Here is a 56,424-nt window from a genome sequence, read left to right as displayed (position 1 = left end):
TGGGGGACGCCCAGAAAGCCAACACCGAACTGCATCAGCAGTACGAGATTCAAAGCCTGGCGCTGACCCAGGAGTCCCAGGCGCTGCACGACACACGGGGCATATTACAGAGTGAACAGACCCGCAATGCCGGCCTGAACCAGGCATTGGCCGATTCCGAATTACGCTTGAAGGACAAGGACGAGCAGATCCGCTCCCTGGAAGAAAAGCATCTGCATGCGCGTGACGCGCTGGAGCACTACCGCAACGCGGTCAAGGAGCAGCGCGAGCAGGAGCAGCGTCGTCATGAGGGTCAGGTGCAGCAGCTGCAGATGGAGCTGCGGCAGGCGCAGCAAAGCGCGCTGGTGCGCCAGGATGAAATCACTCAATTGCACCGCGACAATGAGCGCCTGCTGACCGAAAACCGCGGCACCTTGCGCGAGTTGAGCGTGCTGCAGGAGCAGCTCAAGCAAAGCAACCGCCGTCAGGATCAACTACTGGAACAAGCCACCCGCATCGACAATGAGCGCACACACCTTCAGGAGGGTCTACGGATGGCCCTACTGGACAGCCAGTCGTTGAAGCAGAACCTCGACGAGCAGATGCAACTCAACAAATCACTGGACACTGAACTGGCAAGGGCCCTGACCAGCCTGGAGGAAAGCCTGCGCCTGGCCACTGCCGTTGCGGCAGTGCCAGACGCGAAACTGGAACCGAAAGTCGATTGACCTGCGATGGAATTAGCGCGGGCGACAGCTCGCGGGAACAGCCGACACGGGCATTGGGAAAGCAGCAACAACGCGATAATGGTTGTGCTCAGGCCAGACCATACCCACCTTGGCAATGCACCGCATGCTCAGCGCATAGATTCTTGAGCCATGCTCCGCAGCAGACCTGCTGCCTTCTTCGCATCATTCATAGACAGGATGGCGTCATACAGCATGATCGTGCTTGCGCAAGCGATTGCAGGGTCATGTGAAAATTTTTCAGGGGCTGAAATGACCTCCACTGAGCGACGGTCCTTTTTCATCATCGCCAAGAGAATGCCCTGGAATTCTTTGGTGTACGTCGAGAAGGGCTGGGCCTTCATCGGGTTCGCCGCCGTTTGCTTGATCACGTCCGTTAGGGCCGCCAAATCCTCGTTGGTAAGATCCTTCGGGACCTTGGACATAAGGTCAGGTGTTGGGATTTTATTGTTCAAGCCAATGAAGGCTACACATTGGTCTGCGTTGGTCCTACCCAAATATTTCATTTCTTCGACCTGCGAGCGCCAGTATCGGATCAGCGCCTGGTCCGGAGCACGATTCAGGTAGCTCGGCACGATAGATGTCGAGATCAGCACATGGATATCTGACTGAACTTCAGCCATTGAACGGCCGGCCTGCACACCATCAACCACCGTCTTTCTCAGCTTGGCGTAGTTGCTCGCATCGTAGGTCGACAACGCAGCATATACAGGCGACAGCAGCAGCGACTTTTCGATCGAATTGGCGTCCCGCCAATCCGAAACACCCGATAGCCCGTAATAACGAGAGTCGACCACCGAGGTGATGATGTTTTGCTGCGTTAATTCGTCAACAGTCGGGAACCACATGTCCGAAGGGCTGGTGGAGGTTGCCTTCAAAATGAATTGAGAGGTTGCTCCTACACGTGTCAACGCCTTCTTGAAACTGGCGTTAACGTTCAGGTCGTCACTTACCCTGGCCCCGTTCACCGAGGCGCTGTGAAAGCCAATCTGCCCCTGCTCCCCTATGTAGCGCTCACGGCCTGCGAGAAATGCCAAGGCACACGCACTGGCGCAGCTCGTGCGGGTATAGGTAATGAGCTTGCGGTCAGCGATCAAGCTGGCCAGCTTATCGGCCTCTGCAACTCGTCCGCCGGCACTGTTCAAGTAAATGACTCTGACCGTCGGGGAGGTATCAAGGATGTTTCGGACAGCATCCGTGGTACCGATGGGAATGCCACCAGATACCTCTAACTCAGTGTTGTTGCGCATCAGGCGCAGCGAGTACGGAGGGACTTTGTCCGTACCACTGACCATATCGATCCCTTCGCGGATTAGCGGGAGATCGTTGATGAAAAAACCAGAAAGCAGACGCAATGCACCAAGGCAAACCATCACCTGGGCCGTTACTGCCCAAAATCGCTTACCGCCGCGCGAAACGTGAGCCGACGCTGATCGCATCACTCCAACGAGCTGCCAAATTGACGCCGCTAAGTAAAAAGCGCAGAAGGCCAAAAGCAGGGTGCCTTGCTGCTGGGTGCGTAAATGAAGGGAATCACTGAGCGCGACGAAGGTAACAGACAACAAGCCCAAGAAGGCTGCAAGCAGGAATCCGAACAACCAATACGCGATACCAAGCGAGTACCCGCCACGCCAGTGCTTGGCGATGAAATTGTACGACCGTGGTTCGCGAGACTGCTTAGCTGTCGCCCCCTGAAAGACTGGGTCATTACCCTGAAAATTCTCAGGGCCTGGAGGAGATTGATCCGTTTGGGAGAACCCTTCAGTTAAACCGTCAGTTGCCTGCGCTTTTGTGACTGGTTGTCCGCATTTGAAGCAGTAGTTTGCGTCTGCCGCGTTTGATGTTCCGCACTTTGTGCAATAGAACGTTCCTTCCATCCTTCTATCCTCTGGAGGCAGTGATACGTCAACCGTAACGACTATTCGACACCCAAACGCATGGCCATCCGCTGGTCTGAAAGAAGCAGTAGGGCTATGAAAAGCGGGTTGAAGGTCGTCATTTGAATACACGAATGCCTTGTGCGTATCGATCAACAAATGCCGACACAAGGCGGCTGTGGGCTCACTTAAAGAACGCTTCGTCTATGCGGATTCCCTTTGCATGGGCGTACCAAGCGTAAAGGTCATGCCCAAAGAAAAGCGCCACCAACCCAGCGACAATGATAAAGGGGCCGAACGGGTAGGGCTCATCCCGCCGCCGCCCTAAGATGACCCCAAAAATAGCCGCCGCAATCGATGACAAAAGGAAAATGACTGGCAACATTTGCCATCCAAGCCAGGCACCAAACAAGGCCATGACTTTGTAGTCGCCAGCACCCATGGCAGTTCGACCAGCCACTTTGGAATAGAGCCAAGCGGGGAGAGCAAATGACAAGTACCCGGTGACGACCCCAATGAAGGAGCTCTCAAGGCTCGTTACCATCCCCAAATAGCTAGCCAATAATCCCAGCCAGATCCAAGGTTGAACAATGGAGTCGGGAAGAAATTGGTGGTCAATATCGATCATGGCCAAGGCAACGCATGCCCAGACTAAAAGCAGCACGGCAAAACACGGTACCCCATAACCGAATTTGAACGCGACAGCCGCAGATATAAGCCCAATCGCCAATTCCACAAGTGGGTAACGCACAGAGATTGAATCGCTACATGAAGAACAGCGGCCACGAAGGAGAACCCAGCTCACTACCGGGATATTCTCCCATGGCCTGACCTGGTGATTGCACTTAGGACACCTTGAGCGAGGCACCGCGAGATTGAAGACGCCAGACTGGGTTTCTAATTCCAAATCCAAAATTTCGGCTGCCTGTTGCCGCCATTCTCGCTCCATCATCATCGGCAGGCGATGTATGACGACGTTAAGAAAACTCCCCACGACAAGGCCAAGTAATCCAATGGTGCCAATGAAGAAAGCAGGGTAGTGCACCAGTACATCAGAGAGCGGCATGCGCAGTCCTCGAAGAATAATCAGCTATGGGCAGCGGCGGTCTGTGGCTCAGTTACCAAAACTCCAATTTGAATGGCCATATTGCGCAACGCTTCAACTGTGATCGGCTTCACCAGATAGCCCGAAGCTCCTGCCTGCTGCGCATGGAATTTATCTGCAGGTGTTTTTCTGCTGGATAACACGATGATGGGCATGCGGCCGTTACCCTCTTCAGCATCCCGAATTTCACTGATGAGCGAGATTCCATTTTTCCAATCGTTAAGGTTCAAGTCGACAATCAGAAGAGACGGGCGAAAGGACACCAGTGCCTTGGACATGTCGTCGACGTTGAAGACTGCGTGGACCTCGTCGAACAATTCACTCGCACATTTCTGTGCCAGGTACGAGTCCGTGGGTGAGTCTTCAACGATCAAGACTTTGCTCATTTGGAAATCCTTATAAGGCCGTGGCCAGTTGAAAGCCTGGACTTCCAGGCTCGATCGATTCGCAGATCGGCTCAAACACAAGTGCCCCCAAGGGCCTTACCTCTCTGTGCGGACAAAGGGTATCCGAACCAAGGTTTACGGCGTAGCGAAATGGCGACCCGAATTTCCCTAGGGTGCAGGCAATCAATTTCGGTTAATTCAAGCCAGGAAGACCAAATGTAGGGCCGTATAAAAAAGAGGAGGAGGGCTAATGCTTTAACTCAACCTGCCGATAACGCCCGTGGAATTAAATTTCGGATCTGTTCCCAGCCTAACTCTCGGTGAACGAGCTCAAAAAGGGAAAACCGTGTTTTTTTCTTTGGCGACAGACGGTAGCTGTGGTAAATGCCTGCGGCTGCCTCTGAACCACAAAAAACATAAAACACCTACGCAAATCAACGATTTGGCGTTTCTGGAAAATAGGTGGCACTTTGACTTGGAAAGCCATTTAGCGCCGTTATGATCTTGAGCGCTAAGGCTTAAAAGGCATTCGATCCAGACCTTTGGCCAGAAAATCAATCGATAAAGGAATAGCACCAAGTGAGCACTAACACCCTGCGCAAAACCCTGCTGGCCATCGCAATTTCTGCTGCTACAAGCCCTGCGTTCGCTGTTATAGCGCCACCACTTAACGCTGATGTCAGCGGCACGTCATGGCCAGGTTATGAGCTGGGTAATTACTCAAGCGTGACCCTGAGTGGCTACGCCACTCGCCTACCTGGAAATGATGGCGTCATTTTTTTCGGCACTAATGTCATTGGCGATCTCACAAACAACGCAAACATCACGGCGAACGGTCCACTTGCGACTGGTCTCGGCTTCGCGTCTTCGATTGACGGCAGCACGGTTACGCCGACCACTATTGGCGGTGACCTCGTCAACAACGCCAATATGTCTATCACCGGTGCCGGTAGCGCGGGCATCAGCGCTGGTGGCTTAATTGTTGGCGGCAGCGTGATCAACAACAGTGCCATTTCCGTAACTGGCATCACAGATCCAAGCATCGATTTGCCCCCGCAAGCACTTTACCTTTACAACTCGCACGTCGCCGGCGACCTGACCAACAATGGCACCATCAACGCTACTGGTAAGGATGCCCAGGGCGTTGCAGTTGAATCGTCCAATGGCGCAACTGGTAACTCCCGCAGCAACATTGGTGGGAGCGTGAACAACAAAGGCACCATTAACATCAACGGTGAAAATGCTCTGGGCCTTTCTCTGAGCAATGTAAACCTCGGACACGACATCGTTAACCAAGGCAACATCTTGGCATCGGGGAAAAATGCTAACGGCATCGTTCTCGATCGCACCGCGTTCAACTCGCTTAACAACACTGGCAATATCGCTGCCTCCGGCGAAAACGCTGTCGCAATCCGCGTGGCCAACTCTGAAAGCACCAACGGTATTGTGAACACTGGTGTCATCGCTTCCACCGGCACAGCAATCAACATTGATAACTCGGGCGTTCCTGGCGCTGCGGACGTCATCATCCACCAAAATGGCGGTGCGATTTCAGGTGGCGACGCGTCGATCAACGGCAATCATCAAGCCCAATTGCAATGGACCGGTGGCGTAATCACCGGTGACATGAAGGGCATGAAGCTCGTGCAAATTTCTGGCAACGGTACCTTTAACGGCAGCCAGATCGACGCACTGTTGGTAGATGTGAAAACCAACACCCTGTACATGGCCGCCGATGCCAGCCGCATTACCGGTGACCTCGCTGTGCAGAACGGCGGTAGCCTGCAGGTCCGTCTGCGCGATGTCACTAGCACCACCACGCCGATCGTGACAGTAAACGGCAAAGCTAGCTTTGCCGCTGGCAGCAAAATTGGTGTGACTGCGACCCCAGGTGACTTCACCGACGCTAGTGCGGGCAAAACCTACGTACTTGTTAAAGCTGGCTCCATTGAAAACAGTGGCCTGACTGTTGTCAGCAACTCTGCGTTGATCAACATCTCGGGCTTTAAAGTCGACGGCCAAACCGTAACCGCGACAGTCAAAGGCTTGAACGGCTCCGAAGCTGGTGACGAGATCGTGAAGCACGGCGCAACGAGCAACGCGGTTAACGCAATGACCCCATTCACTGATTCAGTGTTGAGCAAACTGAGCGCCAATGACATCGTCTTCCAAGCGTTCACCAGCGCAAACGGCGCCGACCTGGCCAAGCTTGCCGAGCAACTGGCGCCTGTCGTAAACGGTGGCACAACACAAGCTGCCGTTACCGGTCAAAGCATGATTTCCAGTGCGCTGAGCGGTCGCTCCGAACAAATTCGCGGCCAATCCTCCGGTGACGTGCTGACCGAAACTGGTGTCTGGATGAAAGGCCTGTACTCGGATGCTGATCAGTCCGATCGCAACGGCGTGGCTGGCTACAACGCATACACCGGCGGTTTTATCCTCGGTGCAGACGGCAAGTTGAATGCTGAAACTACCGTCGGTGTTGCGTTCAGCCACCTGGACACCACCGTCAACTCTGAGTCGAGCAACACCGACGTATCGTCGAACCTGCTGACTGCCTACGGTAGCTGGGCCCGCGGTCCGATTTTTGTGGATGCGAGCGTGACCTATGGCAAGGCGGATAACGACTCCAAACGCCAGGTCGCTTCCACCACTGCGAAGGGCGATTACGACAGCGATATGCTGGGCTTGAACGTCCTGGGTGGCTACACCTTCAACCTCGATCACGGCGTCTTGGTTGAGCCTCGTGCAGCCCTGCGTTACACCGATCTCAAAATCGATGGCTACACCGAGAAAGGTTCGAGCGCAGCTCTGAGCGTTGGTAGCCAGCGCCTGCAGGTGGGCGAAGCTGGTGCCGGTGTGCGTGTTGCCAAAGACTTCCCAGTTGGTAACGGCACGTTGAAGCCTCAAGCGACCTTGATGGCCTATCACGACTTCATTGGTGACAAGTCCAACAGCACCAGCACCTTCACCCTGGGTGGCAACCCGTTCGTGACTTCCGGCGCAACTCAGGCACGTGACAGCTACGAGTTGGGCCTGGGTATGGACTACAGCATCGGCGCTGTAACTGTCGGGGCTTCTTACACCTACCTGGATAAAACCGACTTTCGAGCTGATACCTTTGCAGCCAAAATCCGCTATGACTTCTAAAGCGGGCTTGGTGTAAACGAAGGCGGTCTGATCATCCCAGACCGCCTTTTTTCTTGGCCCAAATCCCGGTAAATACGTCAGACGTAGAATGCCGAGAGCAAGCCGGGAATGGCGCTCAACAGGAATTGAACTATGTACCGATTGTTCATCGCGGGTTTCATGGCCGCATCCCTTTTTGGATGTGCAGGCTCAATGGATCTGCACAAACTGTCCAGTGGTACCGCGTTTAGGCTCGAAACGCTCAAGACGCCGGAGTACACCTTACAAGCCATGGTTCCCCCACCGGGAGCCTACAAACATTTGAGGGTGTACATAGAAGGGGACGGCCATGCATGGGCAACAAGCAGCCAGCCAAGCACCGACCCAACCCCTCACACGTCCTTGATGGCTTCCTTTGCGGCAGCCGATCCAACACCGGCAGCATACTTGGCCAGGCCATGTCAGTTCGTCATGTCTCCAAGCTGCAGCGTGTCCACCTGGACCTCTGACCGATTCAGTTCCAATGTCATGGCCTCAATGGACGCAGCGCTCGATGCTCTGAAGCGTGAGTTCGGTGTTGAACAGTTTGAGCTGGTAGGGCATTCGGGTGGCGGGGCGGTTGCGTTGGTCCTGGCCGGCATGCGAGACGACGTAAGTCAGGTCCAAACTCTCGCAGGGAATGTTGATCCGGTCTATTGGACAGAACTCAATAATCTGTCAGCGTTGAACAACCCGATAACGCCGCTCCAATATAAGGAGCGACTCAAGACCATCCCGCAAAGATTATTTGTAGGATCGAGAGACCTGATAGTACCGCCAGCTGTATCCAGCGAGTACGTCTCAAAATTATGTGGCAAGTGCATTGAGATATCGTCAATCAACGCTGACCATCAAAATGGTTACCAGGCAGCGTGGCTTTCGATTGCAAGCCAGCCAGTGGAGTGCAAAGAAAATTAGATGGAGGTATTCTAAAAGCTCGACATGATTATGAATTAACTCAACTAAATACACATTTGAATGAGTGAAATTAATTTCTTAATCAGGCGAAAAAATGAGTAAGTGAGTGGCATGAATATGAGTAATATTCGATAATGGGTAGAACCGTATTTTACAGGTCCCTCGAAAGCCGGGTAGAATTTCCCTGCTTTTCACAAAACCCGAAAACGGAAATTTCATGGCCAACCTGATTCCTTTGTTTGAATCGCATGACCGATTCCTTGAGCTGAACCACAACAACCTGTCTCAAGAACAGCCTGTGGTCATCAGTTACCTGGAATCCTTCCCTGAAGATCTTTGCGCCATCAATGGCTATCGTGCAGTCAGAAGCTTTTTGCGCTCTTATAAAGACAATCAAGCGACTTACAATTCATATCGCACCCATGTTGAACGATTGCTGTTATGGACGCTCCTGGTTTGCAAGAAGCCAATCCTCGAAATGACTCGCCAGGATGGCGAACGCTTCATGGAATTTTGCATCAAACCACCTGCAGATTGGATCGGTCCGGTTGTTAAGGCTCGCTATCAGCGTGTTGGCGGTCGAACCGCTAAACCTACCGATACCTATACGATTAATCCTGTGTGGCGTCCATTCTTCCTGACAGTCAAGAAGCCTGTCCTAAAGCTCGCAATGGAGCAAAACAAAGAGCCTGACGTCAAGCCCTACAAGATGAAACAGGACTCAATCGCCCAGATTTTTGCCGTGTGCGGGAGCTTCTTTCAGTGGGCAGCTGACGAAGGCCTCTCCAACAACGCCAATCCGATCCGCGCCATTAAGCAAAAATCAAAGTACAAGCAACGGGTTGTGGCCGATGAGAAAGCAAAGTCGCTGACAGCGCTACAGTGGAGTTTCGTACTAGAGACAGCCAAATTAATGGCTGATCAAGCATCAACCGAATTGCAAGCAGCCCAAGCAGAAGCAAATGAAAACGTAGAAGAGCTAGACAAAGCAGGCAAAAAGGCCCTGAAGGCCAAACTAAAGCGTCTTGAAAACAAACTCAAAGTTTGCGAACGCACCCTCTTCATTATTGCCACCATCTATTCCATGTACCTTCGCGTGTCCGACGTGGTTGGTCGTGATAACTGGGAGCCTATGATGAGTGACTTCCGCAAGGACGATCACGGGAACTGGTGGTTCCATGTCATTGGTAAAGGCAACAAATCGGCCAAGATCAGTGTAAAGGACGAATACATGAACGTCTGGATGGCCCGCTACAGACGTTTCCTCAATCTGACACCAGCGCCCTACCCTGACGATTCCGCGCCGCTCCTGCAGTCTCTCAAGGGACGAGCAGGTTTGTCAGAGGGCCATATAAGGAGTTTGGTTCAGGAAGTCTTCGACAAAGCGTTGGAGCGCATGAAGGCTGACGATTTTCCTGATGACGACATCAAGAACCTGCGCTCGGCCTCGCTTCACTGGCTCCGTCACACCTCCGCGACAGCGGATGCAAAGGTTCGCGATCATAAGGATCTCCAGGCTGACTTACGCCACCAGAGCTTGGCCACCACGGTCGACACGTACTACAACAGCCGGGATGATGAACGTCACCGTTCAAACAAGAATCTCAGTATTGAAGATCGATAAGTGTCATCAGCTCAACTTAAGTTGAGCTGACTTCAGACTCGATGGTGATTGGTATTCTACCGCGCACACGGCTCAGCTCAAACGATATTGCTCTTGCAACAAAGCACGCCTACCAGTTTAAGCCGCAGTCAGTCAGTGAAAACAAAGAGGAGGACATCACGCTCTCCTCTGCATTACCTTTAATCCTATCAGTGACAGTGATCTCTAAAATATTTGTCCAACGCGTATTGGGCACCAATTCCACCGACCTTTCCTAGCAATAGCGTAGCAACACCAACCACAAGCGGCGTGATGGTCGCCTTGTTTCTGCACATGAATTCATTATCGATCGCCAAAGCATTAAGCGATGTATCGTCACTCATAGCCTTGTCGATGTCTTTCTTTAGCGATTCTATCGTCTCATCTGAAAGTTGCATTCTGGATCTCCACCTTCGATCGAAGGAAGCTTGGCGCTCCCAGAAATTGAGAGCACAGCAGAAAGACGATAGAACGGGATTACAAAGCCTGCCTATTCGCTCCCAAATCCTTCGAGTGACAGACGGTCTAGCGATTTTGTAGGTGGCTACTAGACTGCCATCACAGACGAATTCGTCCTAAAATAACACTCAAGGGAGCTCATCATGTCCGCCGTGCTAGATGCATCTGAAGAAGACGCAAGACTACAAACATTGGATTTCTATTTGGAAACCTTGCGTGAGTCAGGAAGAATGATGACCGCAAGCACTCCTTTCAACATCATCGTGCAAGGTGACTCGTGGACAAACTATCTCCCAGGAAACGATCTGGTTAAATCGCTGAGGCGCATTGGCTATATGATCAGGAATTTCGGGACTGGTGGCGACACACTTGAAAATATGCTCTACGGTAGCAAATATAATAATAGTTGGGTGAGGCAACCATGTGAACACCCTGAGGTGTTGGAAGCTGTTAAAAATGAAAAACCTAAATTTTTTATTTTTTCAGGATGTGGTAATGATATCGCTGGTGACGAATTCGCATCATACCTTAACCATAAAGATTCAAATGAAGGTCGACTTTTAGGTGTCCTTCGCACCGACTATTCTAACTACATGATCAACACAGTATTTCGGAATGGTTATGAAAAAATGATTACCACTGTACTCGCCGCGTCGGAAAAAACGCAGATTTTGATACATGGCTACGGTTACGCGGTCCCGACCGGCTTAGGAGTTATCAACCTTGTTGGCAAACACATAATAGGCCCTTGGCTCAGGCCAGCTTTAGTCAGCAAGGGAATAACTAACCCAAAAGAACAGTGGGGCATAGTTAAAAAGCAAGTAGATACGTTCAATGAAATGCTTGCAAGCCTGGCAGTAAAATACGCTGGGAAAGTTCACCATATAGATCTTAGAAATGAGATTCACCCAACAGACTGGGTGAATGAGTTACATCTGAATCGTGCAGGCTTTACCAAAGCCGCAGGATTTTTCGACGAAAAAATGCGGGAGAAGACCTTGCAGGCAGATTTGCCCAACCTCATGGCTAGCCTAGCGGCAAACAAAGCGGCGATCCAAGACTTCCTTGATGGCAAAAAGGACGCAGAGATGGAGAATTTTCTTTCTCAGCCTTGAATTGCCTTGTATTGGGTGCGGCGATCACGCCGCACCCTGACCTTCAATCACAGTTAGCCCGTGCATTGGTACAGTGGCGGTACATCCATTGGACGGGACCATCTTGCCTAGATTCATCCCCGCATAGAGCACGAGCCGAAGCGACAATACCCATGCCGGTTCGCTAATCCCGCGCCTGTGAGAACAGAAAATTTTCGCACAAACATTCTAGCCTGATGCACCTCTAGCAATCATCGCCCCGGGGCAATCGCCGAGTACGGTTTTTAGCGGTATCCGACACAAATCGCCTTGATAGGCGAAACACATGCCAGTTTCGTACTTGCACGACCTAATGCACGTAAGAGCGGTTCAAGGGTAGTCGCGTACAGCGTGTCGTCTGTCTGCTTAAGAAACTCCAGAATACCGAGGAACCGAGACGACCTGATTGGCACAATCAAAACGTCTAGTGTCCAGCCACGGTAAAAAGTGACTAGCGAACCCTTCTCGTGAAAAGTCAGCTCATAATAGTCTTCATTCTCAGCATCGATCGATCCTTCCGCCAACGAGTAGCTTGCGAACCCTCCCTCCTCTCCAACGAATTTTTTGACCAGCTTGGTAAGCTCACACACGTCTCGAACAAGCGGAGAGCGTTTGTACATAGGCATTGGAGTTCCTCAGGTATTTTTGGTGAGGCCAGTGTCGCGAGGATTGCACTGTGGCACGACCCATAAATGTGATGGGAACAGTGGCGAATGTGTGCTGGGAAATTCCACTCCACTTGAGCACCCGTTTGCATTCGACTTGGCCAGTCGGTTACATCGGATTTGACCAGCACTCTGGGTTGCCTTCTCTGGCAAAAGTCGGCCCATGACTGTTGTTGCCGAAAGGTAGCAATTGACCACACCCGTCTCACTGCACGTTACAATCAGAATAATTTCGCTCGTGGACGACGTAGATGGACGATGCCCAACAAGATATCGAACGATTGAAGAACATGGTCGACACGGCCCGACAGGAGATCGAACTCGCGGTTATGTTCCATGAAACCTGGCGACCAGCGGCATATGACACCGGCCTTCACGATCGTATCGGTACTTCCTATGCGGCACATGCCTTTCAGATCATTCGGTTGTCGCTGCGTCGTGAGTTATTACTGGCGCTCACACGCCTATGGGATAGCAACAAACAGGCTGTGAGGATGAGTCTGATCGCAGATCGTCTGCGTGACCCGATATTCTTTGAAGCCTTGGTTCAGTTCAGGGCCCGGCGCACGAGTCTTCGCTCCAAGTTCGCACCGGAAGCCATGAGAAAATCACTCACGCCACAACGGGATCAGATACTGAACTTGATCAACAAATACAGCGAAGGTGGCACAGCTTCTGAAGTTCTGAAGAAGCTAAGGATGTTACGCCACCAGCATCTGGCGCACCGGCAATTGCCTAATGCACCGATAGCAGTGGCGGGATCGGATACCATAGGGCAACAGGGCGAGGAAGCTGAGCCGGTTGTTTGGGCGACCGATAACGAGATTGAGGCCTTCTATCAAGACAACCTGGATATCATCCGGCTACTGTTGAGTTTGGTCCAAGGTCTGGCCTATGACTTGTCGGAAGCCACCAAAGTCTACAAACATCACGCGAAATACTTCTGGGCTTCTGCCCGGGGTGAGCGCACCGAGGGGCATCCCGATTATCGTCCGCCGCTTTTGGGCTCCTGATAAGAGGTATGCCGGGATTCTGCAATTGCAGTTTGATCACAAGGCTCTTGGCCTCCAGCACCCTGCAAATGAAGGCCATATAATGCGCTGGCGAACTCCGATGCAAACCACAGGTCAAGTCGAATGCAAACGGTTTGTAAAGTCCATGCAATTAAGATTGTGCCGCATAAATCTGCACCCTACCAATGGGCTTCGGGTATCAACAAAGGCCTGGGTTCGAGCCTAGGCATTATCACTGTCCAGCACACTCCTCCCACTTTAGTGATTGGATGAAGAAGTTCTCTTCATCCGTGCACTCCTTGCCGTTTCAGGCTGAAAATGCCGGGCCTACACCAAAACATCAATCGGACATTACACGTTGAGCCGCTGTCCTTTTGAAGTACCTGGTATGTTGTAGAACTATCGCCGCTGCGTTTTGTTCTGGTACAGAGATGTGGTTACGCTACCGTTGTCCCCAGTTAGGATTGCTCCATTTTGGTGTGGTGCGAATGGCCAATTACTGTTCACGATTGGTTTGGCTTGAATCCGCACCGAATAGAGCGCACTTGTGTCCAAGGTAATGCCCTGAGTGAGATCTATAACCCCACGCAAACGATAGTTTGGATTCTGAACCTCGGTGCTGAATGCAAATGCAAGGGGGTACGTTTTGAAGGCCGAGATCCAAAGCGTCTCGTAAGATGTGCCGAACTCAGTGTGATGTAAGTCACTAAGCATCCCCTGGCGGCTGAATGGATAGAGCCACATGTGAAATCGCAGCTCCGGGTGAAGGCCGAAACTCTCCTGCAGCACAAACCGTCTCAAATGCCGAATCATCCTGTGGCGGTAACGAGCTTTATCATCCAACGCAATCAAGTGCCCGGCGACGGCGCGAGCAACCCTGTTGATGTTCACACCATTGAGTTGAAATGGTTCCACCATTGGGTATCGACCCTTCTCCAAAGCCGCTGATGCGGTCTTGTAGACATCGATCAGCGCCGGATCAAGCTCGGAACCCAACACGCGGTTATTGCAGTCTGCGCATAGCGTAGCCTTCACCACTCCATTCTGGGCAAGGAATGTGGTCCTGTGGCCGCGTGAGTTTGGATCGATCCTTTTGAGAATTTTGGTGACGCGCCGCTGACCAGGCCTTACCAGTCCACGTGGAAACAGGTGGTCCTCAGTCATAAGAGTACGTTTAAGGCAAAGGTTGCATCGTCTAGTGGAGGCCAACTGGAAAGTGCTCATGATTGAATGTTGTGGTGCGAATCAGCTGGTGGCCGTAGAGGCCCCGTAAGCGTCCCGCTAAGCAAACGAGTATCGCTGATTGTGTTCGCGCTGTGACCTCAGAACCGCTAACACTACTGCGGCCCTTCTATCAACAATTCAACACGATGCACGCTACGGACACAAATACCGGAAATAATGTCCATCTGGCACATTAAGTCGTGAGAGCTCTAGGGTTCCAACAATGGCTGATAGAAGTCAGCAGATCCTGTTGTTATTTCTGGCTTCGATTCGAGTTCAACTGGATAGTCAACGTAATCGAACGCCGATTGATAGGTTCTCCGCCCCAGGGTCGGGCTAGTTCTGCAAAAAATTTGTACGTCCCTGTGTGGGACGAAATTAGGTAAAAGTGATGTTTCCCCGAACCACCGATTGAATTGTCTGCTAGCTCGAATCTATCAGCATCGAGTTTGATTTCCTCAGGCAGTCCAAGCAAACGCCAGCGGTAGCCTGTAGTCGGCATCTCCTCAAACGTAAGGCAGCACACCGCAAGGCCGTCCTGCAGCCCTACGGTATGCTCCTCTCCCTCACTATTCACGTTCACTATCGAGTAATCGCTCAAAGTCCCGTGTAGGCCCAGATGCGGCCAGACTTATGCATCTGGTATAGACGCCCACCGGATGAACAGATCGATTGGGATTCTCCGTTCCCATCGATCTCTTTCCATCCTGTATGAGGCGTGCCAGTGTAGATCCAGATCGCGCCGGTGTTGTGGATCTGAAACAACTGACCTGCGGACGCTGCGATCTCACGTGTAGCCTGGTTGTTATCCAGTTCATCCCATCCCGTGTTAGGAACGCCGTTGTACTTCCAAATGCGCCCGTCTCGGTGTTTTTGGTACAGCTCGCTTCCATCTGCGACGATTGCAACGGTCGCTGCGTTTCCGTCCAACTGCTGCCAACCAGTGTGGGGCGTGCCTGTGTATTTCCAGATGCGCCCGCTTTGATGCAGCTGATACAGATTGCCGCCTGAAGCAACGATCGCAGTGGTTTCTGAGTTGTTATCCAGCTCATCCCAGCCGGTGTTAGGAACCCCGTTGTACTTCCAGATTCGCCCGTCTCGATGCAACTGATACAGGTCCTGGCCGTCAGCCACGATTGCTACCGTCGCTGGGTTCGCGTCGAGCTGCTGCCACCCGCTGTGAGGTACACCGGTGTACTTCCAGATCCGGCCGTTATTGTGCAGCTGGTAAAGGTTACCGCCCGCCGCAGCGATAGCTACGGTTGCGGGGTTGCTATCCAACTCTTCCCAGCCGGTGTTAGGCACTCCTGTATAGCGCCACACGCGACCCGTCTTATGCAGTTGGTACAGCTTGTCCGCGTCTGCCGCGATGGCTAATGATGCTGGATTGGCATCCAGCTGCAGCCAGTCTGGGTACCTGGCCTCTGGTAGGTGCAAGCCGGTGATCCCATACATTGGAAAGTTCAGACGACGCCCAGCGGAATCCGTGTCGGGCGATTCCGCGTCAATCCCGCACTCGCCATAAGCAATGCGGAAAAACCCGTTTTCGCCGAATGTAGGACCCCAGGAGTTTTTGGCGATCCAGCACCTATCTATATCCGAGTAACCGATGATGGCCACAGCGTGGTACCCGGCCTCAGCCCCAGTAACATGGTGATAAACACCACTTCCGACGGAATAGAAGTCATCATAGACATGAAAGGACGCCACTACTGGACCATGGTTAGCAATCCACGCCTTACGCTCAGCAGCAGTGTTGAGGATCACCTTTCCCTTAGCCTTGTAGGCCTTGAATTGTCTGTCCGGAACTACAGTACACGTCGGTTCCGGACCACCGGTGAACGCGCTGAGGTAGGGGAATGAGGCCTCATCGACCACTCCCCTTACGGTCGCCGCGTCTAGACCGTCGGAGGCGCTCCAGCCACCACAGGTCGCACCATGCGCGCTACAAAAATGCAGATCAGCTTCCGATAGATCAATGGTGTAACCCACTGAGATCCGCGCAGTGGCTTCCAGCACACCACAACACGCGAAGGACACGCAGGACGAACACAGCCCTTGGTCTTTTACAGATGTCACACGATTCTGATTGTTAGCGAACCGCCAATCCCAAATGGGGGGTGGCGCCCCAACAATAGCGCCCATCACCGGGGCCATTGCCCGTTCAGCTGCAAGCTTTGTCCAATCGATGTCGACGCCGAGCATGAGTCGCTTGCGAGCGTCACTCAACAAGCTGACTGCAGTTGGTTTGGCGGTCCAAGTTGCATTAACACGCAGCAACTCGAGTTTCAGATCTGTGAGAGATATGGCCATCTTATTTACCTCCAGACACGTATAGCCAAACTCCATTGAATCGAGGCGCTTCATGGACTGCGCGGCCGAATTTTGGGCAAGCGCACACGATCCGAAACTGCCTCAGTTCAGAGTTTTCAATAAAGCTGCTCGCTGGAAGAAAATACCCAAGACTGACCAAGCCTCCAGTCTTGCCCGCTCCTGGAACGCTGTCTCCGCGGCAGTCGCGTTAATACCCACATGAGCGTGGTATCGATTGCCTAAGCGAGTTCCTGGAGGTCTCGCGCCGGCATTCCGAACGCAACCAAGTAGTGAAAGCTGCTTCAGCCGTAAGCACCATTTGAAGTGGAGGCCTGCAGACTGTGAGCAACAAATAAGCCTAGGCCAGGCCGGCCATCACCTCAGATGAATTCGAAAATGCTCCAATAGCCAAAGACGATTACTCGTAGACTCAATGGGCTGCCACCCATGAATTGCCAGGGCACACTCCAACACCTCAAAGGACAAGGGCTGACTGTTTCAGCCGTTCGGCACTTACACCTGGATCATCGACGATCAAATGATAGACCTGCGATTACCTGCGCAGGCCGGAGGCTTCTCAGATATGTTTCCCCAAAAAAACGTTCGAATCATAGGCAGGTTTGTCGATGCATGACCTTGAACTATCGGGGTACCCTCCTCTCCTCAGCCATATCCTCCAGGGCAAAGAATTTGGGCCGCTTCTGAAGTCGCCGAGTATCGATCGGCATAGGAAAGAATGGTGCACGCTCATCAGGGAGCTAACCATGTGTGCCCCCAAAGACAGCGCCATTGTCGAGTGCTTTCACACTCAATGGCATGTTTCCCACCATTACATCCGTGAGCTTGTCGACAATGATGAGTTGTTGATGGACATGCTCTGGACCTGGTTGCCACGGTACAAGGGGCCTGGCCTATTGCTCTATCGTGGAGAAAATATCGATCGCCTGGAGTGCGGCAAAATTGGAACCGCGTGGAGCACAAAGGAGGAGACTGCCCAGATGTTCGCCAGAGGGTTGAACGCTACGGGAAAAGGCGGAGTGGTCGTGAAAACCACAGCACCAGCGGATGCAATAATCGCCGGGCCGTCTGCTCACAGCATCTATATGGGTGAACATGAGTACACCGTCGACGTGCGCAGATTGGGTCCGATCAGCCGCACTAATTGCTACCCGCCGAGCCACTGAAAGTCGTCACCGACTGTTGGGAAGCGCGGGATCAAAATTGGAGTGAGACTTCACAGCTGCCTGATGTGTCATGGCCAGGGAAAGCGAGATTACCGAACCAATGACTGGCCGGCGGCGATCATGCTTGTGTCCGAATTCGGCCCTGCGGTTTTGAAATGGCCTCCGAGCTATCGTAGGCCACTTTGGTTGTCATTGTCGCTTCGGCTAGGCCGGTTGCTGGGTACGACCTGCAGACTCAACACCACGAGTAGCCAGCATTGCTTCGATCTCTTCAACACGCTTTCGGGTATCTGCGTCTCGCTTGGCATATGCTGCAGCTGTGCGCTTGCCTAGCTTGTCCCGAATCGCAGCTTTGGCTTGCTGGTATGGCTTTTGGTTTTCCAGATACTCCTGGTCCTGCATCCAGGTAATGCCACTCAACGGGCCATTACTCATGCCGACGTGAGCATGCTGAATGTTGTCAGCATGGAACCCAAGCTTCTCGTAAAAAGGTACCAGTTCAAGCGGACAGTCCAGGCTTATTACCGTGTACTTGCTTTTTAGCTCTTCCAACATCTGCTTGAAGACGCCCTTCCCACGATATTCTTCGACTACCGCGGCATACCCGATCGAAGCCACACCTTCGGTTAAGAGCCTGGGCTTGTATTGAATGAAACCGGCGAACCTCGGCGTTTCACCCTCGTCATCGATCGCCGCAATGACTCCGACCTTCAAGTCACACATCACGCCGTTGAAGACCTGACGCGCACCGGCCCCAACCATACGCAGTGACCCCCCGAGCAAAATCCCTACCTCAGCCTCTGCAAGCGCCAGCAGCGGGCTTTCCCTATCGATATTCTGGCCGATCATGGCGGGCGCTTCTGCAATCGCCAACTTGAGGCTCTCCTCCAGCACCCGGGGATTGATACCGTCGGTGAAATGCATAATTTCCATGTGCTCTCCTTAGGTGGGCAAGTTCCAGCTCGCCCGTGGTTATGGATTTTTGATCCCAGGTGGTTTGGGCTGTTCGGCCAATTCAGTAGGGGCGCAATTGCTCAAGCCCTGCAAGCCAGTCGTCCCATGTGTCTACGCCTTTGGCCAGCTCGATCATTTGTTCAATATCGATTCCACGGTTCAGCCCCTTGGAGACCTGCTGGTCGAGCCAGTTGCTTTTTAGGTTAACCAATCGCTTGCGAAGAATGCCCGCGAGGTAGCTGCGTCGTGTGGCCAGGGTGCCCTGCTGGCGAACCATATGTTTTGCCAGCGCATCAACTACGTCAGTACCCAAGGTCGTGGTTGAAACCTTCGCGAGCGCACGTAATTCCGCGAGCAGGCTTGGGGCCCCGTAGCGCTTAGTCAACTCACTAACCCGTTTAAGCCCAAGCTCGTTGAGGTGGTGGGATCGGAGACTCAGGATCTCATTGATGGCGGCAGCAACAGTCTCCTCTGCGGCCGCAACAGGGGTCGCCCGGCCAATCTCCGCGGACAGCTTATCGAGTAGTGACTGCAAATAGACCAACTGTGAACCGCTGGCACCACCGATCGATGTCCGGATAGATTCCAGATGTTCGAGCAGCCCTTCAGGTAAATCACTGCCCATCAGGCGCCTTTCAAAATTAAATGCGACAACACTTTCCGGCCGGCGGATTAGCCCCCACTGACTGAGCACTCGAAGGTATTCATCTTTGGCATTGCCGGTGAGGACGTCAGCTCTGGCCGTCAAGGCGTCAGTGATGCCTCGCTTGAAGAACGGTTCAAGGTCCGGTTCAAATTCAGGATCAAGCATGCCGCAGTACGGATACTCGGATGTGGCCTCATCGAAGATGTATTGCGTCAGGGCCTGATCATCAAGCTGATCGAGAGGAAGCCCATCGTACATCAGCGAAAAGTTGGCCGATGTCGGCTTACGGTTGAAGAGCTCGCAAAAAAATGAGGTCAGGGGTGTCAGATCGTTTCCACCCATACAAGCAGCCTCCACAAGGATCTCGTCGCGGAGATCCCCTGCCGGCAGCAACGGAACGATTCGAGGCCCCCATTCACCTAAGAGCGAATGGGGAATACGCCAAGTACCGGTATCCCAGCGCCGAAATGTGACATTTAACAAGCGCTCACGGATAGCCATATCCTGGCTGAGGAACGGACCATCACCATTTTCCACCTTCCGAATCGCAGCCACCAAAGCGTCGGTGTCGGCGTTATTCATCGCCTGTAATACTTGAAGCTCAGGCAACTCCATGGCGACTTCACGAAGTGGCTCCGGCAACACCTCAAGTAGCTCCAGATCACACGCGTGGATCGCAGCCATGGCTACCGTAGCGGTGAGATTTGGGTGCTGATCGAAGCGGCGGCAAAGTTCCGAAACAACCTTCCGAGCTACTCCAGTATTCGCAGCTTGCACCGCTGCCGTAAATACAAAGCCGAGCACTGGGCACACCGTTAGATCCATCTGCTCAATCAAATCATTGAGCGGCTGGGGGGCGGTCTGATGCATTGATATCTGGCGTGCCAGGGCGAACGCTTCCATGCAATCAGCGTATGGCTTGGACATTTCCCGGAGCGCGGTGACGGCCTTTTCGCAGCTCGCTGGGTAGAGGGGTAGCCCTTCTGTGCGATCCAAGCGCATCGACACGGCAACGTAGATCGCCGATGACAGCAGTTGGATGGCGGATGGCAGCTGGTCCTTACGCGCTAGCACGCAATCCACCAAGTCGGCGATAGGTGTATCACTAGCCCCGGACTTGAACATTGTCATGGCGAATGCGCGCAGTTCCATGGCTATGCCATCTTCTGTGGTCGATTCCAAGCCATCACCAAGGGCTGCCCATGCTGTCTCATTTTCGAGCACCCAAAGACAGTAGGCGATTTTCTCGCGTAATGATCGACCAGGGTTTTCGATGCGCTGGTAGACGTTCAGTGCTTCATCAAAATTGTGGTCAAGGAGCAGTCGGTCACCATCGGCTTCAATTGAAGAGCCCTGGACATCAAAATCGCTGTATCGGCCCCTCATGATTTGTCCCGTCGTGAGGGTGTTCTCTACTTTTATTTTGGTGCGAGCTTCAGCAGATCCCATCGGGTTCTCCATGATGTTTTACCTTTAAACTCGAGGAGGAATGGCTGGCAGGGGTTTATCTATATCAGGCTGCTTGGTATCAAACACATAAGTGTATTGAGCCCGACGCCCCGGCAAATTCTGGGTATCCCTGGGTTTTCTCTCGGACTCCGCTTTAGCCACCTGCTCTAGGGCCTTCGCGAGCGCAAGATCAAAATCCTCCTTGGAATCTGCAGCAACAATCACTGTGATGTGTGCATTGAATTTCGCTTGGGTCGACATAGTGCCTCTCCTGGTATTCGTAGAAAAAGCATTTGACTCGCGCATCGGCTCTCGCCGACCAAGGTCGGCTTCATTCATCGAATGATGATGGTCTTCGGGGCGCCGTAGGGAAGGTGCGTACCGATCCATTTTTTCCCCATTGCAGCCGTTACTCCTTCAGGCCTGAAATGCCAGGTCTTAAAAAACAAAATGAACAACAAGCTCATCCGCACACACGCACCTACCATCGGGAGAAAAGCAAACGCGAAACCCCGGATGGGAAAGGGCGCAAGGCATTTTCAGCAGCGAAGCCAGCGGTGATCAATGCCAAGGACGGTGTCTACGCCCTTTCCGTCATTAATGATTCAGTGCTTGTTCCATGCGCATGCCAGGGTGTGGCCGGACCGTACGCTTAGGGAAGCAGTGAGGGATCTGCCTGCCATTGTTGGATGTAATTTTTGACCTTCAGGGTTTCTGCCTCAATTTCACCGATGCGATCGGAAAAGACCCGGCCATAAGACTCACCAAGCTTGTCGCGAAGTCGGGCGAGCGCCGCTTGTACGGTATCAACGTTGTCGAACGAAGCTTCCCGAAACCGAGCCATCTCACCGCCTGGACCGCCCCAGCCCATCCTGACCTGAGCGCCTTGCTCACCACGCACCTCAAACCCGAGGCCATGGTAGACGTGCACCAAACCCAACGAACAGCTCAGGCCAATGTCTCGGACAGATTTTCGTAGTTCCTTGATCATTTCCGTCATGACGCCCTGCAATCGGTATTCCTTTCGAACCGCCGTTCCGATGATGCCAACGATATCGTCGCTTCGCAGATCACGGCTGTACAAAATAAACCCAGCAGCACACTCCCTCACAGGATCGCGAGCGAGAACTACGCCTGTGGAAAATCGTCCTACATCGGTGATCAATTGGGGCACCGTGTAGATCATGTAGTTGTTGTATTCCTCTTCGAGAATGGCTCGCTGCCAGTCGAACAACGGATGCCTTTCACTCATTGGTTCCAGGAATAAACCAGAGGCACATTCCCAGGTCATGTCCATAACGCTCTGCCAAACCTCTTCGGGCAAAACCACATCAACAAAATTTTCGTATTGCAAGGGGACCTCTATTACCCAACCAGTCAATGATGGGATTTTCACTAGCCTTCAGCCAACAATCATACGGCTCGATAAATGACTTACCGTGGGCTTGTCGACAACTGCACCTAAGGTGAAAGGCGTTTAGATTTTCTTGGTGTTAGCCCGATTGAGGGGGGATGGCGCAGAGCGTTTCAAGCCGAGCCCAAATATTAGGTAGCCAAGGCTCATCATCATCAGGCCCTTACCGAGTTGGACAATCGTTGGGCTGTCGATATAGGTGAGTAAGGGTCCGGCAATCGTGCATGCAAACCAAACGTACGCCATCGTTGTCGTTAGCTCGCCGACAGGTGATTTTACGTTTGCAAACCATCCTGGAGACTTTGTCTTAACCACTGGCTCTTCCTCAATGGCAGAAAACAGCGTGTCAACGATGTCCAAACGTGGGTCGTCGGTAGCCTTGAGACACCTCAGCGCCGTCTCGCAAAATACGATCTCATAGACACCATCCTGCTCACGCCAACTTCTGAGGATGCATCCCGTAAACATTGCCCCGCCATTCGTCACGGATACAATCTCAGTCCCCAAGCGCTCGATATATTTTTTCAAAACCTCGACTGGAACTGCCCTGTTCGGAGCGCCTCGAAGTATTCTGGTGTCCTTCATAGCCTCGTTCCTTTTTGCTGAGGTTCGTATCCCACGAGAAGATCTTAAGGTCCAATTTCTTGGCCTCGCTACAGCCGACAGGTTAACGTCGCATCCATCAAAAGCCAGCAAAAACACCGGCAGTTTGGTCACGTCTTAATCTGCTGAGCCGATGCAGGGTTCTAGTGCACTCAAGTAATGCGGTTAACCTCTCCGCGCAGTGCACGAAGCGCTCACACATTTGAACCGTTGATTCCGACATACCCTGTGTTGATCAAGTCTCTGAAGAAGTGTGGATGTCGATCTATGCATCAGCTCGCCTGCACCTGGTAGAGATGCACGCACACCTACTGGTGCCAGGCGCAAGCTTCAATACCTGCAGCACGCTCCTTGGGCCGTACCTGGGCAAGGAACCACATGCACAATGGGTGTTGAACATTGCTCACAAAGCGCAGATGTGCGCGTCGGAGGCTAAGCCCGCCAGCCCGGCCGGCGGTGATTGGACGTCAGTGAGCATATGCAGTGGGACGTCCTGTCGATCACCCCATTTGACTATGGCGTGGTTCGCGGGGTTTCGGCAGAGGGTGACCTGCTGGTGTTAGAGGCAGAGCCAGGCTTCACGATGACACTGATCGTCCTCGATTGCTTTGTCCACCCACAGCACGAGTCGTTTTCGCTGATGGTCGATCTTGCCTCTGGGCATCTCGATGAGGTTGGCCATCCCTGCATCATCAACACGCAGCGCCAGGAACAAATTAGGTTTGCTCTCTGATAGGTGGTCGACAAGATCGAGGAGCGCTGGTTTACGTTGGTATCCAGCACTCCCTCTTTTGACGCCCTCTATGCAGCTCACTCAATACCCCGCTACGTACGCCAAGCCCCTAGCGAACGGCCCTTGGGACAACCAAATCACGCCATACAATGCCGCAAGGGAGACTCGTCCGGATAGGACCAGGTAAACAACCGGCAGAACGAAACAGATCTGCATGATCTGAAGCCCGAAGGCCAGAAAACGCATATTGAAGCTCGATGATTGTTTTAACTCTTCCCCCCAGAGAAGTGAGTCAAAGGGGATCTCGAAATAGAAATACAGGGCGACCCAGCAGACACAGGCCAAAACAGAAAGAACGCGAAGAGTCGTGCTCGCCGTTGTTTTGAGGTGGGGCGCATTGGTTATTGATTCTTCGATCATCGTTACCCTCGTTTCTGGCTTTTCAGACTGAGAAGGAGCTCATGGAGCTATTGGCGACCCCTTCGACCAACAATGGTGGGCTCTGCAACAGGGGCTACGGAACCGATCAAATGCCGGCAACAAATGCCAACCCTTGGACGACCTGCGCACGATCGGTCTGCATGATTACCACCCATTGTGCGAATGCCAGGACCGCATAAAGAGCTCCACAGCCACCACCGGCCCAAGAGAAGCAATAGTAAAGACCGAGCGCCCCTAGCACTGTCAGAAACCGTGCCCAATAAACCAGGTAATTCAAGTTGGTATTCATCGGTTCGGCCACCGGATTTGCCCACAGGGCCGAGTCGCTCGAGAACTGAAAGTAGATCTGCAGAGCACCCCAACCGACGTATGCCAAGATGCACATAAGGCCAATGATCGAACGCGCTTTGACTTTTCGAAGAGCTTTTGGGGGCAGATCAATTGTTCCAATTGTCATCGTTAATAACCTCATAACTGGTAGGTAAATCAGTTATGGATAATCGTGCACATGCACGTTTAGCGTCACAACTCAAAACCAGGCCCGGAATTTCTCCTGCCTCTAGACAGGCTCTCCGACAGATTACATTTCGCGCTTAGCCCCACAGCTCTTAAATGTTTCATCAGTTGTGTGTGGACTTCACATTTCCAATGGTGGCAAACTTGAGTCGATGTAACATTGACACTACAGCGTTGATTTTAATCCCAATGCTGAGCGATTAGTTTCGCTTCTAGACGAACACAACAACGAAACCATGGCAGTTGCCTCTCGGCACTGGGGTTTTGTCACCGCGGCCCAGGACGGGGTCAATACTGAGGGAGCAACCATGTCCTTGATCAACGAATACCGTGCCACCGAAGAAGCGATTAAAGAGCTCCAAAGCCGCCTGGAGTCGTTGAAAACCAACGACGGCCTGCAGAAAGAAATCGAATTCGAAACCAAGCTGAAATCGCTGATGGGCGAGTACAGCAAGAGCCTGCGTGACATCATCGCACTCCTCGATCCGAAGGCTGTCAGCAAAAATGCGGCCTCTACCACCAAAGCCGGTAACACAAGAGCTGCTCGCAAAGTTAAACAATACAAGAACCCGCACAACGGCGAAGTCATCGAAACCAAAGGTGGCAATCACAAGGGCCTGAAAGAATGGAAGGCAAAGTACGGCGCTGAAACTGTAGAATCTTGGGTTCAGTAAATAGCTGAGCGAAAAAGCCAGGGATTGCCCTGGCTTTTTTGTGCCTGTCACTTTCTTAGGAGCTCGAAAGCATCCTTCGCTTCAAGCTCGAACCCAGCTGATACATGCGGCCAAAACTGAGGACAGCATGTAGAGAACTATCACTAGTTGTCTAAAATCCCGGTTACTCGAAATTGGCAAGGACTAGGTCGGAAGTCATGCCGGCAACCTCTGCAAAGCTGTGTAGCAATATCGGCGCAACCAGGCCTCCAGTAGCGATACGCGCTACACCCAAAATGACGCCCAAGCACCCCAACAAGAGAAACGACGGCCAATTTTTATACTGGCCGTGGGTAAGCATAAAAACTGTGGCAACCACAATGACGCCGACCCACTGCCAGGATCGCTTGGTGATTGGAAACAGCCGAATGAGAAATTGGCGAAACAAGAGCTCCTCACTGAGCGGCGGCAGGACAACGAGCATCACCAGGAACAGAACAATCTGGCCTGTCGAGAATTTGGATAGCAAATTTGCCATGAACGGTTCCCGGTTGAACCCGAGTTTCACGTCTAGGAACATCCCCACGACGTAAGCAACCACAATCAATGGCAAGCCGGATCGCAGCGCCCTCCCTATGTTGTGCCCGGCCAGTGCTCTGATACCTCCACTATTACGGTGTTGGACTAGTACGAGCAGCAATAAAGCCGCACCAGTGATCCCGTGTGCACCAACCATCCAAAGAGAATTCCAATTCTCTTGCCCCACAATTGCGACGGTTGCGATCTGGGCCGAATAGAAAATGAACAGGGCCAAAGCCGCCATACCCCATCGACTCCCCCACCTGTAGGGTTCATGTCGAGATTTTTCGAATGTGGGATTTACCTCGAACTTCATTACCGCTTCCTTACCTGTTGATGATTCAGTTGAGTGTAACGGCCGCGGCCAGCCATTCCGCAGCCCATCTCAAGCCTAAACATCCAGAAGCTCTGCCTGTTCAGACCCCGCCACCACTTCGATCCGAATTCAGTCCGGGGTTAGTAGTTACACTCCAGCGCTCGTTGTAGGTTGTTCGCTGTCGAACATGAATTGGTAACTGGCCAGATAAGTGCGATTCCTGGCCAGGTCACCGAGTCCGGACAGTGTTCAATCAATCACGATGTGTGGAAGAAACCGGCTGCTGTCCTTTGTGATGATGCTGTCGTCCTCACGAATGCCGATACCGGAGGCGCGATCACCCACGACCCAGGAGCCGATGAGCGTGTAGCTCTGGTCGAACTTCGGCAACGCCGCAAATTCCTGAAGGATGTATGGTGCGTCATTGTATGGGCCATCCTCGAACACAACCTCATCTGACGTCGTTCGAATTTCGATGTTGGAACCCTCGCGAGAGAAATACGGCTTCCTCACCCACCCTTTGGGGACTGCTGACAGAGGATCAAGGTCGACGAATGCCGGCAGTAGGTTTGGGTGGCCTTTGTTGAACTGCCAAAGCAAGGGCAGAATCCCCTTGTTCGAGATAATCGACTTCCAGGCTGGTTCGATGAACTGGGTGTCACAGGATGGAATTGCCGCACCATGCGGCTCAACAAAAACATGCTCCCATGCGTGCAGCTTGAAGATTCGCTCGATCCAGCGCTCTTCCAGATCGACGAACCGTCCATCTGGAGTCAGGCCAATATCCTCGATGTCGATATGCCTGGTCTCAATACCCGCATGTTCGGCCATTTTCCGCATGAAATCTGTCGTGCCACGGTCCTCGATGGACCCAGACATCGCAGAGAAATAGAAAGGCCCACCTTCACGCAAAGCGTGAAAGGCTTGGATTAGATCCGCGGCTAAGGAATTGAACTGCGTGGCATGGGCGGGCAAGGCTCCACGAGCCAACAACTCCTCCAGCCATATCAGCTGAAATGCACCCGCCTCATAAAGGGAAGTGGGTGTATCCATATTTGCCTCCAGCAACTTGGCTGGGCCGTTGCCGTCGTAACTGAAGTCGAACCGCCCATACAAGTGTGGATGCCCTTCCTTCCAGGATGTTCGAACCAGATCGAAGAACGCCTCAGGAATCGCCAGGCGGGTCATCAGCTCCTCACTCTCAACAACCCGCTCGACAACGTCCAAGCACATTGCGTGTAGCTCCTCCGTTGGAGCTTCAATGTCCTTGGCAATCTGAGCCTCAGTGAACTGGTAGTAACCACGCTCATCCCAATAGCGCTCACCACCGATCGTGTGAAAATCAAAGTTTTCACGGGCCGCTGTTTCGCGCCAGTTTGGGCGTTCTTCAATGCTGATTTTTTTCATTTTTAACGATCCTGGTTAGCCACCGACGCTAATACTTCCGCCGCTTTTTCCGCTCCACCCGCTACGTGCGGTGGCTTGTGCGCCAAAACCACCACGGGAGATGGACGATGATGCGGAAGACATGCTCGTTCCAGAACCACCACCCAGGCTACGACCCAAGGTTGCCTGGGTGTAGGTATCGGTTGAAGAGTACTTAGCTTGCATCGAGCGACTGAACGTTTTGCCTTCGTCGATCTGACGCGACAGCGTCGAAGTCTCGTAAGAGCCTCGACTATCACGCGTTTGGTAGATCGGTTGGGCGACAAACTGCGTACCGCTGCTTCGGTTGCTCAGCAGGTTGCCGATCAGCAAACCATTCAGGAAACCACTGCCCTCGCCACCTCCACCGCCACCGCCACCACTGAAACCGTTTCCGGCCTGCTCAACCTGGTGTCGCGCTGCATCTACGTCTTTTTTCGGAATTTCACCGGAGATGGCCAACTCAAAGCCGCCGAGCTTTGGCATGAACTGACCGTCAGAGGTTTGCTGGCAGTAGTCAGGAACGAAATCGGCCTCGCAAGCCGCCTTGTCGTCGTACTTTGGCGCAATACGGTTGTGGTCAGACAGCGCTTGCATAAAAGCAGCCGAACAGACATCGACAGGGACCTTTTTGTCGGCACAGTCCTGTACAGATTGAAATGTCTGCTTTGCGCTAAAGGTGAGCTTCGGCTCGGCCGGCGTACAGGCACTGATAGCTAAGGGCAACGTACTGGCGAGCACCAGCTTCAAAGAACTGCGTCTCATCATGATCTCCTTTTATTCCAGTCTCAGGCCGCCGGGGTCATGCATGCGGCGTTCAGAAGACCAACGCTGATCGCGACGCAACCAGCGTAAATGGCCGATGCGAGCTCCCCTCTTGCGATACGCCCAGACAGCCCCTTCAGGACTAGGCTGGTGGCGAAAAAAGCCAGCAGCTGAACAACGGCTGCAATAACCGCCCAAACAACTGCATCCAGCACGCTGACGCTGTAGGTGATGATGTTGCTTGCTGGGATCGCGAAGCCGATCAATGCGCCACCCAATGCAAGAGCGGCCGCCGTGTTGCCTTCTCGAATCAGTTCGAATTCCTTGTGCGGCGTGAGCCGGGTGTAGACAAACTGAAAGAGCGCAAACAGGATGGCGGCGACTACGATGTAGACAAGAAAGGCCAACACAGCCTGGGAGTTGAGTGACAAACGAAGTGCGTCAAGCATTGATGCTTCCTTTTAGATGACATTGAAGTCAGTGGATTGCAGAGTTACCCCGATGGAGGTCGTAAGAGAGATAACGCCCTCCCCATCTTCTTCAACCGACAAGAGCAGAAACTCCCGTCGATCGAGTAATCCGGTATCGCGGGCGTAAAGCATGCTCAGATGCTTTATTTGGTAGGACTCTTCCGGATTCGAGACATGCTCTGTAAATGGTGTGAGTTCCGTTTGGCCGAGCTCACTGCCCCACTGCCGCTGATATTCCCAACCGGAGTGTTCGTACGTTGGCATGCCGATAGGCGACTCGGGGCCGACCAGGCGTTTCAACTCGGCCTCACTGTTGATCGGAACAACAGAGAAGTAACCGAATAGGATGACGTCCTGAACATCGGTGGATGCCGGCCCGCTCATCAGGCACTGCAGCCAGTAATCTTCGTTCTCGAAGTAAAAGCGTGACAGGCGAATAGACTGTCCAAGGTCGACCTCGCCGACGGCCCATACAACCTCTTTACTTGGAACCTCCAACTCAGAATGACCATTGAGCAGCAGCTTGAGAGAGTCATCGAGATCCAGCATCCGGCGTGGTGCCAAGCCGAATGGGTTACCGACGACTGCCGGCGCCTTTAGCCCGGCTGTTGCGGAAGGCAGCGGTGCTTCAAAACCCATCATGCGTTTCAGCCATTTCATAGCGAGCCTCCTTCAAGGCGTTCCGAAGCGATGTAAAAGATTTCCCCACCACGGACTTCGATCGCGTTGGCAGGGTTGATGTCGAATTCATTACTCCCAAGGGCTCGATAACCAATCAGCGTCGCACTGAACTCCTTTCTCAACCTGATGTAGAGATCGCCACAATTCGTGGAAAACCCATCAGGCAAGACGTAACGAAACTGCGTCGCCCCCTTCCCCACGCACAGCAGTTCATGAATGACGATGCTTGAGCCTGGGTCCTGCGATGAACGCACAAGCATCTCGATCGCCATGTTTGAGGTGCATTCCAATTCCGGCGCGTATGTCTTGGCGAGAGCAGCCCGCTCTGAATCATTGAAGTGGGCAACCACATGCCCTTTTGGGGCCAACTGCTTGAGGGTGAGGACGATCGCTAGCGTGAGGTTGTCCGATTGTGTGCGAACGAGAATTCGATGGGCCCCAGAGACACCTGCGCGCTTCAGAAGGATTGGTGAATCCAGCGAATCGCCTTTCACAAACGACGCTTTACCGGGCATAGGATTTTCGAGCGTTAACGCATCACAAATGACCATTTCGTCACCGCGTGATGCCTCATCCTGGGAAAGCAGTTCGACAATCCGCTCACTAGACTCGCCGTCCCAGCCAATCAACACGGTGTGCCCTGTAAGGGTGGAGTAATCGCCCATTCCTTTCATTTTCCGTCTCCAGAGGACACTGACTGATGTTGTTGCCTTACCAATAACCGTTGTCAGCAAGGCAATCCCGCCAAACATTATCCAAAGCGCGGTGATGGTCTTACCCAGACCGGACTTCGGGGACATATCGCCGTAACCCACCGTTGTAGCTGTGGTGCAGTAGAAGTAGAGGAAGTCAATGCAACTCAACAGATGGTCTTCGCCAGCAATGAATAAGAGCGCATACGAAATCCCAAAGTGCAGTACCAGCATGAGCCCTATGCCTGCCCATCCGAATCTCTCGAAAAAAGCAGCCGTGTGGGCTCTCAACAGAAGAAGCAGCGACATCAACAACAACCCCCGATGGCAGTTCCGAGCGGATGGCAGGAAGTTAACGGCTGATAAAAAATCTGCCAGTCAAAACGGGGGTTAGAAATTCACGCGGCAATAGGTGCAACGGATTTCGACCGCTTCAACCAGGCTGTCGCGATACCCGCAAATGCACCGGCAATATGTGATTCGAATGACGTACCAGATGACGGAAGGAAACCAAGCACCAGACCGCTGTAACCCAGGAATGCGACGGTGGCCAAGATTAAATTCTGGAAACTGCGCTGGTACCAAGCCCTGGCGATCAGAAATGTCCAAAGGCCAAAAATTAGACCGCTCGCGCCCACGTGATATGCATCTCTCCCGAACACCCAAACCAGGAGGCCACCGACAACAGAAACCATCGCAGCCACTTTGAAATAGTGCTCGATTCCTTGAATTGCGACTAACCAACTGAGAACTATGAACGGCAATAGGTTTCCAAACAGATGCATTACCGACGCGTGAACAAACGGGGAAATCAAGACACCAACAAGCCCCTCAAACTTTCTCGGGACAATCCCGAACTGCAGAAGTGAATTGTTGGTTCCAACATTGAACAGCTCAACAGCCACGAGCAATGCAGCCAGACTCAATATGACTTTTACATTTCGCCCTGCTTTCATCTTTCGCCACCGAGTCCGGACCAAAAAATAGGCCGACGGATTTTCCGCCGGCCCACCCAGACTTAATTATTGCTCGGCGATGTTTGCTTGACCTTGGGCCTGTGCCCGCAGACGGGACAAGACTTCATCAGCGCCAGCCGGCTTCGCTCCGATCCCAGCTTCCTGCAGCCGCTTCTCGAGATCGCTCCCGTTCGCCTGAGCATTCAGCTCCTCAGCGGAATCCAGTCGTGCTTGGCGTTCATTCTGCTGCTGTTTGAGCCGAGCCAAAGTTCCAACGGCGGTTTCAAGGCTACCGTTCGCCCCACCTGTTGCAGCTGCACCACTTATTTGAGCTGACTGGACGCTATCACGTGCCCTTGCGAGGTCAGCTTGTTGGCGAAGCGATTTGATCTGACCTTCTGTCTTCGCTACTTGGTTACTCAGGACCTCTACATCCGAACCGAACTGGTCGGCAACCGCTTTTTCCTGATCCCGGGCCGAGGTTAATTCCGCGATCTTGACGGCACACTCCGTCGCGAGGCCTTCTTCACCTTTGTTGAGAGCTGCCAGGGCTTTCTGCTCCCAATTGGTGATGTTTTTGTTGTGCTCATCAACACGCTGAACGGCAAGTTTGTGCTTGGCCTTGATAGAGACCAGGGCATCTCGAGCCTTGAGGATTCGAGCGTCAGCATCCCGAATCTCCTGATCCAGAATTCGCAATGCCTGCGAGTCTACGATTGCCTCGCCAACTTCGGTCGCGCCACCGCGCAATGCGGTGGCAAGTTTTTGCAAAAAGTTCATTTAGAGGTCCTTATGGCCAGGTCAGATTTCGAAATGGTGTTCGAGTGCTTGCACGGCACTGGTCACGTTGGTGGCCAGCGTCAGGACCTCGTGCACGACAACATGGAGACTGGAGGCTGCCGCCAGGGCGCCGAACATGTCGTAGACGACATCACCACTGGAAAGCGTTTTGATGCCGATGGAGGACAGAGGAAACAGATCCCGGCTGCGAAGCACGGCGTCATTGAATTCAACACGGTTCCTGACCTGATTGGCTTCAACCAACAACGCCTCCACCAGGATCTGATCGCCGGAAATCGCGATGTAAATCGGCTGACCGCCGAATTCGTTCATCACGAGCTTCAACGCCGACTGCGCGGAATCAGTCTGTTCTACCGTGATCTCGTTGTTTTGAACGAGATCCAACTCCACAAGTGCGGAATAGAGCGTTGGGATGGTCCAGTTGATATTTTCGGTCATGAATTCCTCCAGATTGACCCGCCTGAACATTGGGTTCAGACGTACTTGCCCATTGCGAAGTGTTTTGCGGCTCGGCCGAGGTATGAAGCCGGTCTCCTCGTAACCGCCTGCGATATGCATAACGAGCGGTAGCGATTATTCAACCTGCCTGATCGATGGCTACTTTGGTTATCAGTAGGAAATCTCGGTCAGTCGCCGGAGCTTGGCCAACGGCGCTAAGCCTTCACCCAGTGCGTCGATGATTCCAGGGGTAAACATGGCGCGGTAACCGCCCGCGGTAGGTACCCAGCGTTCAAGCACATGAACTGTTCCCCGCTCCTGTCCTGCATACAGAACCGAAACAGACGCGCGCTGTAGCCTGTTCAAGAGGAGTTCAATTTCCTCTCGCTCGCTAACTGCCGCTGCGGGGATATCTAAGGTGCGGTTCAACCGGGTCTTTCGCGTGTACCGGTTAACAGGAATATTCGGGGGCCGTTTCATGTTCAAGCCACTGTTGAGTGGCGAGCAGATTTTCATAACGCTAGATAGCGTGCACGCCAAAACACACCCTAGAAATCTCAGGGGGTCAGCGGTCGATCGGAGAAGTACAGCGATGAGGAGGTGGCTTATCGTAGGCCGCAAAATGCTGTTCTGAAGGCCAGGTTGCGGCGCACGCTACCCCAAGGAGCAGATTCGATCGGCCTGTATTCACTTGACCGAAAGAACTGCCTCCTTGGTTTTTTAAATTACTGGTCCGCCCAGGCGAAAAGGGCCATCTCAATGTCAGCAACCCGCCAGCCAGAAGGTGAAATGCCTCGGGGTAAGTCGCAGTCCGGCCGGTTGATATGAGCTTGCTCTAATTCCATCATGAGCTTCGAGAGCAGCTCTAAGAACGCAACGTACCCACGGATCATAGATGGGTCGTTACCATCTGTAATAAGGCCCAACAACCCGTTCTTCACCAGCGCCCGTCGAATCCGATTATCCAGACTCGCGTGGATCTCTGGTCGGAGAAATCTCAAAAATTTGGAAGCGTACGTTAGGCCGCAACCCGGGATCAGAAGGGCCTTTTCAATTGCAATTTTGGGATTATTGATGTTGCCAACCACCAACTGAGTTTGCGCCAGCAGGCTAACATTCCCCAAACCCACTTCGAACTTCACTCGAGGACCAGCACCTCCACCCCAATCAAGAAGTTCACGAATCAGATTCGTCGGTGCTGTCTTCATCTCAGTCGCCGAGGCAAGCCAGGCACCGCGCTCCTCAAGCGACTTTATCCAGCGGAACGAAGGGAAGGTATCTGAAGGGTAGCCGTACACACCATGGTGTTTTTCCCAGCAGTACTTCTCGAAATACCCGGGGAGAAGTTTCACATCAATGGCAGTCAAATTGCGCTCCAGGGTACCAGGTCTATTTCGCGAAGGCCCTTTCAATATCCGGGTTGAGGTGGAATCCGGGTTTATCCCGGAATAGCTCTGCACCGCCCCGAACGTATTGAAGATTCAATTCTCCACACATCCAAGTTCGGTTCAGCATCTCGGCTGCTAGGCCTGTCATCATACGACCTCCGAACGGGTCTACCACTAAGTCCTGCTCATCACTGAGGAATCGAATAAGAAAGTCAGCGATCGACAATGGTTGGCCGGCGCCGTGCACGGGTAGCCCCAAAGCGGTGGCTGCCTTCTGATACTGAAGGCCGTAGGCACAACGGTGTCCTCTTGTGATCACATTCTTGGGGATTCTTCCTGCAGTTTCGCCGCCGAAGCTCCCCACTCGCAAACGATATGCCCCATCACTGTAACTGGCTTCGCGTCGCTCCCCGCCGTTAGCAATCAACTTGAGATGTCGATCCGTATGCGGCTCCAGAACCCGTCGATTGTCCGCTTTTACGAGGTGAGGATTTTTGGCAAAAATCAGTATGGGTTCGTATCCAACATTCAGTTGTTGCCTACTCTTGCTTGCCCACTGCACCGGGCCCGGGGCCTTGCTCGGATTGCTCCATATGGCTCGTTCCATGAGGCTCAGATTGAAGGTGTCGCAGATGGCCAGGATAAGCCGCTCAATGTATGTAGAGCGAGCAGGCGATCCCGGCATGAACACATCCTGTGACGTGTTGATGCACAGACTGCCATCCTCAGTCAGGTTTTCAATAATAGGGGTCAGCGTTTCAAGAATGAAATTTACAATTTCACGCTCATCCGGATTTCCGTAGCGCCTCGACTTTGCCAATGGGTATGGGGGGGACGTGAGGCACAGAGTCACAGGAATTCGCATGTTTTTGAAAATGTCGCCGCTCGGGCCAAAGATGGCCACGCCAAGATCAGTCCTGAAGCCTAGTACCTTCACACCCGGTTTCGCGGCGTTCAACTCACGCTTAGCTTGCTCAGTCAGCCCCCAAACTCCCCGAGTACCTGGGATGCGTTCTATGATCCCCATATGCTTTAGAGATTGCTGGCACCACCGGGCAGACCGGTGCGCTAAATTGTGCTTCTGACCTGAACTGCCTACGGGCTCACGAATGTCGTCCACGCCGGAATCCAGCCCCCTCTGCTTGGAAAGCAGACGGTAGAGGTCGGCGTTTTTCAACGGGGTATTAGGATTGCCTTTGTACAGATTGGCGACCTGTTCGATGCCGAACAGGTCGCCCTGGGAGGTTGGGCTCGATTTAGCTTTGAAAGACTTCATTGGAGGGCTCTGCTTTGAGTTGTCTACTCAAGCATCCGCGCCTTTACGCTGTGCCAGAACCCACCGTTATTCACATGTCAGCTTGCTGTGTAGGCCTGGGTTCAAGGTCGGCAATACAGGAATAGCCAGACTGGTTATGCTGAAGTCGGTTAATGCGTCAATTTCGTGTAGAGATCTGTTGCCCACCAAGGGCCATCTTTAACCCGTGCGGCCTTCCCTTCTCCGATCTGCTGGCCAATCGTGCCGAGTTCCTCGGCATCAGCCAGCTTCCAGTTTGAACTCACTGCGGCGTCGACAATCTCCGCCTTCACCAGCAGCACACCGTTCTTGTGGAGAATGCTGAACAGCTCCCTGGCCTTATTCATGTCGTTAGGATGTGCCAGCCCGGTAGAAACATTGACGGAGCTGCTCAGTGTTTGAATCGCTTTCTGAATCACGTTGGTCATTGGGTGCCTTTGAGTCTGAATGGATGGTTCATTGAATCATGCATCGGCGATAGCTGACTTCTCGCCAAGCACATGCTCCCACTTGTAGAGCAAAGACACAAAATGTAGACGACCGATTTCTCCAATCGCCCGCTCAAGCTGTACTTTGCACCTACTGCGGACATAAAGCCGAAGGTTTATGTCCGGTTTAGGGCCTTTGCGGTTGGCCGGTTCGCTAGGAAGAATTTTGTGGGTCTGTTTTGAGTTGCACACAATCGGGAGCGGAATCAACCTTGGGCAACTCTCACAGCAACTCAGGACAATGCTGAGCATGAACGCCTCCCCCATTAAACGCCTTGCCTTGCTGATTACCCTTGCGGGCACCGGGGTGCTCACCGCCACAGTCGCTCAAGCTGACCAGGCCGCGCGCGATCGGGGTCCAGCCCCCAGCGCGGCGGCATTCGCGGCGTGCGAAAATCAAAAACTGGGGGCTAGGGTGACCTTGAAGACAACGTCGAACAAAACCTTCACCGGCACCTGCCGTACCTACCAAGGCAGACTAGCTGCGAATACGCACGTTCGACACAGGAAGAAGGATAAGGGTTTGTGGCAAACCTTTACGTCCTGGTTCTGAGACCTTGAGACCTTGAGACCGGCATGGGTCTCTAGGGCTGGTCACTGGTCAATGATGCCGGCTTTGGCAGCCTTCCAATGAACCAGTGCGACGATGCCACCGAACACACAAAGTACGGCAACCGGCGGCAGTCCCTTCATGTAAGCGGCAATTGAACCAAGCATGAACAGAATGCCCAGGCACAAGTGAACATGTTGCGGTTTGATCTTCACGTTTTTAAATCAGCCTGCTGTTGTTGAATGGGTGACTGCTGCCCGCTCTCTGAAGAATACTGAAGCCTTGTACGAGAGCTGTTTGAGATGTCGTTCAAGCTGCTTTTCTGCATCAACCATCGCCCTCAGTCCGTAGCGTTGCACAAGCGCAGAATGAACTTCCTTGACCTCGGAGGACTGGTAGATGGGCGCAACGTCCAGAATTTGCATAAGCCCCTGTGAGGTATGGTCCCGGGTATTCATAACAATTTGTGTGTCCCGGACACGGAGCATTTGAAAGCCCATGCTTTCGTAGTAAGGGACCTTTGCTGGGGAGCAGGTCAGCTCTACATGGGGATAGCGTTTGATTACTTCCGCCATCATCGCTTTGGCAATTCCCTTCCGGCGGTACTCACCAGCTACGGCCATGTATGTCACCCCACATGCCTCCGGGTGCGATTGCAACGGCAGATACAGGACGAAGCCAATAACCTTGGCAGGGTTGTCCTCTGCATGGGCAATAGCGATCTCTGCCGGGAGTTTTTGGGTATAGGCGATAACATCTAAATACATCTGAACCTCGCAAGCAATCGCGTACTGGTAAACCGCGAACATGAAGTTGCTTTGAGGAATCGCATGCATGGACAGGTCGGTCATATTTGCGCGCACCAAATCCACGATTTGCTCCTGGACGTGGCCAGGGATCGAATTTTTATAAATAGCGATGTTTGTCATTCTCGGCCTATTTCGTTGGCGCGGTCAATTCGCGCTCAATGCTAAGCCACACACTCCGGTGAGGCTCTCCAGTAGACAACCGTTTCCGCGGTCGCCTGGTTAGGTTCAAGCATGGATGGGGCGCAGCAGTGCCACCAGCGATCATCTAGGGCTGCGCGACCCAGTGCTGCAGATAACCTACCGTCTCCTGCTCTAAGCTACTCACGATTGTCCTTGAACAGGCCTGGAGTCAGGGTCACCAACCTTGAAGCTGTCCGGCATGATTGACTCCCTGAGATTGGAAACCAGACGCACCGCTTCTTGGCCCGAGTTGCCCCCACATGAACCAAGCGGACCGCCTCACTTTCAAGAACCGTATCCCCAGGCGTCAGGTCACCTCCGGTGCTGACCCCGGCAATTTTGTAGAGTTGATTGCGGTACCAGGACGACGCGCCTCCAGCCGGGTCGCCAACCATGAACACAATGTCCGCTTCCAAAGCCTTGGACTTGTGGTAGGAGCGAACCCGTATCCTGCGACCACCGGCCGCGCGATCCTCTCGAATCAAATCGCCGGCAGCCGCGTCGATCCAGGCAATGTCCTGTGCTGAATCCGCCAGAATGAGTATCAGGTCACCAACGTCGTAGTGGACTTTACAGAGTTGATGAAACATCGAGGGGTCATCACCCCAAACCTCGACAGGCTTTTCATCTGCCCGCACTTTCCTGGTGGATGTGGTCAGCCGTCCGGATACTGGAGGCAGGTTTTGAATGAGGTTTTGCCCTGCGTCGACTATTGCCTGGGTTGATCGATGGCAATCCTGAAGAACCACCCGAATGGGCTGCGTCGGTGCTGGGAATGCAACTTCAAGGTCACTCAGATGTTGGGGAGATGTTCCTCTGGTACCAAACACCCATTGGTTATTGTCTCCGGCAACAAACAAGGATGTGCAATGTTCAGTCGATACGTCACGGGTGAGATCACGCCGCCGAATCTCGGATAGGAGTCCTCGCACCCAACCTGCCGTCGGCACTCCATGATCCTCTGCGTTATCGATCAGCAAATGCCGGAAGCGGCCCAAGGCTGCTGCAGGGACGTGCATCAGATTATCGGCATGCCGGTCGCTGAACATATCGAACAATCGACCGAACGTCAGGCATGGATTTGGCAGCGCCAGCAAGTGCCGCTCCAGTGCCTGCCAGTAGATCCCCAGTGCTTCAAAAAAAGCCGCGTCGATATCAGCTGGTAGAAAATTCATCTGGCCTGCAACTGTGGCCACCTCCAATCCGAGGGTGTCGATAATGGAAGCAAGTTCGTTGAATGCCTCAAGAATGGGTACCGCCGCGTTCCCTCCATTGAGCTTGTAGTTGAACTCAGGTGCCAGCTTGTGAAGCGAGTTTACGGTTAGGACAAGCTGCTGCGCCTCCTGATAGGAATCGAGGTGAATAAGCCTCTCGGGGAAGTAGGCTTGGAAAAGCGTGCGCTTCACCGCAACCTCCTTGTACACCTCGGTCTTTACACTCGAATTCCTCGTCAGGTGTCTACCCTCCCCTCGATCGAATCCCAAGACGACGTGCGCATTGAGCTGGGGAATGTATCCGTTGGTGCTGTAGGTTTTCCCTCGCAGTGTGAATTGCTTGCGGGTGGACGTTATTCCAGCCAGTGGCCACCTCCCCGCGGCGCGCCAAAGACCTTCAATGTATTCGCAAAGTTCTACGTCAACACTACTGAGAGCCCACGCCATCGGCGCACGCTTGATAACCTCATGATGGTCTACCGCAAGGCGCTCGACCTGCATCGACGCGCCGAAAAGGGTTGTCACCAGTTCAGCAAATCTGCGGTTCGCCAAATACAGTTGCTGAAAACACTTGCCCATTTCGTCCTGCTGGCCAGGTGTCAGGCGGTAGTCGAATGGGCGGCCATCATTCTGGATTTCTGCGCCAGTCTGACTTAGCACTTCAAATGGTACGCAGTTGCCAAGATCCGGGAGAGAGTGGGCCAACTCAAGTACAGCCGATCGTGGTGTTTTCACAATCTGCTGCGCTTCCTGAACTGTCAGCGGAGTCCCCCACTTCGAAGACAACTCTGCCAATCCGGCAGCCATTTCAACCCGAGATTCGCGGCTAAAGGTCATTAGGCAGATCTGGTCAAGTGCGACGCCGAGATATCGGTTTAGCAGGAGGACTCGAAAAAGGAGTGTCGTTGATTTTCCGGTACCGGCAGCGCCGGATATTGCAGTGGCATGTGCGGAAGAAAAGATGGCTTTCCACTGCTCGGCCGAGGGTTGCTCATTTGCCGGTAAGAATGAACCACAATCCCCGCGCATCCTTGCCTTAATCTCAGCGGTGACTATCAATCGTGACGCATTGAAAATCGTGCGATCCTTTCCTGGCACAGAATGCTCTTGCTCTTTACGGTAGCCGATGATGATCCTGGAGGCGCCGGTGTGATGTGGTTCATTACTCCCCTGTTGTACTTCTCCATTCTGAAGCGCATGCGCCGAATCACGCCCCTGCTCCCAAGAGCGCTCATGCCTGGCCTCCAAGAGGTCGAGGGCATAGTTCAGGATCGCCGCCGGTATCCGCCAAATAAACGGGAGATCATCAACGGCGTATGGCGGGCGCTCTGGTTGGCTCACTGCAAATGTCCTTTCCAAATCTGGTGATGGGAATAAAGAACCAATTTTGGTGTGGCCATTTAGCTCGTGCCACCCAAAGTAGGGGCGCGAAATTCCAGCCCCTACTTTGGCTAACACCTTGCATTTTTTGTCCGTATCTTTCCGATCAACGCCGGTGTGAAGTCTTGTTCACAGCAAGTGGGTGAGTCGCCGGCAATTAACGAATGGAGCGCACATGAAAATACCCGGCCTCGACACGTTGAAAATGAAAGGCCGTGTCAGGGGCTTGTTCCTTCAAACCGGAACGTCACACACGCTTGAAGCGCTGACGGTCATCAGCCGGTTCGACCATGACGAGCCCCGCATCTATCTGATCGACAAAGGCACAGTCACTCTCCAACTCGCCGATCAGGATGGCAATGGGTTAACCGTTACTCATCTGGTAGCAGGGGAGTTGTTCGGGTTGCTCGACCGAAACCTGGTTGAAGGGGTGAATCAGATCCAGTTGAGCGCGCATGCAAGAACCGAGTGCTCGGTTATCGAGGTCAAAAAAAGCCAACTCCTTGGGATTGGGCGCAGGGACCCTGAGGCACTCCTGGCGGTGTCCAGCGAACTATCCAAACGATTCTCAGAAGTGGTGCGCAGAGTTGGCCAATTCGCGTTCTACGACGTCAGGGGCCGCGTTTCAAGTGCACTCATGGATTTGTGTCAGCTTCCGGATGCGGTCGATCACCCTGATGGATTCGTGGTAAAGGCGACACGCATAGAGATCGCAATGATGGTCGGCTGTACGCGAGAGATGGTGGGTCGAATCATGCAGGACCTGAACAATGAAGGCCTCATTTCGGTGCTTGGCCGTAAGACTCTGATCCGCCACGATATCCGAGCGGACTAGTTCCAACCCTGAGAAAATCCGCTGCGCCGTCATCCCTCCAAGCGGGCTTAGTAGTGGGAAAGCAATATTGCATTGAGTCACTTAATTTCATCAGCAAGGAGAAATACTGTGAATCCATTGAGGCTGGCTGTAGAAATTGCTGTGTTGAGTGCTGTTTTGGGCACAGGCTTCGCTTGGTATGCAAAGCATACAGATCATGAAAATATTGAAATCATCGCTAAACCTAATTCTGCTGAATCTTCTGAAGTACGTCCTGAGAATCGCGCAGAAGTTAAAGCCGCTCCTGGCATTCAGTGAATACGCGGGGCAGCCTCCCATGGGTCTATGGGCCACTAAGCTGGGTGGTTGGGACGATTTTTGGATCGTCGACTCCCGCCACCCGCTACCTTCTAAAATAGACTCACACACTTCGCTACTCTTGGTAGCACGTCATCATCTACATCCGTAGAGCTGTAAGCTAACCACGCAGACGGTGCTGCTGGCGGTTTGTCCGGGACAGCAAATGCCCTTTTCAATTTATCAAAATCTGGTTGGGCTAAAGTTACGTCGCGTTGGACGCGCAAAAGTTTAGAGATGACATCGTTGAGTGCGATGTTGACGGTACGTAGGCCTGCGGGCGAAAGTTCAATTCCGTCGGGAACCTCGCCCACCACCCCATACATGCAACTCAGAGCCTCTTTGGCCTTGAAATAGTTATCTGACTGAACCTTGATCTGGTAGTGATCTGTAAATATAGCCGCGCCACCAGCCGCACCTGCCCCTTGGTATATCCACGCCTTGGTTTCGGTCAAGGCGCCGGCGACACCCCATAAGCCTCCAAGAACTGTCGCTCCGTCGGCAACATTCAGCGTGTTTACAAGGCGCTCGTATTGCACGGTGTATAGCTTGTGGTAGATCTCCAGGTTGAGTCGAAAATCGGATAGATTTTTGGCGGTATTCAACCCTAAGGAGGACTCACCTTTCATCCAGTTGGGATTCATTATGCGAACGTTACTGCCGTCCCTTTTGACGGCCTCCTGCTCGGATACGTTCACAACCGGCTGAGGGTAGGGGTTAACGCAGCCAGACATGAAGACCACAGCCAGCATCAAACTCGGTCTTGTAAGCTTGGCCATCTTTGGCCTCCCTGAATTTTTTATTGTTGTGGCGAATCGAACGCTTAGGAAAACAGCACGCTTCCATACTGCTGAATTTCATCAAAGGTACGAGTGGCTTCCAAATTTGCTGAGCCTGGAATAACCTCGAACGTGACCCCATAACCCAGGCCCACCTTGATCTTGTGATTTCTCCAAGGGTCGCCACCCAACGCCACTATCGCCCGGACTGACGCTTCTCCAATGCTGTCATCACCACCTACGTCGGCGTAAATCGCAAAGACCGTAGCCCCATCCACGGACAACCTTGCAATGTCACCCAGGCTGCACTTGATACCGGTGACCGCCTTCCAATTGCCTGGCAAGACAAAGTAGGGGATTTCCAGTGCATTCACGTATTCTCCTTCACCGCGCCAGCCTCGGCTTCGCCGCAGTGAAGTTTCCAATTGTCCGTAGTCATCGATGACGTCCGCATTGGGCGCTCCATCGGCATCGGCCGCAGCGTCCGACAGCACTTGTACGTGGCCATCATCGAGCACAGTAACCACGGGCGTTTTGTGGGGGGGTTGTGAGGATGTCCAAGGGTGGTCGATCGTGTGCATAAGGGTCAGCCCTATTTTTAATGTCAAAATGACATTGGAAGCGTAGATGGGCCGGAGAATGAGTCAAACCGGGGGAGATATCGCAATCTTTAACGCCGCAGCAGTGAATTTGGCGGATGGAAACATTGAACACTTGCATTGCTCACCATCCCTAGCATCCCTGATATTGCTCGCGTGCTCGAGCATACGTAGCCCATATTCACTCTGGTCTAACCAGTGTCACTGACAAGAGACTCAGCAGTTGTTCGCTGAATGGAAGCGCCACCGGCATTCTCATCGGGATTGATCCCAGCACCTCTACCGCGTTCCGAGGCAGCCCAGCGAATGAAGTCGACCCCCAATGAAACCCGTCCCACTCAGCTGGCACCTCTTTGGTCCCGTTGAGCCCGTTGTAGCGCACCCATTGCCAACCTATGTCAAGCGCTTCACCTGCTTGTTGCCGATAAGCCCGGTTGGCACGATTGAGGAAGCCCAACATCCAACTGTCACTGTCAGCACGCAAGAGTATTTCAACGCCCACAGTTTCGGCGTGTGAGAACTTATCGGCGACTGCGATTGCCGTGTAATGTTTGGACTCGGCCGACCGAACCCAATGGAAGTGAAATGGGCCGATCTAGTAGCAGGAACTGATTCAGGATGGGTGGGGTTCGTTTCAGGAGTCAATTTCGATCCCCTTCAAGGCAACGCGCTGCTTCGTAACCGTCTTCGCAACAAGCCTTACCAGGCTCGCCCTGAAAGGGCAGTCATCGATGCTTTACGCCGTTGGTAGTGCCAGCCCTAGATCAAACGTCATCTCCGACCACACCATTTAGACGTGTTCTCCGCTCGCGCGAGCCTGCGCTCATCGAATCCCAAGGTTGAGAAATGCACCCTGGGTTCTTCCGTGCTCTGTCTCGTTATCTAACTCACGATCGAATTCCGTTATGCGCTGGATCAACGTGTCGGTACCGTCCTGAATGATTATTCGAGCTCGGTCGCATGGCACAGATGTGCTCAAGAGATTGATCTTGTTCAACAGCGTCGATGCAGCTCGATAAGCATTTTTGGCATGCATCATCTCGTGCGTCTTCAGCGCGTTACTGAAGCGTACCCACTCGGTCCGAACCCCGGCCGATACCTGGTCAGGGTCTGTTAACTGAGGAAGGTGGATAGTCGTGTTGAGGTTCACCTGACTATTGGTGAGGGAGCAGCCCGCCGGCGTACTAAGCATCTCGAAGCTGGAATTAAGATCCCAGACCGTTACCCCAGCGTAATAAACGTCTCCATCCTTGCTCGGGGTGTTTTGGCCTATGGAATTTTGAATCTCTGCAATCGTCCTTCCGAACACCGGGTAATAGCTGATTTGAAAATTGACCTTGGGCCTTAAAGGCTCGGCGCTCACGCAGTTGCTCAGCGATCCTTGGATCAGCGCTGCAGCAGCGATCATCGGGAGCACCTTGCCTAAAAGCCGCTGGGAGCGGTCACGTTCACTCATTGGCCTGGTGTGGTCTTTGCTGCTTCGCAAGGGTTGCTTCCAGCATCTCTTTCGCGAGCGCGGCGGTACGCTCTTGCTCTTTGGCCATTTTGTCTGCGCGAGTCTCCAGCTTCACAACGAACGCAGTCACCTCCTTCAGTTCACGCTTGATTAATGAGCGCTTACCGATCGAGTTATCCAACATGTGCTTGGCGACTTGCACGCCCAGATTGGCCGCCTCTGCATGTCCGAACTGCCAAGCCTTTCGTAAGAAATCGAGAGACTCCAGGAATAGGCTGCCTTTCACCGCAAGCTCACCCAGCACATAGTTCGCTTCAGGGTCGCCCGCTTTCGCCGCGAGATTTAACTGTCGAACTCCTTCTTGATAACGCCCTGATGCATGCAGCAGTTTTCCTAAATCAGCCTGAGCAACCGGATAGCCCTGCTCGGCGGACGCTCGGAAAAGCACCTCGGCTTTGGCCTCATCACCGGCTTCATACGCCTGGTACGCGAGGGCATAGGCACTGATGGGATGGCCATCCCCAATCTCAGAGTACAGGGACAATGCCTTGTCCTTCCCTCCGTCCAGTTTCGAAGCTTCGTATGAACGGGCCAGTCCCACGCCCGCTGCCACCACACCAGCCTTGAATCCTGAATCAAGGATGCCAATGGCCTCTGTGCGTTTCCCGTCCTCCTTGGGGAGCGCCGCCATGAAGGACAGCTTTACATCACAAGCCCACAAAAGAAGATCGCCCTTTTCAGTTGGCATGGTGGCCAGCTTGCTCTTCCAGAGGTGACCCACCAACTCAAGCTCTTTCGTAGCATCGTTCTCGGAGAACAAATGCCCATTCTTTGCATCGATGGCCATGTTGCCGATCAGCCCAACCGGGAGTACTCGATTGAACGCTACCCCATTGATGTGCTGACCAAGGCTCCAGGAGTTGTGGATCGCCCCCTCCACGCAGAAAAGACGGAGAGCGGTTTTGACCCGCTGTATATCGACTTCTTCGAGCTGTGTTGAAGCCGGGACCAGTCTGGAGAAAATTGCACACCATCCCCCTTCAACGCCGAGGCTCGTTGTCGAAATGCCAAACCGGTTTATCGCGCGGCTACCCCGCGCCAACTGACCACCTACAGGCTGCAGCTCCACTGCAAACTCGTTGAGAAGGAAGTTTTGACCGAGTAGGTCAACTTCGTTGAAAGAGGTGACATAGGTTGGAACACCGGCGTTGGCGAGCGCGACAGCAGTCATGCTGTTTTCACACTCCGCGCCATCCATCGATTCGGCGGCAGGGTGAATCCATATCGCCAAATCTATCCGCTCCCCGGCCGCTGTTCGCGCGTCCTCATGTGAGAGCACGGCGCATGGCTTCAGACCGAGCCCCTCTGCGATCGGAAAGCCTGAACTTACAGCGTCCTCCTCAACGTTGAGCAGGATCTCAACATTTCCTGGACATCCAAGAAAATCGCCGGCCATGGATGCCCAAGTCGAGCGGTCAAATCGAACCAGGGGATCACTCGCAATTAGAAGCACCCGCAACGGGGCTTGGTCATAGATCAACCCGGACTCGATAACCATCCCAGCGACTAGCGCGGCTGGAGCCACCAACGACGCTGAATCCCCAATCTGGAGCTTCAATTTCGTATCGACGCCTTTGCCCTGCAGTTCAGTTTTGACGTGCCGAATCCAAGCGGAAGAAAGGTCAGCAAGGTTCTTCGAATTTTGGAACGCGTTCGCCAGTGACAAATTTCCAGCCCCAATTTTGAGTACGCGACCCAGTCTAACGATGGGACAATCAGTGGACATCCCAAAACATGGCCTCGTTTTTCCAAATGGCGACGTTACATTGAAAGCACCAGCAAAGCAGGCGCGAAGACATGACTAACTACCTAAGCAATGCAAGCGGCGCACTCCAACTTGTCAATGAGCTAAGGGAAGAGTTGGAAGCGTTGGAGCTAGTCCTGGAGGCTTCCAGTACGCACATACGTGTTGATGCCATTTTCGGCATTGAACTACGCAAAACGAAGCTTGTGACGGTGGGGAATCCGATTCCGGTAACGCCTCTCTTCGGCGCCGCAGCTCTTCAATGTGCGAAAGACGTGTTGACGAACATCACCCTCAAGCCCGAACAAAGCGCTAAAGAGACATTCCGCGCACCGGGCGCGTTGGGGTTGCCACGGGTTGCGATTCAGTACCTGGAAAAGACCAATAGGATTCGACTGGAACTATTCCGACTCCTCGGCTTACTCAAAGCCCACGAACGGAAAGCTTTGTGGAAGAAATTTCCCGGAATCTCAAGTCTCCAGGCAATTAGAACCACGGTGATTCTTTCAGATCCACAGTTCATCCGTTTTTACTGGCATGTGGGTTCCTCCGGTGTGAAGAGACAGGCAAAGGACCTGATCGCCGAATGGGATAAGCAACTGTTCGATCTGCACGGCTATCGCCCGCGGATGGACGATACGCTTGAAAACTCATTGGAGCGCAAGCTGGTTTACTCGTTAGAAATGCTTGAGGCGCTGGATGACACCAGCGAGCAGGTGTGCATCCACCGTCCCGTGGCTCCTCATGTTCGAGCCAGGTTCAAAGATGGGGACAACGAACCAGACTTTGTTCTCGCGCAAACACCATTCGTTTACGACATTGAATCGCCGCCGCCGAGAATCGACCCCTTGGTCTCGTACGATCCATCAGGAGCCAAAGCGGCTTCTCAGGAAAACCAGGGGCGTTCTACGCGTGCACGGCTGGAGGAAGAACCGTACATTGAGGCCATGCACATCTACCAATACAAAGAGGGCTATCGAACATTTGGCCCGGTAGAAAAAACCCCGAAAAAACGCAACAAGCGCGTTCCCATTTCAGAATAAGGCACGAACAACCTATGCAGCCAACTGTGGGCAACACCACACTCCGCCTGGCCAGCCTGACTCGCGATCTTGAGTCGAACGATGAACGCAGTCGCTCGAATGCTTATCGCGACATTCTCGAACTAGCGAACGAGCAAAACAGCGATGCAATGTTCCAAATTGCGCGTTGCCTGAATCATGGCATTGGGGTTGAGCCGAACCCCGACAAAGCCGATTACTGGCTTCGCCTGGCAGCGGTGACTCAACCTGCCTCCAAAGTGGCCTGCTATACGCTGGGCATGCAGCACCTGATGAAACAGCGTACAAACTATGACGTGGCCAAGGGATTGCGCTTTATTGAGCGAGCTGCAACCGGCGGTTATGTGCGTGCCATCGTCGAGCTCGTTAATGTCCTTGAAAACGGTACGTTGGACATTAAGCCAGACCTGCGACGTGCCTACCGAATGCTAGCGAATTCCATCACCTCCGAGGCTGATGAGTGCCTTTACCAAGCCTATGTCAGTTTCGTGGAGCGCAATCAACCAATCGGCCAATTTTTGGATTCGTAAGCATGTACAAAGAACAACGGGAACGACTGGTCGCAAACAAGGCGTTGGGGCTGACGGGTGATCAAGCGACCAGCATTGTGGCCAGAGCCTATGGCTATACGTCGATCGATCTTAAACAGGACCAATTGGTCGACCCAATCAATGGGTTGATGAAGATCAAGACTCCTGCGGAGATTAAGGCCATACCCGATCGCGCTCTGCAGATGATGGAGTTCCTGCGCATGAGCCAGAACATGGTTGCTCCAGGAATGCCGGACATCTTGACCGGTCATCCTCAGGGCTCACTGATTGCCATCATGTGGGGGTTTTCCAACTTCGACGCGTTGAAGTCCTACGCAATGAGCGACAAGATCGATCCAACCTCTACCGACCCCAGAGAGCTTGCCCGATTCAAAGCCCGTACCGGCTTCATTGCACCCTCGCAGTACCTCTTGGGCCGGGACTACACCGGGAACACTCTGATCATCCACACAGAATCCCACGAGACTTCTCAGTGGATTGATCAGGAGATATGCCTAAACAATCTGGCTGACCTACAGGTTGCTGTTGTTCGCTGCAATGCCGACGGCGACGATTACATCAACCGCTTCAACAAGAACCACGACGTTTTTCGTCAGCCTCTTGCCGAAAATCACAGCTCCTACCTTTTGGGTGCCCGGAGGGAAAATCCGCAGAACCGCTTGGCGGTGTCAATCATCCCTAATCAGACCTACACACTGGAGCATCTGGTGGCGGCACATTACTCCGCGCTCGGGGAGAACGCAGTTAGAGGTCGGTCTCTGATTATCGATCGTGTTCCCCTTGTTCGGGATCTGGAATCCATTACCGCCGGCCTACGGCTGGCCAGAAGCATGGGTCTCAACCTGGTGTACGTGACCGATAGCCCTGATGAAAATCTGTGGCAACGCTTCGAGTCGCGGCTCATTTTTGGCTTCAAGCGGCACATGGATCTTTCAACCTCCGAGGAAATGAACACTGCCCTGCTCTATGCATCGCCCTTTATCGGCTTGAAGGGCCATAACCTGCATTTGGTGTTCAATTCAACCGAATCTGGCTCTCTCTACACCATCGTTCAGCTGGTACCCGATGTAGCGCCGAAAGGGGCTCAGTTGATGAAGCGGATCTTTGGAACGCCCCGCCTAGGCTGACGAAACTTCCAGCAAAAAGATTTCGCATGCGTAATTTTTTCGCTGGATTTCGTACTCCTCACGACTGTTGAGGAAAGCGTCAAAAAACAGTGAAATAATATTCACCAATCGGAAACCTTCTCCTGACTAGACTGTCAGAATGTTTTGCTGGTACACCCTTGTGCGCGTATGTGATGTGAAGCAAGTCACGCTTTGCATTGAAAAATCAGATGTTTCCTACGCCAAAAGTACAAAATTGGTCTTCCATGACGATGTGGAATGGTAGAGAATGTGTGCACTAGCACTCACCGTCTGGTTTTTGACGGTACCGAAATCCTGACGTTTTTTGAGGAAGCGCATAGGTAGCTGGAACCTCCTAACTCCTAAGACACCCCTCCTTCTAACCGAATTAATGCCTGTGGTGCCGCTGCGTTTCCTCGACTTACACAAGGCCCAACCATCCTGATGGTTGGGCCTTTTGTTTTTATTATCTCCAGGCCAATCATGCGACCTGGTGGAAATTCGATTCAAGTTTGTTGAAGAAGCTTTCTTCGGGGCTCCTTGCCGCGGGGGACTGAATCGCAATCCCAAGCTGGAAATGGCCAGTTTTCGGGTCCTTGGAGCAGTTGACCACTTCCCCCTCGAATACAAGCTCTGCGTCCTTCTTTGGACTCAGCTTGATACTAATCTTGTCGCCAATGCCGAATTTCTTCTCTGTCAAAATGAGAGCGCCGGCGATGGAGATATCGCGTAGCCGGCAGTCCGCCCAACCAAGCATCCGTCCGAGTACGCCATTACTCCTGATTTTCTGACTTACCAGAGCACCCTCAGGGACCGAGTACCTTGTGTGACGCCGATTGGATGCATTCATCCGGGACTTCCCATAGCTGTTAATGCGGTATTTCAGTGAAGAATTTCGGCAGCCCACTTAGGCTGGAACTCCTTAGGAATCGGAATAGTATCAGTGGCCTCAGAAACCGAAAGTCAAAATACCCTCTGAAAATTCCAGGCCCAAAATTGCTCGTGATCAACGAGTTGGCGACGGCATTGGTGGCGTTACACTCAAGCGCGAGCCCTATGGGCGGGGGTAGACGTAGTGCGACATGCTCGCCTAAAGGCGCCAGCATCACCTTGGAGAATGCGACGTTTGAACAATCGGTACCGACTGTGGAAGCAACGAATAATCAGCCAAGCCTCTGAAAGGCATCAGCAATCACTTGCCGATGTTCAAACACTCAATGCCCCTGAGCTACTGACTCTCTACGATTACATTCTGGGATCTCTTACAGGCCCGATGACCATACAGGTGCGTAAAAATCCAACGCTGATTTCGGCATGGCGCCTTCATCGCTCACAAAAAGCGTTCGCCCGTGCCGTACACCATCACAAAAAAATATTGAGGTTTTCTCATTATTAAGTCTGAAAAGGACCGAAAAAGGATCACTCCCTACCCACTATTAGGGGAATAGAGTGTCTACAGGTCTCCTCCATGTACAACGAAGCAAAGCACGTTCAGCCTTGGGATCTTGCCGATCCCAAGACGATGCGATCAAACTTTACCTCTGAGAGCTTCTACGTCGTCATTGAAGGCCTGGACACACAAGCCATTCGCCAAGCCGCATCCATCATCAAGGCGTCATTGCTGAGGACTCCTGGCATCCGTATCAAGGGGCCGCTTGCTCTTCCGACTGAGCGCCGCCGCCATGTGATTTTGCGCGAACTTAAATCCCAAGGCTCGAGCGGGCTTTACTGCGCTAATGCAAAACGAGTGAGATGTGCCCTCCTGGTAATGAGGCCGACCTCCGATGCGATTGCCTCGCTGATCTCGCTTTCTTTGCCCAACAGCGTCAACGCCAAAATCCAGACAAATCTGGTCCAGGACGATTTGGAGGACGCGAAGTAATGGCGACAATGAAAAGCCCATCTCTCACCCTGCTCGATACCCCACAACCTGCTTGGTTTGGCACTGCACCACATGCCGGGAGTTGGGGGAGTTGGCTACTGCAAGGATCTGCCTACGGCAATGTCATCGATCTCAGCCCTAACCAACAATTGGTAGCCGACAACGGGGATTTTTACATCCTCCTAAGCGGCTGCATCATTGTCCATGGCGTTTCGCCACAGAGTTCAAGCAAACCCATCTTTGTCGACGCGCTTCGCCGGGGCGATGTCATTTGTCCCCTCAGACATGATCAGGTGAAGTTTCTCTACAAGACCAGGACAGCCGCGTCACTGCTGAAGGTGTCGAAAGACAAGTACCAGGCATTTATGAATGACCTCAAGTACAGCGAGACTGTCCTGCTCGCTGCCGAGCTTCACCTCATGGCATTGCACTCAAATGCCGCGCACCTCCACTTTGCCAAGGATCTGGAGCGTATCGAGCGTGTGGTCAACGTGCTGGTCCAGCACCCTGATTCGACGCAGACTCCGCGGGGTATTGAGGTTCAAGCTAGCAAGGAAGAAATTCGAACGTTGGCAGGTGTGGAGCGGCGGTCCGGAAGCCGCGCCTTCAAAACCCTTGAAGATGAGGGCGTGCTCTTCTTCAACGGGTACAAGGCGTTCTTCTACAAGGCGCCTCGAAAGGGGATGGCATGAGTACAGGGAAAAATTTAGCTGTGAGTAAGCTGGCTGCGTATGCCGAGGACCCCGTTGCTTTCGTGAAAGCGGGTGGCAGTGCCTACAATGCCAAAGCCGCTCGAATGGGAACGGCCGCACACGCCCGGATCGGCGCGGGGCCAAATAAAGCGTTATTCATCATCGGCCTGGTCATCCTGATCGCCGCCCTCCTCTACTTCAATATCATTCCGGTCTAATCCATGTATTCCGTTATCGGTTTAGTCCTTCTTGGATTGGCGCTCTACCTACTGCTCAAAGCAAAGGCTCCTGCGCAGATATTTCAGCTGTTTCGGCTCAGCGAAGTACTGCACGAGTTAGTCGGTTCCGATCTTGGGAGAGGACATCCACGACGCAGGATCGGTGCACTGGGCGTGGGTGGTGAGCCGGATGCGATCTTCAGAGTGAAACGCTCTGGCCAGATCATCATTGGCGAGTACAAGAACCGAAAATACAAAGGGTATGTTCGCCGCCGTGAGTTTTATCAAGTGACTTTGTACCTGGGTCTTGCTGCAATCAATTTCAAAACCCAAGATGTTGTTGGTCTCCTCGCCTACAACGACCAATGCATTGAAATCGCTTACGACCAAGAATTGTTCGAGGCTCTCATTGGCCTCCGAAGGGAGGTTTTGACCTCAATGCATAAAAAAAGGGCGCAAGATTCGCGCCCTCTTCACCGCCGTCGAAGCGTTACCCCTCGGAACCGAAAGATCCGGTTCGAAGGGCACTAATGCTTACGCTGCCACCTCAATGAATCCGTCAAATGCTGGATAGAAGAGCGCCTTTTTGATCCTCAGGTTGATGCCTGCGTCTCTCACTGCGCGCTCATACTGCTGCATTTTCGGTGCGTATCGAGCTGCCTCACGTTGGAGGAACACCTGTTCGTCCATACCCTCCGGGCAGGCCGGTGACTTGTAGTCGCAAATCCAATAGGTGTCATCCTCAACGAACGACAGGTCAAGATAGCGGTGGACCCACCGACCGCCCATATAGGCGCTGACTTGAACCTCTTGACCGGACCCGGGACGCTTTTTCAGAATCCACTGCCCGCGTTCGCTCTGAATGGTCTTCACCACGAGATCAATCACCCGGGCAACGGCTGAAGGAACCTCGGCAGCAGGGTAACCTTCGCGGCGCAGTCGCGATGCGATCGCTTGGGACTTGGACTTCACACGCTCTTCAGACCATGTTTCAACACCCTCTTTGCCGATCAGCTCTACCACCCAGTGGAAAACGATCCCAACAGTCTTGGCCCGATAATCATTCCCCTCTTCCTCGCGCAACTCGTCGTTTAGTTCACTCTCCGTGGGCATTTGATCGTTGCTCGCTGCCGGAATGAAAAGGTTCTTGGGAAGCTGGACAGTAAAGCCGGCATCCAGACGTGCTTTCGACGGAACGCCTGTGGTGAGCGGAGCGGAAATAGGAATACCACTCTCAACCTGGCTGACGATATCGCCGACAGAAGGCCAGAGGCATTCAAGCAGCGATCCAGAAGCTGGCTTGATCGTCGAGGAGATGTAGCCGCCCTCCCCAGCATCTTCCTCGTCTTCATCATCCAGCAGGCGGCCGACGGACGCGACCAGGTAGCAATCCTGCTTGGCACGGGTGGTTCCGACGTAAGCCAGACGCCCACGCTCCTCGATCAGGTCCTGACGAACCATTTTGCCAATGAAGCTGAACAGTCGGCTCTCAGCAGTCGTTTTGTCCAAATGCCCTAGGTTGGGAACGATCGTGAAAGTGCCCGCGACCTGACGCCAGTAAAACAGAGGTGCCTCGTCCCGACTGCCAGTTTTGTTCAAGCCCGGAATAATCACGATGTCATATTCCAAGCCCTTGCTCTTATGGAGCGTCATCGCGGTCACAGACCCGGGCTTAGGGCTCGCGTAAGCACTGTCGATATCACGGAAGAAGGCTTGCGGGTCAGTCAGATCGCCAGTTTCAGTGTGCTTCGCGAGTAACTTGAAAATGGTTTCGACGTCATCCATTTCGCCCTCATTCACGGTTGCAGGGCCGCCCAGCGCAATCCAGGTGGATTTAACGGCCCAAGCTAGCTCTGTGCCACGGCTGGAGCGCTCAACGCCGCTCAGAATGCTCAACAGGTGCTTAACGCGAGTGCGCCCTTCGGGTGAGAGTTGCTCTTGAACTGTCTCGCTTTTGAGTGATTCATGAATCACCTGCCCGCCGCGCGCAACGGCAAGACAGTCCGTCCAGCTCAAGCCGACAAAAGATGCTCGGCAGAGTGTCAGCCACGAGGTGCGATCCCCGGCATGCCAAAGCGCTCGGGTCAGGGCAATCACTTCCGTCACTGGAGCGGATTCAGAAATCGGATCGATGTCTTGGCCGGTAACTTCAATACCTGCTGCTTTCAGCTCAGGCAGGATGTATTTCAGGTGGGAGCGTCCGCGCACTAGAATCGCGATGGACTTGGTCGGATCGTTGGCCTGCACGTCCTTGATGATCCGCGCCACTTCCTGGGCCTCGCCAATCGGACCGGTCGATACTGGGCGTACGTGGAAACCACCGTCACCCTTGCGAAATGGCACGGACGGCACGAACTTGAACGGTGAGTCTGCGAAAATCTTGGCGTAGGTCTCGTTGTTCCAGTTCACGACGCCGGGGGAGGAACGGAAGTTCACGACAAGGTGTAACACCTCCAACTCTTTCGCACCAAAGGAACGTGATTCAACCATGTTGTTGAACAACGTCACGTCCCCACCGCGGAAGTAGTAGATCGCTTGCAGCAAGTCGCCACAGAAAAAGATGGACCGACCATCAGTGTTTTCCCAGTGCGCAGTCAGCAGCAGCAACAGGTCGAACTGGGCCTGGTTAGTGTCCTGAACCTCGTCAACGAGGATGTGGGCAATTCGGTCTTCATCCAGCAGTGCATCACCCACACTCTCCTCCGTGCCGAGCGACTGAATGGCGCGTTGAGCGATCTCGGGGAAGTCCAGCGAGTTGGTCGCCTCGAACGTCAGAGTGAGGTTCGCCAGCAAGTAACGCAGGATGATGGTGAAGTGTTGGCACATCTCAGCAGCTGCCTGAGGATATTGCAGGTCTGGCAGAGTTGCTAGAACGCACAGTGCATCCGAAAACTCATCGGCGCGGCCGCTGCCCTTAATGCTGGCCAGCAGGCCGTTCATCTCTTTGGTCAGCTCGTGCTTCGCTGGGAAGCCATTTCGAGAGTCGACCTTGGAGCGGACCTTACCTTCTTTGGTGAGCATGTAACCGGCGAATTCGCGCAGGTATGCAAGGCAAGTAGGATCGGTCGAAAGGCCAGGGCGCGAAACCGCCCATGGAAAGTCAGAGAACACGCCTGAGGCTGCTGTGGTGCAATCCATGCACGATTCAACCTCCGTACCACTGATCACTGTCAGCGCTTGCTCAGCAGCCTGCAGGACCATATTGGAAACAACCTCCTGCATTACCCCGATGTCCAGGTTCATAATTCGGCTGGCCCACTGATCACGCTTGGCCAACAGGTTCGCAAACATCGGTACCAGTGTTTCAAAACGGTTCTTTGCGAAACTCAGTACCGCCTTGAGCGCATCAGCCAGCGCTTCCGGCAGATCGTTGTCGTTGACCGACTGCAAGGTTTCGAGAATGGCCAGTCGGTAGATCAGCGCCGCGTCGTCGGTAGTCTTACCCCCACCCAGACCGGACATGATCGGGGTTTTGCTGGCCAGGAAGGCGCAGAAGCTGTCAAAGGTCATAATGCGCAGACGGCTTGGGTTCAGAAGCAGATTCCATCCCAGTTGCTGATCACGCTCCAGCACCAACCGTGCCAGATGAAACTGCGGAATCTCGTGCGCCTCGGTCGGCACGATGCCGGTAGCGGCTTGTGACAGTGCCCCCATGACACGCTCAACGATCTCAGCAGCGGCCATGTTGGTAAAGGTAATGGCCAGCACTTCCTCTGGGCGCTCTACCGTCGTCAGGCACGCCAGCAGGCGCAGTTGCAGAGTCGAGGTTTTACCAGAACCGGCTGGGGCCATCAGCGCCATGGAACGGCGTGGATCGATAGCCAGCGCCCGTACAGCGCCATCGTGCGGATTCAAAGCAGCAACGGCTTCGAAAATTGGATCGAGGTGTGGCAGGCCTGGCAGTTGTACGAATGCGGTCATCTGAGAAACTCCTTTGTGATGGAGCCAGATTAACGACGGAAAGATGTGCCACCACCCAGCGCCAAAACCCAAAAACAAAAAACCCGGATCGGGGGTATACCCGTCCGGGGTTGTCGCAAAGGTGCTTGACGTCGCGGGTTAACGAGCGAGGTCTGCGAGGTACTCGTAGCCAATTGGGTACGTGTTCCCGCGAAGCTCAAGGTTTGCTAAGCCGGCAATGAAACCAGCACTCATGCGGTCCAATGCATCAGCCCACTCGTCACGCTGTTCGTGCCAGGCATCTTCGAAAGCACTCAACGGCGGCATCTCGCCTTTCCCTTTCTTGATCAGTGCCGGCGCGAAGTTACTGCGAGTATGAAAACCCAAGGATTTAGAGTTGACCTGAGCCAACGAAACCCCATCGATGCTTGCCCCGTCTTTGCCTTGCAGATCAATCTGGGTAGCATAAATAGGCAACTGAGGTTCAGTCATTTTGCGAGCATCAAGCCCACTCCTCCTGAGCGTGTTGCCAGTCTTATAGTCGTGAACAACATCGCGATACACCTCTTTGTCTGCGTCAAGGTAAATGCGGTCCCTGCGGTCGATACGAACAGTCAAAGACACCTCACCGATTTTGATCTCATGCGGTTCTTCAAAACCCAGCACCTCAAATTCGTGATCTCGTAATTTCTCCATCTCAAGCCACTCGACCACCAGGGCACACAGGCGCATCTGTTCGAGGCTGATCAGACGAGCGCCGTAACGCCAGATCAGCTTGTTCAGGAGCTTTTCCGAAGCACCAGCAACATGTCCCTGAACCTTGTCGACCAATTGCTCGTCATCCATCGCCTTGAGGGCTTCGGAGGTACGAACGTCTCTCCAGAAGAGTTCCAGTACAAGGTGAACCATCGTGCCCTGGATCTGCGGATCAAGACCGATCACCGGAATCGGAAACATCTCAGCCTGCAAGCGATTTTTTGCAAAGGCAAAGAATGGGGATTCAGCGTAGTTCTTGAAGATAGCTACGCCTCCCTTAAGGGTGGTCAACTCATCAGCGGATACCGCAGGGACTTCTTCAGGATCGAAAGTGGCGCGATCCAACGTACCGAGCATCTGGTCAATGAACAGCCCCTTGGACTCAACCTTCGGCGATGTTGCTGGCCAGCAGCCAAAAAGCTCGCTAGCCCCCAAAGGAGCCCCCTTCTCGTTGTGAGATGCGCACGACACCGTGACCGAGTCACTTGTGCTCAGAAGCGCGGCTACGACCTTTTGAGCGCGAATCAACGTGGCCTCGCTGGATGCCTCGGCAACGCCGGCCGCTATCTGCAGTTCCGTAGGAATAAAAGGGGAAGGCTCGGCACGCTCAGGAAGTACTGTGTTGGCAGCACCGAGCACCCACACCGCATCAAACGAAAGGCCGATAGCATCCTCATAGCCAAGAATGGACACCGGTGCGACATGAGAGATACGAGGCTGGAACTGACGGGTGTCTACGATTTCGCGGAGCCACATGAACGCACGTGCATAAGCCACCGTA

General features: G+C 53.3%; 55 protein-coding genes (1 of these 55 only partly in view). 19 read left to right on the top strand and 36 right to left on the bottom strand.

The annotated features are described in order from the left end of the window. A protein-coding gene (locus ACQKP2_RS13600) for a DNA-binding protein (RefSeq protein ID WP_427577118.1) crosses the window boundary here: on the top strand, positions 1–707 show its 3' portion. It extends 316 nt beyond the left edge of the window; only the last 707 of its 1,023 coding nucleotides appear in the window; its start codon lies off the left edge, out of view; it ends in the stop codon at positions 705–707. A gap of 128 nt (positions 708–835) precedes the next feature. Here ACQKP2_RS13600 and ACQKP2_RS13595 read toward each other — a convergent pair whose 3' ends face one another. The 3 genes from ACQKP2_RS13595 to ACQKP2_RS13585 form a co-directional block, all read right to left on the bottom strand. Continuing rightward, positions 836–2,602, bottom strand: coding sequence for a zinc-ribbon domain-containing protein (locus tag ACQKP2_RS13595; RefSeq protein WP_427577117.1), 1,767 nt, complete (start codon positions 2,600–2,602; stop codon positions 836–838). Positions 2,603–2,786: 184 nt separating this feature from the next. Next, positions 2,787–3,668, bottom strand: a complete 882-nt coding sequence (locus tag ACQKP2_RS13590) for a prepilin peptidase (RefSeq protein ID WP_427577116.1) — start codon at positions 3,666–3,668, stop codon at positions 2,787–2,789. A gap of 20 nt (positions 3,669–3,688) precedes the next feature. Beyond that, positions 3,689–4,093, bottom strand: a complete 405-nt coding sequence (locus ACQKP2_RS13585; RefSeq protein WP_427577115.1) for a response regulator — start codon at positions 4,091–4,093, stop codon at positions 3,689–3,691. Between the two features lie 579 nt (positions 4,094–4,672). Here ACQKP2_RS13585 and ACQKP2_RS13580 point away from each other — a divergent pair. The 3 genes from ACQKP2_RS13580 (at position 4,673) to ACQKP2_RS13570 (ending at position 9,803) form a co-directional block, all read left to right on the top strand. Continuing rightward, positions 4,673–7,243, top strand: coding sequence for an autotransporter outer membrane beta-barrel domain-containing protein (locus tag ACQKP2_RS13580; RefSeq protein ID WP_427577113.1), 2,571 nt, complete (start codon positions 4,673–4,675; stop codon positions 7,241–7,243). Between the two features lie 132 nt (positions 7,244–7,375). Further along, on the top strand, positions 7,376–8,179 hold the full coding sequence (locus ACQKP2_RS13575) for an alpha/beta fold hydrolase (RefSeq protein WP_427577112.1): 804 nt from the start codon (positions 7,376–7,378) through the stop codon (positions 8,177–8,179). A 217-nt stretch (positions 8,180–8,396) separates the two neighbouring features. Beyond that, positions 8,397–9,803, top strand: coding sequence for a site-specific integrase (locus ACQKP2_RS13570; RefSeq protein WP_427577111.1), 1,407 nt, complete (start codon positions 8,397–8,399; stop codon positions 9,801–9,803). A gap of 188 nt (positions 9,804–9,991) precedes the next feature. Here ACQKP2_RS13570 and ACQKP2_RS13565 read toward each other — a convergent pair whose 3' ends face one another. Further along, entirely contained in the window at positions 9,992–10,219 is a 228-nt protein-coding gene (locus tag ACQKP2_RS13565) for a hypothetical protein (RefSeq protein ID WP_427577110.1), read from the bottom strand. A gap of 204 nt (positions 10,220–10,423) precedes the next feature. On the opposite strand from ACQKP2_RS13565, the gene ACQKP2_RS13560 reads away from it, so the two are divergent. Together ACQKP2_RS13560 and ACQKP2_RS13555 are read left to right on the top strand one after the other, a co-directional pair. Beyond that, positions 10,424–11,395 (top strand): hypothetical protein, encoded by a 972-nt coding sequence (locus ACQKP2_RS13560; RefSeq protein WP_427577109.1) that lies wholly within the window; start codon positions 10,424–10,426, stop codon positions 11,393–11,395. A gap of 934 nt (positions 11,396–12,329) precedes the next feature. Then, entirely contained in the window at positions 12,330–13,091 is a 762-nt protein-coding gene (locus ACQKP2_RS13555) for a hypothetical protein (protein ID WP_427577108.1), read from the top strand. A 399-nt stretch (positions 13,092–13,490) separates the two neighbouring features. Here ACQKP2_RS13555 and ACQKP2_RS13550 read toward each other — a convergent pair whose 3' ends face one another. The 3 genes from ACQKP2_RS13550 to ACQKP2_RS13540 form a co-directional block, all read right to left on the bottom strand. Beyond that, positions 13,491–14,255 (bottom strand): hypothetical protein, encoded by a 765-nt coding sequence (locus tag ACQKP2_RS13550; RefSeq protein WP_427577107.1) that lies wholly within the window; start codon positions 14,253–14,255, stop codon positions 13,491–13,493. 313 nt (positions 14,256–14,568) lie between these two features. Further along, positions 14,569–14,817 (bottom strand): protease inhibitor I42 family protein, encoded by a 249-nt coding sequence (locus tag ACQKP2_RS13545; protein WP_427577128.1) that lies wholly within the window; start codon positions 14,815–14,817, stop codon positions 14,569–14,571. A 95-nt stretch (positions 14,818–14,912) separates the two neighbouring features. Then, on the bottom strand, positions 14,913–16,682 hold the full coding sequence (locus ACQKP2_RS13540) for a C1 family peptidase (RefSeq protein ID WP_427577106.1): 1,770 nt from the start codon (positions 16,680–16,682) through the stop codon (positions 14,913–14,915). Between the two features lie 710 nt (positions 16,683–17,392). On the opposite strand from ACQKP2_RS13540, the gene ACQKP2_RS13535 reads away from it, so the two are divergent. Beyond that, positions 17,393–17,812, top strand: coding sequence for a hypothetical protein (locus ACQKP2_RS13535; RefSeq protein ID WP_427577105.1), 420 nt, complete (start codon positions 17,393–17,395; stop codon positions 17,810–17,812). A 204-nt stretch (positions 17,813–18,016) separates the two neighbouring features. Here the strand turns inward: ACQKP2_RS13535 and ACQKP2_RS13530 are convergent, their stop codons facing one another. The 5 genes from ACQKP2_RS13530 to ACQKP2_RS13510 all read right to left on the bottom strand — a co-directional run bounded on the left by ACQKP2_RS13530 (position 18,017) and on the right by ACQKP2_RS13510 (position 22,860). Further along, complete coding sequence (locus ACQKP2_RS13530; RefSeq protein ID WP_427577104.1) at positions 18,017–18,745, bottom strand: GNAT family N-acetyltransferase; 729 nt, start codon at positions 18,743–18,745, stop codon at positions 18,017–18,019. An 82-nt stretch (positions 18,746–18,827) separates the two neighbouring features. Continuing rightward, the gene (locus tag ACQKP2_RS13525; protein WP_427577103.1) at positions 18,828–20,873 is read right to left on the bottom strand and encodes a hypothetical protein; all 2,046 of its coding nucleotides are present in this window, start codon (positions 20,871–20,873) and stop codon (positions 18,828–18,830) included. Positions 20,874–20,885: 12 nt separating this feature from the next. Further along, the gene (locus tag ACQKP2_RS13520; RefSeq protein WP_427577102.1) at positions 20,886–21,122 is read right to left on the bottom strand and encodes a hypothetical protein; all 237 of its coding nucleotides are present in this window, start codon (positions 21,120–21,122) and stop codon (positions 20,886–20,888) included. Between the two features lie 391 nt (positions 21,123–21,513). Then, the gene (locus ACQKP2_RS13515) at positions 21,514–22,215 is read right to left on the bottom strand and encodes a GNAT family N-acetyltransferase (protein WP_427577101.1); all 702 of its coding nucleotides are present in this window, start codon (positions 22,213–22,215) and stop codon (positions 21,514–21,516) included. A 123-nt stretch (positions 22,216–22,338) separates the two neighbouring features. After that, positions 22,339–22,860, bottom strand: coding sequence for a hypothetical protein (locus ACQKP2_RS13510; RefSeq protein WP_427577099.1), 522 nt, complete (start codon positions 22,858–22,860; stop codon positions 22,339–22,341). A gap of 496 nt (positions 22,861–23,356) precedes the next feature. On the opposite strand from ACQKP2_RS13510, the gene ACQKP2_RS13505 reads away from it, so the two are divergent. Next, entirely contained in the window at positions 23,357–23,611 is a 255-nt protein-coding gene (locus ACQKP2_RS13505) for a hypothetical protein (RefSeq protein ID WP_427577098.1), read from the top strand. 81 nt (positions 23,612–23,692) lie between these two features. On the opposite strand, the gene ACQKP2_RS13500 is transcribed toward ACQKP2_RS13505, so the two are convergent. Then, positions 23,693–24,031, bottom strand: coding sequence for a hypothetical protein (locus tag ACQKP2_RS13500; protein ID WP_427577096.1), 339 nt, complete (start codon positions 24,029–24,031; stop codon positions 23,693–23,695). A 106-nt stretch (positions 24,032–24,137) separates the two neighbouring features. Further along, positions 24,138–24,509 carry a hypothetical protein gene (locus ACQKP2_RS13495; RefSeq protein ID WP_427577095.1) on the bottom strand — a complete coding sequence of 124 codons (372 nt, stop codon included), beginning with the start codon at positions 24,507–24,509 and terminating at the stop codon, positions 24,138–24,140. Positions 24,510–24,876: 367 nt separating this feature from the next. Between ACQKP2_RS13495 and mvaT the strand changes: the two genes are divergently transcribed. Then, positions 24,877–25,242, top strand: coding sequence for a histone-like nucleoid-structuring protein MvaT (gene mvaT, locus ACQKP2_RS13490; RefSeq protein WP_427577094.1), 366 nt, complete (start codon positions 24,877–24,879; stop codon positions 25,240–25,242). A 163-nt stretch (positions 25,243–25,405) separates the two neighbouring features. On the opposite strand, the gene ACQKP2_RS13485 is transcribed toward mvaT, so the two are convergent. The 12 genes from ACQKP2_RS13485 to ACQKP2_RS13430 all read right to left on the bottom strand — a co-directional run bounded on the left by ACQKP2_RS13485 (position 25,406) and on the right by ACQKP2_RS13430 (position 35,454). Next, positions 25,406–26,116: a CPBP family intramembrane glutamic endopeptidase gene (locus ACQKP2_RS13485; protein WP_427577093.1), complete on the bottom strand. Its 711-nt coding sequence runs from the start codon at positions 26,114–26,116 to the stop codon at positions 25,406–25,408. Positions 26,117–26,365: 249 nt separating this feature from the next. Then, positions 26,366–27,523, bottom strand: coding sequence for a glutathionylspermidine synthase family protein (locus tag ACQKP2_RS13480; RefSeq protein ID WP_427577092.1), 1,158 nt, complete (start codon positions 27,521–27,523; stop codon positions 26,366–26,368). A gap of 15 nt (positions 27,524–27,538) precedes the next feature. After that, the gene (locus tag ACQKP2_RS13475) at positions 27,539–28,306 is read right to left on the bottom strand and encodes a DUF1190 domain-containing protein (RefSeq protein ID WP_427577091.1); all 768 of its coding nucleotides are present in this window, start codon (positions 28,304–28,306) and stop codon (positions 27,539–27,541) included. A 23-nt stretch (positions 28,307–28,329) separates the two neighbouring features. Continuing rightward, entirely contained in the window at positions 28,330–28,755 is a 426-nt protein-coding gene (locus ACQKP2_RS13470; protein ID WP_427577090.1) for a DUF350 domain-containing protein, read from the bottom strand. A gap of 12 nt (positions 28,756–28,767) precedes the next feature. Further along, on the bottom strand, positions 28,768–29,436 hold the full coding sequence (locus tag ACQKP2_RS13465; RefSeq protein ID WP_427577089.1) for a DUF2491 family protein: 669 nt from the start codon (positions 29,434–29,436) through the stop codon (positions 28,768–28,770). Continuing rightward, positions 29,433–30,458, bottom strand: a complete 1,026-nt coding sequence (locus ACQKP2_RS13460) for an ion channel (RefSeq protein ID WP_427577087.1) — start codon at positions 30,456–30,458, stop codon at positions 29,433–29,435. Before ACQKP2_RS13460 ends, ACQKP2_RS13465 begins: the two co-directional genes overlap by 4 nt. A gap of 89 nt (positions 30,459–30,547) precedes the next feature. After that, positions 30,548–31,105 carry a rhomboid family intramembrane serine protease gene (locus ACQKP2_RS13455; RefSeq protein WP_427577086.1) on the bottom strand — a complete coding sequence of 186 codons (558 nt, stop codon included), beginning with the start codon at positions 31,103–31,105 and terminating at the stop codon, positions 30,548–30,550. Positions 31,106–31,171: 66 nt separating this feature from the next. Next, the gene (locus ACQKP2_RS13450; protein ID WP_427577085.1) at positions 31,172–31,885 is read right to left on the bottom strand and encodes a PspA/IM30 family protein; all 714 of its coding nucleotides are present in this window, start codon (positions 31,883–31,885) and stop codon (positions 31,172–31,174) included. A gap of 21 nt (positions 31,886–31,906) precedes the next feature. After that, on the bottom strand, positions 31,907–32,344 hold the full coding sequence (locus ACQKP2_RS13445; RefSeq protein ID WP_427577084.1) for a YjfI family protein: 438 nt from the start codon (positions 32,342–32,344) through the stop codon (positions 31,907–31,909). Positions 32,345–33,069: 725 nt separating this feature from the next. Next, positions 33,070–33,711, bottom strand: coding sequence for a hypothetical protein (locus tag ACQKP2_RS13440; RefSeq protein ID WP_427577083.1), 642 nt, complete (start codon positions 33,709–33,711; stop codon positions 33,070–33,072). Between the two features lie 22 nt (positions 33,712–33,733). Beyond that, a complete protein-coding gene (locus ACQKP2_RS13435; protein ID WP_427577082.1) occupies positions 33,734–35,008 on the bottom strand; it encodes a DNA methyltransferase in 1,275 nt (424 codons plus the stop codon). Positions 35,009–35,157: 149 nt separating this feature from the next. Then, the gene (locus tag ACQKP2_RS13430; RefSeq protein WP_427577081.1) at positions 35,158–35,454 is read right to left on the bottom strand and encodes a hypothetical protein; all 297 of its coding nucleotides are present in this window, start codon (positions 35,452–35,454) and stop codon (positions 35,158–35,160) included. Positions 35,455–35,764: 310 nt separating this feature from the next. Here ACQKP2_RS13430 and ACQKP2_RS13425 point away from each other — a divergent pair, with 310 nt between their 5' ends. Continuing rightward, positions 35,765–36,067: a hypothetical protein gene (locus ACQKP2_RS13425; protein WP_427577080.1), complete on the top strand. Its 303-nt coding sequence runs from the start codon at positions 35,765–35,767 to the stop codon at positions 36,065–36,067. A 41-nt stretch (positions 36,068–36,108) separates the two neighbouring features. Here the strand turns inward: ACQKP2_RS13425 and ACQKP2_RS13420 are convergent, their stop codons facing one another. The 3 genes from ACQKP2_RS13420 to ACQKP2_RS13410 all read right to left on the bottom strand — a co-directional run bounded on the left by ACQKP2_RS13420 (position 36,109) and on the right by ACQKP2_RS13410 (position 39,608). After that, positions 36,109–36,279, bottom strand: coding sequence for a hypothetical protein (locus ACQKP2_RS13420; RefSeq protein WP_427577079.1), 171 nt, complete (start codon positions 36,277–36,279; stop codon positions 36,109–36,111). A 9-nt stretch (positions 36,280–36,288) separates the two neighbouring features. After that, positions 36,289–36,993: a GNAT family N-acetyltransferase gene (locus ACQKP2_RS13415; RefSeq protein WP_427577077.1), complete on the bottom strand. Its 705-nt coding sequence runs from the start codon at positions 36,991–36,993 to the stop codon at positions 36,289–36,291. Between the two features lie 197 nt (positions 36,994–37,190). Next, the gene (locus ACQKP2_RS13410; protein WP_427577075.1) at positions 37,191–39,608 is read right to left on the bottom strand and encodes a UvrD-helicase domain-containing protein; all 2,418 of its coding nucleotides are present in this window, start codon (positions 39,606–39,608) and stop codon (positions 37,191–37,193) included. 214 nt (positions 39,609–39,822) lie between these two features. Here ACQKP2_RS13410 and ACQKP2_RS13405 point away from each other — a divergent pair, with 214 nt between their 5' ends. Both ACQKP2_RS13405 and ACQKP2_RS13400 read left to right on the top strand, forming a co-directional pair. Further along, complete coding sequence (locus ACQKP2_RS13405; RefSeq protein WP_427577073.1) at positions 39,823–40,482, top strand: helix-turn-helix domain-containing protein; 660 nt, start codon at positions 39,823–39,825, stop codon at positions 40,480–40,482. Between the two features lie 108 nt (positions 40,483–40,590). After that, the gene (locus ACQKP2_RS13400) at positions 40,591–40,779 is read left to right on the top strand and encodes a hypothetical protein (RefSeq protein ID WP_427577072.1); all 189 of its coding nucleotides are present in this window, start codon (positions 40,591–40,593) and stop codon (positions 40,777–40,779) included. A 92-nt stretch (positions 40,780–40,871) separates the two neighbouring features. On the opposite strand, the gene ACQKP2_RS13395 is transcribed toward ACQKP2_RS13400, so the two are convergent. The 4 genes from ACQKP2_RS13395 to ACQKP2_RS13380 all read right to left on the bottom strand — a co-directional run bounded on the left by ACQKP2_RS13395 (position 40,872) and on the right by ACQKP2_RS13380 (position 45,438). Next, on the bottom strand, positions 40,872–41,597 hold the full coding sequence (locus ACQKP2_RS13395; protein WP_427577071.1) for a hypothetical protein: 726 nt from the start codon (positions 41,595–41,597) through the stop codon (positions 40,872–40,874). A gap of 44 nt (positions 41,598–41,641) precedes the next feature. After that, positions 41,642–42,178 carry a hypothetical protein gene (locus tag ACQKP2_RS13390; protein ID WP_427577069.1) on the bottom strand — a complete coding sequence of 179 codons (537 nt, stop codon included), beginning with the start codon at positions 42,176–42,178 and terminating at the stop codon, positions 41,642–41,644. A gap of 841 nt (positions 42,179–43,019) precedes the next feature. Next, a complete protein-coding gene (locus ACQKP2_RS13385; protein ID WP_427577067.1) occupies positions 43,020–43,652 on the bottom strand; it encodes a DUF922 domain-containing protein in 633 nt (210 codons plus the stop codon). Then, positions 43,645–45,438: a tetratricopeptide repeat protein gene (locus ACQKP2_RS13380; protein ID WP_427577066.1), complete on the bottom strand. Its 1,794-nt coding sequence runs from the start codon at positions 45,436–45,438 to the stop codon at positions 43,645–43,647. The genes ACQKP2_RS13385 and ACQKP2_RS13380 overlap by 8 nt, the downstream gene beginning before the upstream one ends. A 71-nt stretch (positions 45,439–45,509) precedes the next feature. Between ACQKP2_RS13380 and ACQKP2_RS13375 the strand changes: the two genes are divergently transcribed. Genes ACQKP2_RS13375 through ACQKP2_RS13365 form a run of 3 tightly spaced genes read left to right on the top strand, consistent with a single transcriptional unit; the run spans position 45,510 to position 48,195 of the window. Next, positions 45,510–46,499 carry a DNA replication terminus site-binding protein gene (locus ACQKP2_RS13375; RefSeq protein ID WP_427577065.1) on the top strand — a complete coding sequence of 330 codons (990 nt, stop codon included), beginning with the start codon at positions 45,510–45,512 and terminating at the stop codon, positions 46,497–46,499. 14 nt (positions 46,500–46,513) lie between these two features. Next, a complete protein-coding gene (locus ACQKP2_RS13370) occupies positions 46,514–47,047 on the top strand; it encodes a tetratricopeptide repeat protein (RefSeq protein ID WP_427577063.1) in 534 nt (177 codons plus the stop codon). 2 nt (positions 47,048–47,049) lie between these two features. Continuing rightward, the gene (locus tag ACQKP2_RS13365) at positions 47,050–48,195 is read left to right on the top strand and encodes a hypothetical protein (RefSeq protein ID WP_427577062.1); all 1,146 of its coding nucleotides are present in this window, start codon (positions 47,050–47,052) and stop codon (positions 48,193–48,195) included. A 481-nt stretch (positions 48,196–48,676) separates the two neighbouring features. On the opposite strand, the gene ACQKP2_RS13360 is transcribed toward ACQKP2_RS13365, so the two are convergent. Continuing rightward, entirely contained in the window at positions 48,677–49,045 is a 369-nt protein-coding gene (locus tag ACQKP2_RS13360) for a PilZ domain-containing protein (protein WP_427577060.1), read from the bottom strand. A 618-nt stretch (positions 49,046–49,663) separates the two neighbouring features. On the opposite strand from ACQKP2_RS13360, the gene ACQKP2_RS13355 reads away from it, so the two are divergent. From ACQKP2_RS13355 to ACQKP2_RS13340, 4 genes are read left to right on the top strand one after another with little or no spacing between them, the layout of a single operon-like run. Next, on the top strand, positions 49,664–50,077 hold the full coding sequence (locus ACQKP2_RS13355) for a hypothetical protein (protein ID WP_427577058.1): 414 nt from the start codon (positions 49,664–49,666) through the stop codon (positions 50,075–50,077). Further along, positions 50,077–50,769 carry a hypothetical protein gene (locus tag ACQKP2_RS13350; RefSeq protein WP_427577057.1) on the top strand — a complete coding sequence of 231 codons (693 nt, stop codon included), beginning with the start codon at positions 50,077–50,079 and terminating at the stop codon, positions 50,767–50,769. The genes ACQKP2_RS13355 and ACQKP2_RS13350 overlap by 1 nt, the downstream gene beginning before the upstream one ends. Then, positions 50,766–50,987: a hypothetical protein gene (locus tag ACQKP2_RS13345; protein WP_427577055.1), complete on the top strand. Its 222-nt coding sequence runs from the start codon at positions 50,766–50,768 to the stop codon at positions 50,985–50,987. The genes ACQKP2_RS13350 and ACQKP2_RS13345 overlap by 4 nt, the downstream gene beginning before the upstream one ends. Positions 50,988–50,990: 3 nt before the next feature. Continuing rightward, the gene (locus ACQKP2_RS13340) at positions 50,991–51,518 is read left to right on the top strand and encodes a hypothetical protein (protein ID WP_427577053.1); all 528 of its coding nucleotides are present in this window, start codon (positions 50,991–50,993) and stop codon (positions 51,516–51,518) included. Between the two features lie 3 nt (positions 51,519–51,521). Here the strand turns inward: ACQKP2_RS13340 and ACQKP2_RS13335 are convergent, their stop codons facing one another. After that, a complete protein-coding gene (locus ACQKP2_RS13335) occupies positions 51,522–54,908 on the bottom strand; it encodes a UvrD-helicase domain-containing protein (protein ID WP_427577051.1) in 3,387 nt (1,128 codons plus the stop codon). Between the two features lie 138 nt (positions 54,909–55,046). Then, positions 55,047–56,424: PD-(D/E)XK nuclease family protein (locus tag ACQKP2_RS13330; RefSeq protein WP_427577049.1), on the bottom strand; the 1,378-nt coding region annotated here is incomplete at its 5' end.

Origin of the sequence: Pseudomonas sp. NPDC089569 (assembly GCF_050280625.1) — a bacterium.
Classification (GTDB): domain Bacteria; phylum Pseudomonadota; class Gammaproteobacteria; order Pseudomonadales; family Pseudomonadaceae; genus Aquipseudomonas.
This window is presented reverse-complemented; position numbering and strand designations above follow the sequence as displayed.

What these genes read in the sequence shown, in the direction of transcription:
- ACQKP2_RS13595 (WP_427577117.1), bottom strand. Translation starts at nt 2,602, where the DNA reads ATGGAAGGAACGTTCTATTGCACAAAGTGCGGAACATCAAACGCGGCA.
- ACQKP2_RS13590 (WP_427577116.1), bottom strand. Translation starts at nt 3,668, where the DNA reads ATGCCGCTCTCTGATGTACTGGTGCACTACCCTGCTTTCTTCATTGGC.
- ACQKP2_RS13585 (WP_427577115.1), bottom strand. Translation starts at nt 4,093, where the DNA reads ATGAGCAAAGTCTTGATCGTTGAAGACTCACCCACGGACTCGTACCTG.
- ACQKP2_RS13575 (WP_427577112.1), top strand. Translation starts at nt 7,376, where the DNA reads ATGTACCGATTGTTCATCGCGGGTTTCATGGCCGCATCCCTTTTTGGA.
- ACQKP2_RS13570 (WP_427577111.1), top strand. Translation starts at nt 8,397, where the DNA reads ATGGCCAACCTGATTCCTTTGTTTGAATCGCATGACCGATTCCTTGAG.
- ACQKP2_RS13565 (WP_427577110.1), bottom strand. Translation starts at nt 10,219, where the DNA reads ATGCAACTTTCAGATGAGACGATAGAATCGCTAAAGAAAGACATCGAC.
- ACQKP2_RS13560 (WP_427577109.1), top strand. Translation starts at nt 10,424, where the DNA reads ATGTCCGCCGTGCTAGATGCATCTGAAGAAGACGCAAGACTACAAACA.
- ACQKP2_RS13555 (WP_427577108.1), top strand. Translation starts at nt 12,330, where the DNA reads ATGGACGATGCCCAACAAGATATCGAACGATTGAAGAACATGGTCGAC.
- ACQKP2_RS13550 (WP_427577107.1), bottom strand. Translation starts at nt 14,255, where the DNA reads ATGACTGAGGACCACCTGTTTCCACGTGGACTGGTAAGGCCTGGTCAG.
- ACQKP2_RS13545 (WP_427577128.1), bottom strand. Translation starts at nt 14,817, where the DNA reads ATGCCGACTACAGGCTACCGCTGGCGTTTGCTTGGACTGCCTGAGGAA.
- ACQKP2_RS13540 (WP_427577106.1), bottom strand. Translation starts at nt 16,682, where the DNA reads ATGAAGCGCCTCGATTCAATGGAGTTTGGCTATACGTGTCTGGAGGTA.
- ACQKP2_RS13535 (WP_427577105.1), top strand. Translation starts at nt 17,393, where the DNA reads ATGTGTGCCCCCAAAGACAGCGCCATTGTCGAGTGCTTTCACACTCAA.
- ACQKP2_RS13530 (WP_427577104.1), bottom strand. Translation starts at nt 18,745, where the DNA reads ATGGAAATTATGCATTTCACCGACGGTATCAATCCCCGGGTGCTGGAG.
- ACQKP2_RS13525 (WP_427577103.1), bottom strand. Translation starts at nt 20,873, where the DNA reads ATGGAGAACCCGATGGGATCTGCTGAAGCTCGCACCAAAATAAAAGTA.
- ACQKP2_RS13520 (WP_427577102.1), bottom strand. Translation starts at nt 21,122, where the DNA reads ATGTCGACCCAAGCGAAATTCAATGCACACATCACAGTGATTGTTGCT.
- ACQKP2_RS13510 (WP_427577099.1), bottom strand. Translation starts at nt 22,860, where the DNA reads ATGAAGGACACCAGAATACTTCGAGGCGCTCCGAACAGGGCAGTTCCA.
- ACQKP2_RS13505 (WP_427577098.1), top strand. Translation starts at nt 23,357, where the DNA reads ATGCAGTGGGACGTCCTGTCGATCACCCCATTTGACTATGGCGTGGTT.
- ACQKP2_RS13500 (WP_427577096.1), bottom strand. Translation starts at nt 24,031, where the DNA reads ATGATCGAAGAATCAATAACCAATGCGCCCCACCTCAAAACAACGGCG.
- ACQKP2_RS13495 (WP_427577095.1), bottom strand. Translation starts at nt 24,509, where the DNA reads ATGACAATTGGAACAATTGATCTGCCCCCAAAAGCTCTTCGAAAAGTC.
- mvaT (WP_427577094.1), top strand. Translation starts at nt 24,877, where the DNA reads ATGTCCTTGATCAACGAATACCGTGCCACCGAAGAAGCGATTAAAGAG.
- ACQKP2_RS13485 (WP_427577093.1), bottom strand. Translation starts at nt 26,116, where the DNA reads ATGAAGTTCGAGGTAAATCCCACATTCGAAAAATCTCGACATGAACCC.
- ACQKP2_RS13480 (WP_427577092.1), bottom strand. Translation starts at nt 27,523, where the DNA reads ATGAAAAAAATCAGCATTGAAGAACGCCCAAACTGGCGCGAAACAGCG.
- ACQKP2_RS13475 (WP_427577091.1), bottom strand. Translation starts at nt 28,306, where the DNA reads ATGAGACGCAGTTCTTTGAAGCTGGTGCTCGCCAGTACGTTGCCCTTA.
- ACQKP2_RS13470 (WP_427577090.1), bottom strand. Translation starts at nt 28,755, where the DNA reads ATGCTTGACGCACTTCGTTTGTCACTCAACTCCCAGGCTGTGTTGGCC.
- ACQKP2_RS13465 (WP_427577089.1), bottom strand. Translation starts at nt 29,436, where the DNA reads ATGAAATGGCTGAAACGCATGATGGGTTTTGAAGCACCGCTGCCTTCC.
- ACQKP2_RS13460 (WP_427577087.1), bottom strand. Translation starts at nt 30,458, where the DNA reads ATGTCGCTGCTTCTTCTGTTGAGAGCCCACACGGCTGCTTTTTTCGAG.
- ACQKP2_RS13455 (WP_427577086.1), bottom strand. Translation starts at nt 31,105, where the DNA reads ATGAAAGCAGGGCGAAATGTAAAAGTCATATTGAGTCTGGCTGCATTG.
- ACQKP2_RS13450 (WP_427577085.1), bottom strand. Translation starts at nt 31,885, where the DNA reads ATGAACTTTTTGCAAAAACTTGCCACCGCATTGCGCGGTGGCGCGACC.
- ACQKP2_RS13445 (WP_427577084.1), bottom strand. Translation starts at nt 32,344, where the DNA reads ATGACCGAAAATATCAACTGGACCATCCCAACGCTCTATTCCGCACTT.
- ACQKP2_RS13435 (WP_427577082.1), bottom strand. Translation starts at nt 35,008, where the DNA reads ATGAAGTCTTTCAAAGCTAAATCGAGCCCAACCTCCCAGGGCGACCTG.
- ACQKP2_RS13430 (WP_427577081.1), bottom strand. Translation starts at nt 35,454, where the DNA reads ATGACCAACGTGATTCAGAAAGCGATTCAAACACTGAGCAGCTCCGTC.
- ACQKP2_RS13425 (WP_427577080.1), top strand. Translation starts at nt 35,765, where the DNA reads ATGAACGCCTCCCCCATTAAACGCCTTGCCTTGCTGATTACCCTTGCG.
- ACQKP2_RS13415 (WP_427577077.1), bottom strand. Translation starts at nt 36,993, where the DNA reads ATGACAAACATCGCTATTTATAAAAATTCGATCCCTGGCCACGTCCAG.
- ACQKP2_RS13405 (WP_427577073.1), top strand. Translation starts at nt 39,823, where the DNA reads ATGAAAATACCCGGCCTCGACACGTTGAAAATGAAAGGCCGTGTCAGG.
- ACQKP2_RS13395 (WP_427577071.1), bottom strand. Translation starts at nt 41,597, where the DNA reads ATGGCCAAGCTTACAAGACCGAGTTTGATGCTGGCTGTGGTCTTCATG.
- ACQKP2_RS13390 (WP_427577069.1), bottom strand. Translation starts at nt 42,178, where the DNA reads ATGCACACGATCGACCACCCTTGGACATCCTCACAACCCCCCCACAAA.
- ACQKP2_RS13385 (WP_427577067.1), bottom strand. Translation starts at nt 43,652, where the DNA reads ATGAGTGAACGTGACCGCTCCCAGCGGCTTTTAGGCAAGGTGCTCCCG.
- ACQKP2_RS13380 (WP_427577066.1), bottom strand. Translation starts at nt 45,438, where the DNA reads ATGTCCACTGATTGTCCCATCGTTAGACTGGGTCGCGTACTCAAAATT.
- ACQKP2_RS13375 (WP_427577065.1), top strand. Translation starts at nt 45,510, where the DNA reads ATGACTAACTACCTAAGCAATGCAAGCGGCGCACTCCAACTTGTCAAT.
- ACQKP2_RS13370 (WP_427577063.1), top strand. Translation starts at nt 46,514, where the DNA reads ATGCAGCCAACTGTGGGCAACACCACACTCCGCCTGGCCAGCCTGACT.
- ACQKP2_RS13365 (WP_427577062.1), top strand. Translation starts at nt 47,050, where the DNA reads ATGTACAAAGAACAACGGGAACGACTGGTCGCAAACAAGGCGTTGGGG.
- ACQKP2_RS13360 (WP_427577060.1), bottom strand. Translation starts at nt 49,045, where the DNA reads ATGAATGCATCCAATCGGCGTCACACAAGGTACTCGGTCCCTGAGGGT.
- ACQKP2_RS13355 (WP_427577058.1), top strand. Translation starts at nt 49,664, where the DNA reads ATGTACAACGAAGCAAAGCACGTTCAGCCTTGGGATCTTGCCGATCCC.
- ACQKP2_RS13350 (WP_427577057.1), top strand. Translation starts at nt 50,077, where the DNA reads ATGGCGACAATGAAAAGCCCATCTCTCACCCTGCTCGATACCCCACAA.
- ACQKP2_RS13345 (WP_427577055.1), top strand. Translation starts at nt 50,766, where the DNA reads ATGAGTACAGGGAAAAATTTAGCTGTGAGTAAGCTGGCTGCGTATGCC.
- ACQKP2_RS13340 (WP_427577053.1), top strand. Translation starts at nt 50,991, where the DNA reads ATGTATTCCGTTATCGGTTTAGTCCTTCTTGGATTGGCGCTCTACCTA.
- ACQKP2_RS13335 (WP_427577051.1), bottom strand. Translation starts at nt 54,908, where the DNA reads ATGACCGCATTCGTACAACTGCCAGGCCTGCCACACCTCGATCCAATT.